General features: G+C 68.8%; 52 protein-coding genes and 1 tRNA gene. 18 read left to right on the top strand and 35 right to left on the bottom strand.

What is annotated here, in order from left to right:
• Positions 1 to 47 precede the first annotated feature (47 nt).
• Entirely contained in the window at positions 48 to 812 is a 765-nt protein-coding gene (locus ACH01S_RS34045) for a crotonase/enoyl-CoA hydratase family protein (RefSeq protein WP_067901567.1), read from the bottom strand.
• Between the two features lie 8 nt (positions 813 to 820).
• Positions 821 to 1,594, bottom strand: a complete 774-nt coding sequence (locus ACH01S_RS34040; protein ID WP_067901566.1) for an SDR family NAD(P)-dependent oxidoreductase — start codon at positions 1,592 to 1,594, stop codon at positions 821 to 823.
• Between the two features lie 963 nt (positions 1,595 to 2,557).
• On the opposite strand from ACH01S_RS34040, the gene ACH01S_RS34035 reads away from it, so the two are divergent.
• Positions 2,558 to 2,902, top strand: coding sequence for a C40 family peptidase (locus ACH01S_RS34035; RefSeq protein ID WP_246237196.1), 345 nt, complete (start codon positions 2,558 to 2,560; stop codon positions 2,900 to 2,902).
• 197 nt (positions 2,903 to 3,099) lie between these two features.
• On the opposite strand, the gene ACH01S_RS34030 is transcribed toward ACH01S_RS34035, so the two are convergent.
• On the bottom strand, positions 3,100 to 4,176 hold the full coding sequence (locus ACH01S_RS34030) for an alkene reductase (RefSeq protein ID WP_067901560.1): 1,077 nt from the start codon (positions 4,174 to 4,176) through the stop codon (positions 3,100 to 3,102).
• 100 nt (positions 4,177 to 4,276) lie between these two features.
• Between ACH01S_RS34030 and ACH01S_RS34020 the strand changes: the two genes are divergently transcribed.
• Complete coding sequence (locus ACH01S_RS34020) at positions 4,277 to 7,636, top strand: LuxR C-terminal-related transcriptional regulator (RefSeq protein WP_083981457.1); 3,360 nt, start codon at positions 4,277 to 4,279, stop codon at positions 7,634 to 7,636.
• Between the two features lie 54 nt (positions 7,637 to 7,690).
• Here the strand turns inward: ACH01S_RS34020 and ACH01S_RS34015 are convergent, their stop codons facing one another.
• Both ACH01S_RS34015 and ACH01S_RS34010 read right to left on the bottom strand, forming a co-directional pair.
• Positions 7,691 to 8,380 carry a dienelactone hydrolase family protein gene (locus tag ACH01S_RS34015; protein WP_067901552.1) on the bottom strand — a complete coding sequence of 230 codons (690 nt, stop codon included), beginning with the start codon at positions 8,378 to 8,380 and terminating at the stop codon, positions 7,691 to 7,693.
• 1 nt (position 8,381) lies between these two features.
• Positions 8,382 to 8,783, bottom strand: a complete 402-nt coding sequence (locus tag ACH01S_RS34010; RefSeq protein ID WP_218010495.1) for a PaaI family thioesterase — start codon at positions 8,781 to 8,783, stop codon at positions 8,382 to 8,384.
• A gap of 7 nt (positions 8,784 to 8,790) precedes the next feature.
• Here ACH01S_RS34010 and ACH01S_RS34005 point away from each other — a divergent pair, with 7 nt between their 5' ends.
• From ACH01S_RS34005 to ACH01S_RS33990, 4 genes are all read left to right on the top strand, one after another.
• Positions 8,791 to 10,101: a cytochrome P450 gene (locus ACH01S_RS34005; protein WP_255220369.1), complete on the top strand. Its 1,311-nt coding sequence runs from the start codon at positions 8,791 to 8,793 to the stop codon at positions 10,099 to 10,101.
• Between the two features lie 180 nt (positions 10,102 to 10,281).
• Positions 10,282 to 10,357: transfer RNA gene (locus ACH01S_RS34000), tRNA-Lys, on the top strand.
• A gap of 577 nt (positions 10,358 to 10,934) precedes the next feature.
• Positions 10,935 to 11,285 carry a hypothetical protein gene (locus tag ACH01S_RS33995; RefSeq protein ID WP_067901546.1) on the top strand — a complete coding sequence of 117 codons (351 nt, stop codon included), beginning with the start codon at positions 10,935 to 10,937 and terminating at the stop codon, positions 11,283 to 11,285.
• On the top strand, positions 11,282 to 12,940 hold the full coding sequence (locus tag ACH01S_RS33990) for a tetratricopeptide repeat protein (RefSeq protein ID WP_067901541.1): 1,659 nt from the start codon (positions 11,282 to 11,284) through the stop codon (positions 12,938 to 12,940). The genes ACH01S_RS33995 and ACH01S_RS33990 overlap by 4 nt, the downstream gene beginning before the upstream one ends.
• 24 nt (positions 12,941 to 12,964) lie before the next feature.
• Here ACH01S_RS33990 and ACH01S_RS44045 read toward each other — a convergent pair whose 3' ends face one another.
• The 10 genes from ACH01S_RS44045 to ACH01S_RS33950 all read right to left on the bottom strand — a co-directional run bounded on the left by ACH01S_RS44045 (position 12,965) and on the right by ACH01S_RS33950 (position 22,675).
• Positions 12,965 to 13,468 carry a hypothetical protein gene (locus tag ACH01S_RS44045; RefSeq protein ID WP_148344774.1) on the bottom strand — a complete coding sequence of 168 codons (504 nt, stop codon included), beginning with the start codon at positions 13,466 to 13,468 and terminating at the stop codon, positions 12,965 to 12,967.
• 81 nt (positions 13,469 to 13,549) lie between these two features.
• Positions 13,550 to 14,875, bottom strand: a complete 1,326-nt coding sequence (locus ACH01S_RS33985; protein WP_169809407.1) for a NucA/NucB deoxyribonuclease domain-containing protein — start codon at positions 14,873 to 14,875, stop codon at positions 13,550 to 13,552.
• Between the two features lie 22 nt (positions 14,876 to 14,897).
• Positions 14,898 to 15,416 (bottom strand): peptidase inhibitor family I36 protein, encoded by a 519-nt coding sequence (locus tag ACH01S_RS33980; protein ID WP_083981456.1) that lies wholly within the window; start codon positions 15,414 to 15,416, stop codon positions 14,898 to 14,900.
• A 676-nt stretch (positions 15,417 to 16,092) separates the two neighbouring features.
• Complete coding sequence (locus ACH01S_RS33975; RefSeq protein WP_067901527.1) at positions 16,093 to 17,652, bottom strand: tyrosine-type recombinase/integrase; 1,560 nt, start codon at positions 17,650 to 17,652, stop codon at positions 16,093 to 16,095.
• Entirely contained in the window at positions 17,653 to 17,913 is a 261-nt protein-coding gene (locus tag ACH01S_RS33970) for a helix-turn-helix domain-containing protein (protein WP_067901524.1), read from the bottom strand.
• Positions 17,910 to 18,353, bottom strand: coding sequence for a hypothetical protein (locus ACH01S_RS44040; RefSeq protein WP_148344773.1), 444 nt, complete (start codon positions 18,351 to 18,353; stop codon positions 17,910 to 17,912). The genes ACH01S_RS33970 and ACH01S_RS44040 overlap by 4 nt, the downstream gene beginning before the upstream one ends.
• Positions 18,350 to 19,231, bottom strand: a complete 882-nt coding sequence (locus ACH01S_RS33965) for a TRM11 family SAM-dependent methyltransferase (RefSeq protein ID WP_083981455.1) — start codon at positions 19,229 to 19,231, stop codon at positions 18,350 to 18,352. Before ACH01S_RS33965 ends, ACH01S_RS44040 begins: the two co-directional genes overlap by 4 nt.
• Positions 19,228 to 20,097 carry a hypothetical protein gene (locus tag ACH01S_RS33960; RefSeq protein WP_157406344.1) on the bottom strand — a complete coding sequence of 290 codons (870 nt, stop codon included), beginning with the start codon at positions 20,095 to 20,097 and terminating at the stop codon, positions 19,228 to 19,230. Before ACH01S_RS33960 ends, ACH01S_RS33965 begins: the two co-directional genes overlap by 4 nt.
• 1,132 nt (positions 20,098 to 21,229) lie before the next feature.
• Complete coding sequence (locus tag ACH01S_RS33955) at positions 21,230 to 21,886, bottom strand: arsenate reductase ArsC (protein ID WP_067901514.1); 657 nt, start codon at positions 21,884 to 21,886, stop codon at positions 21,230 to 21,232.
• A gap of 30 nt (positions 21,887 to 21,916) precedes the next feature.
• Complete coding sequence (locus tag ACH01S_RS33950; protein ID WP_067901652.1) at positions 21,917 to 22,675, bottom strand: arsenate reductase/protein-tyrosine-phosphatase family protein; 759 nt, start codon at positions 22,673 to 22,675, stop codon at positions 21,917 to 21,919.
• A 552-nt stretch (positions 22,676 to 23,227) separates the two neighbouring features.
• Here ACH01S_RS33950 and ACH01S_RS33945 point away from each other — a divergent pair.
• From ACH01S_RS33945 to ACH01S_RS33900, 9 genes are all read left to right on the top strand, one after another.
• Complete coding sequence (locus ACH01S_RS33945) at positions 23,228 to 23,521, top strand: pilin (protein ID WP_218010494.1); 294 nt, start codon at positions 23,228 to 23,230, stop codon at positions 23,519 to 23,521.
• A 329-nt stretch (positions 23,522 to 23,850) separates the two neighbouring features.
• Entirely contained in the window at positions 23,851 to 25,227 is a 1,377-nt protein-coding gene (locus ACH01S_RS33940) for a TrbL/VirB6 family protein (protein ID WP_067901511.1), read from the top strand.
• Positions 25,224 to 26,207, top strand: coding sequence for a PrgI family protein (locus ACH01S_RS33935; protein ID WP_067901508.1), 984 nt, complete (start codon positions 25,224 to 25,226; stop codon positions 26,205 to 26,207). Before ACH01S_RS33940 ends, ACH01S_RS33935 begins: the two co-directional genes overlap by 4 nt.
• Complete coding sequence (locus ACH01S_RS33930) at positions 26,207 to 28,033, top strand: VirB4 family type IV secretion system protein (RefSeq protein ID WP_083981462.1); 1,827 nt, start codon at positions 26,207 to 26,209, stop codon at positions 28,031 to 28,033. Before ACH01S_RS33935 ends, ACH01S_RS33930 begins: the two co-directional genes overlap by 1 nt.
• Positions 28,030 to 30,507 carry a type IV secretory system conjugative DNA transfer family protein gene (locus ACH01S_RS33925; protein WP_067901505.1) on the top strand — a complete coding sequence of 826 codons (2,478 nt, stop codon included), beginning with the start codon at positions 28,030 to 28,032 and terminating at the stop codon, positions 30,505 to 30,507. Before ACH01S_RS33930 ends, ACH01S_RS33925 begins: the two co-directional genes overlap by 4 nt.
• Positions 30,507 to 31,418, top strand: coding sequence for a replication-relaxation family protein (locus ACH01S_RS33920; RefSeq protein ID WP_067901503.1), 912 nt, complete (start codon positions 30,507 to 30,509; stop codon positions 31,416 to 31,418). Before ACH01S_RS33925 ends, ACH01S_RS33920 begins: the two co-directional genes overlap by 1 nt.
• Entirely contained in the window at positions 31,418 to 32,407 is a 990-nt protein-coding gene (locus tag ACH01S_RS33915) for a C40 family peptidase (RefSeq protein ID WP_067901500.1), read from the top strand. The genes ACH01S_RS33920 and ACH01S_RS33915 overlap by 1 nt, the downstream gene beginning before the upstream one ends.
• Positions 32,408 to 32,449: 42 nt before the next feature.
• Positions 32,450 to 32,917: a DUF2637 domain-containing protein gene (locus ACH01S_RS46875; protein ID WP_169809406.1), complete on the top strand. Its 468-nt coding sequence runs from the start codon at positions 32,450 to 32,452 to the stop codon at positions 32,915 to 32,917.
• A gap of 958 nt (positions 32,918 to 33,875) precedes the next feature.
• Positions 33,876 to 34,361: a hypothetical protein gene (locus ACH01S_RS33900; RefSeq protein ID WP_067901492.1), complete on the top strand. Its 486-nt coding sequence runs from the start codon at positions 33,876 to 33,878 to the stop codon at positions 34,359 to 34,361.
• 48 nt (positions 34,362 to 34,409) lie between these two features.
• Here the strand turns inward: ACH01S_RS33900 and ACH01S_RS33895 are convergent, their stop codons facing one another.
• From ACH01S_RS33895 to ACH01S_RS33825, 17 genes are all read right to left on the bottom strand, one after another.
• Positions 34,410 to 34,880, bottom strand: a complete 471-nt coding sequence (locus tag ACH01S_RS33895) for a hypothetical protein (RefSeq protein ID WP_067901490.1) — start codon at positions 34,878 to 34,880, stop codon at positions 34,410 to 34,412.
• Positions 34,877 to 35,263: a hypothetical protein gene (locus ACH01S_RS33890; protein WP_148344770.1), complete on the bottom strand. Its 387-nt coding sequence runs from the start codon at positions 35,261 to 35,263 to the stop codon at positions 34,877 to 34,879. The genes ACH01S_RS33895 and ACH01S_RS33890 overlap by 4 nt, the downstream gene beginning before the upstream one ends.
• Positions 35,264 to 35,304: 41 nt before the next feature.
• Positions 35,305 to 35,643: a hypothetical protein gene (locus ACH01S_RS33885; RefSeq protein WP_148344769.1), complete on the bottom strand. Its 339-nt coding sequence runs from the start codon at positions 35,641 to 35,643 to the stop codon at positions 35,305 to 35,307.
• Positions 35,644 to 35,744: 101 nt separating this feature from the next.
• Positions 35,745 to 37,577, bottom strand: coding sequence for a VWA domain-containing protein (locus tag ACH01S_RS33880; RefSeq protein WP_067901481.1), 1,833 nt, complete (start codon positions 37,575 to 37,577; stop codon positions 35,745 to 35,747).
• 65 nt (positions 37,578 to 37,642) lie between these two features.
• Positions 37,643 to 38,731 carry an AAA family ATPase gene (locus tag ACH01S_RS33875; protein WP_218010493.1) on the bottom strand — a complete coding sequence of 363 codons (1,089 nt, stop codon included), beginning with the start codon at positions 38,729 to 38,731 and terminating at the stop codon, positions 37,643 to 37,645.
• A 157-nt stretch (positions 38,732 to 38,888) separates the two neighbouring features.
• Complete coding sequence (locus tag ACH01S_RS33870) at positions 38,889 to 39,809, bottom strand: MarR family transcriptional regulator (protein ID WP_067901476.1); 921 nt, start codon at positions 39,807 to 39,809, stop codon at positions 38,889 to 38,891.
• Positions 39,810 to 40,563: 754 nt separating this feature from the next.
• Positions 40,564 to 41,055, bottom strand: a complete 492-nt coding sequence (locus tag ACH01S_RS33865) for an ATP-binding protein (RefSeq protein WP_148344767.1) — start codon at positions 41,053 to 41,055, stop codon at positions 40,564 to 40,566.
• Positions 41,056 to 41,203: 148 nt separating this feature from the next.
• Positions 41,204 to 42,346 carry a hypothetical protein gene (locus ACH01S_RS33860; protein ID WP_083981451.1) on the bottom strand — a complete coding sequence of 381 codons (1,143 nt, stop codon included), beginning with the start codon at positions 42,344 to 42,346 and terminating at the stop codon, positions 41,204 to 41,206.
• Positions 42,343 to 44,457, bottom strand: coding sequence for a methyltransferase, FxLD system (gene fxlM / locus ACH01S_RS33855; RefSeq protein WP_148344766.1), 2,115 nt, complete (start codon positions 44,455 to 44,457; stop codon positions 42,343 to 42,345). Before fxlM ends, ACH01S_RS33860 begins: the two co-directional genes overlap by 4 nt.
• A gap of 11 nt (positions 44,458 to 44,468) precedes the next feature.
• Complete coding sequence (locus ACH01S_RS33850) at positions 44,469 to 45,728, bottom strand: lanthionine synthetase C family protein (RefSeq protein WP_067901629.1); 1,260 nt, start codon at positions 45,726 to 45,728, stop codon at positions 44,469 to 44,471.
• Positions 45,725 to 48,805, bottom strand: coding sequence for a lantibiotic dehydratase (locus ACH01S_RS33845; RefSeq protein WP_083981450.1), 3,081 nt, complete (start codon positions 48,803 to 48,805; stop codon positions 45,725 to 45,727). The genes ACH01S_RS33850 and ACH01S_RS33845 overlap by 4 nt, the downstream gene beginning before the upstream one ends.
• Before the next feature lie 69 nt (positions 48,806 to 48,874).
• Positions 48,875 to 49,036: an FxLD family lanthipeptide gene (locus tag ACH01S_RS42860; RefSeq protein ID WP_083981449.1), complete on the bottom strand. Its 162-nt coding sequence runs from the start codon at positions 49,034 to 49,036 to the stop codon at positions 48,875 to 48,877.
• A gap of 92 nt (positions 49,037 to 49,128) precedes the next feature.
• A complete protein-coding gene (locus ACH01S_RS33840; protein WP_067901466.1) occupies positions 49,129 to 49,986 on the bottom strand; it encodes a helix-turn-helix domain-containing protein in 858 nt (285 codons plus the stop codon).
• Positions 49,987 to 50,009: 23 nt separating this feature from the next.
• Positions 50,010 to 50,582, bottom strand: a complete 573-nt coding sequence (locus ACH01S_RS33835; RefSeq protein WP_306303271.1) for a DUF6879 family protein — start codon at positions 50,580 to 50,582, stop codon at positions 50,010 to 50,012.
• A complete protein-coding gene (locus ACH01S_RS33830) occupies positions 50,533 to 50,829 on the bottom strand; it encodes a hypothetical protein (RefSeq protein ID WP_246237194.1) in 297 nt (98 codons plus the stop codon). The genes ACH01S_RS33835 and ACH01S_RS33830 overlap by 50 nt, the downstream gene beginning before the upstream one ends.
• A gap of 100 nt (positions 50,830 to 50,929) precedes the next feature.
• A complete protein-coding gene (locus ACH01S_RS44035) occupies positions 50,930 to 51,376 on the bottom strand; it encodes a hypothetical protein (RefSeq protein WP_148344765.1) in 447 nt (148 codons plus the stop codon).
• Entirely contained in the window at positions 51,373 to 51,906 is a 534-nt protein-coding gene (locus ACH01S_RS33825; RefSeq protein ID WP_067901463.1) for an ATP-binding protein, read from the bottom strand. Before ACH01S_RS33825 ends, ACH01S_RS44035 begins: the two co-directional genes overlap by 4 nt.
• A 382-nt stretch (positions 51,907 to 52,288) precedes the next feature.
• Between ACH01S_RS33825 and ACH01S_RS33820 the strand changes: the two genes are divergently transcribed.
• Together ACH01S_RS33820 and ACH01S_RS33815 are read left to right on the top strand one after the other, a co-directional pair.
• Positions 52,289 to 53,710, top strand: coding sequence for an NsdA family TPR-like regulatory protein (locus ACH01S_RS33820; RefSeq protein ID WP_067901461.1), 1,422 nt, complete (start codon positions 52,289 to 52,291; stop codon positions 53,708 to 53,710).
• On the top strand, positions 53,703 to 54,623 hold the full coding sequence (locus ACH01S_RS33815; protein ID WP_067901458.1) for an aminoglycoside phosphotransferase family protein: 921 nt from the start codon (positions 53,703 to 53,705) through the stop codon (positions 54,621 to 54,623). The genes ACH01S_RS33820 and ACH01S_RS33815 overlap by 8 nt, the downstream gene beginning before the upstream one ends.
• A 294-nt stretch (positions 54,624 to 54,917) precedes the next feature.
• On the opposite strand, the gene ACH01S_RS46680 is transcribed toward ACH01S_RS33815, so the two are convergent.
• The 3 genes from ACH01S_RS46680 to ACH01S_RS33800 are packed head-to-tail and all read right to left on the bottom strand — an operon-like array spanning position 54,918 to position 56,991.
• Positions 54,918 to 55,577, bottom strand: coding sequence for an arsenate-mycothiol transferase ArsC (locus ACH01S_RS46680; RefSeq protein WP_067901615.1), 660 nt, complete (start codon positions 55,575 to 55,577; stop codon positions 54,918 to 54,920).
• Between the two features lie 5 nt (positions 55,578 to 55,582).
• A complete protein-coding gene (arsB, locus tag ACH01S_RS33805; protein ID WP_067901455.1) occupies positions 55,583 to 56,707 on the bottom strand; it encodes an ACR3 family arsenite efflux transporter in 1,125 nt (374 codons plus the stop codon).
• Positions 56,704 to 56,991, bottom strand: a complete 288-nt coding sequence (locus tag ACH01S_RS33800; protein WP_218010492.1) for an ArsR/SmtB family transcription factor — start codon at positions 56,989 to 56,991, stop codon at positions 56,704 to 56,706. Before ACH01S_RS33800 ends, arsB begins: the two co-directional genes overlap by 4 nt.
• Positions 56,992 to 57,306: 315 nt before the next feature.
• On the opposite strand from ACH01S_RS33800, the gene ACH01S_RS33795 reads away from it, so the two are divergent.
• The coding region (locus ACH01S_RS33795; protein WP_303621478.1) for an RNA polymerase sigma factor at positions 57,307 to 57,671 on the top strand (365 nt) is incomplete at its 3' end.

Here is a 57,671-nt window from a genome sequence, read left to right as displayed (position 1 = left end):
CCCGGAACGGTGTCGTTCCGGGCGTCCTGGTGGAGTCGGTGGGGCGGTTACTCGCCCGACCAGTTCGGCTTGCGCTTCTCGGCGAAGGCGGCCGGGCCCTCCTGCGCGTCCTTGGACGTGAAGACCGGCAGGGTGATCTCCTGCTGCTTCTGCCACATCTCGGCGGCCGTCCAGTCGGCGGACTCCAGGATGACCCGCTTGGTCGCCGTGAGCGCCAGCGGGGCGTTCTCGGCGATCCGCGCGGCGAGCTCCAGCGCCGCGTCGAGCGCGCCGCCCGGCTCGGTCAGCCGGTTGACGAAGCCTAGCTCGGCCATCCGCTCCGCCGGGTAGCGGTCGCCGGTGAGGGCGATCTCCATGGCGATGTGGAACGGGATGCGGCGCGGCAGCCGCAGCAGGCCGCCGCCCGCCGCGACCAGTCCGCGCTTCGGCTCGGGCAGGCCGAACTGCGCGTCCCGGGACGCGACGATCATGTCGCAGGCGAGCGCCAGCTCGCAGCCGCCCGCGAGCGCGTAGCCCTCGATCGCGGCGATCAGCGGCTTGACCGGGGCGCGCTCGGTGATGCCGCCGAGCCCGCGGCCCTCGACGACCGGGGTCTCCCCGGCGAGGAACGCCTTGAGGTCCATGCCGGAGCTGAACGTGCCGCCCGCGCCGGTCAGGATGCCGACGGAGAGGTCCTTGCGGGCGTCCAGCTCGTCGACGGCGGCGGCGATCCCGTGCCCGGCCGCGCCGTTGATCGCGTTGCGCGCCTCGGGACGGTTGATGGTGATGATGAGGACGCCATCGCGTTCCTCGGTCAGAACAGCGTCGGACATTCAGTGCCTCACTTCGGCTGGAAGCGGATACCGCCGTCGAAGCGGATGGTCTCGCCGTTCATGTAGTCGTTCTCGATGAGGGACTTGACGAGGTGCGCGAACTCCGACGCGCGGCCCATCCGCTTCGGGAACGGGACGGGCGCGGCGAGCTTCGCCTTGAACTCCTCCGCCGCCTCCCCCTGGCCGTAGATCGGGGTGTCGATGATGCCGGGGCAGATCGTGTTCACCCGGACGCCGATGGCCGCGAGGTCGCGCGCGGCGGGCAGCGTCATGCCGATGATGCCGCCCTTGGACGCGGAGTAGGCGACCTGCCCGGTCTGGCCCTCGATCCCGGCGACGGACGCGGTGTTGATCACGACCCCGCGGGCGCCGTCGGCGTCCGCGGGCTCGGTCTTGGCGATGGCGGCGGCGCCGATCCGCATCAGGTTGAAGGTGCCGATCAGGTTGATCCGGATGACGGTCTCGTAGGCGGCGAGGTCGTGCGGGGAGCCGTCGCGGTTCACCGTCCGGGACGCCCAGCCGATGCCCGCGCTGTTGACGATGACGCGCAGCGGCGCGCCGGTGTCGACGGCGGCCTGCACGGCCGCCTGCACCTGCTCCTCGTTCGAGACGTCCGTCTTGACGAAGACGCCGCCGACCTCGTCGGCGACGGCCTTGCCCTTGTCCTCGTTGAGGTCGGCGACGACGACCTTGGCGCCTTCGGCGGCCAGCGCGCGGACGGTGGCCTCACCGAGGCCGCTCGCGCCGCCGGATACGACGGCGGAAACTCCGTTCAAGTCCATAGCAGCACCTTAACGTGAGGGACCGAATGTGGTTCGGGGTGATGCTACCCAGCCGCCGCCCGGCGCTCCGCGCACACCCCCGCACAGGCGGCGCGGCCCGCGCGGGCGGGACGGCCGACGCGCCGGGACGGGGCCGTCCACTTTCGGTCGCCGGTGCGCCACCGACAGTGGTAAATGGCGTTATTGGCCATATTTCTCTGTCTGTGATGTACGCCACAACAGTTGTGGGCGCGGATCGAGTTTTCCACAGAACGCCGTTCCACTTCCGCGGGCGGAGGGCGCGGTCGAGGATGGAACCGATCTTCTTTCTGGTTTCGTGACTTAGTTCACATTTCCCGGAATTCGATCAGAATACGCGCAGGCAGCGGCGTTGGCGGGGCGTCCCGCGCCGCTGCCCGCCGGTCCCGAAATGGCCTGGGGGATTTGCCATGCTCGTCGCGTTCTGCATACGTTCCTGCTCGGTTCAAGCGGCACAGCAGGCCGCCCAGATAACAGAACACGCATCCCGACGTGCGGCTGAGGCGCGCACGGCCGTCCTCGATCGGCCGTCGCGAACCCCGCGAGCAGTCCCCCCGGAGGCCGCCGTCGGACGCCGAATCCGTGCAGCCGAGAGGCACGGAACCGGAAGCGTCCTCGAATTCCTCGCAACGCTGTGGAATCGCGCGGTCGCGGCACCATCCCCCCTTGACGAAGTCCTCGGGGGTGACGGCTGCCCGGTAGGCATCACCCGCGAGGTCTGGAGTCATTCTGCATACCCCTCGAATTCCCCTGAAGACCGGAATCACCCACGGTGGCCTCGCGCTCACCGCGACCGCCGCGCTCGGAGCCTCGCTCCTCGCCGCCGGTCCGGCGGGCCCCGCCCAGGCGGCCCCGCCGCAGCGGGCCACCCTCGCGACCGCACCGGTCGCGGCGACGACCTCCACGTCCAAGGCCGCCCGGCAGAAGAAGAGGGCGGCCACCGCGGTGAACTACGCCGCGAAGCAGATCGGCGACCCCTACCGCTACGGCGGCTCGGGTCCCGGCTCGTGGGACTGCTCGGGTCTCGTCGGCGCCTCCTGGCGCAAGGCCGGGGTGAAGCTGCCCCGCACCAGCCAGCAGATGTACCGGGCGGTCAAGAAGAAGGTCTCCTGGAAGGGCGCGGTCAAGGGCGACCTGCTGTTCTTCTACAGCGGCCGGACTCACGTCGGCATCTACGCCGGACACGGCTACATGATCCACGCCCCGAGTTCGGGCAAGCGGGTCAAGAAGATCAAGCTGACCAGCTACTACAAGCGCAACTTCAACGGCGGAGTCCGCCCCGGTCTGTAACGGGGCCCGCTCGACCTGGCGAGGCCCCGCCACCCCCGCACCCCGCGGGGCCTCGCCCCCTCCCCCACCCCCTGCCCTCCCACCGCGCTCGCGGGCCCGCCCGCGGCCACGCTCGCCATTCCATGCGCGACCGTCCTCGCGGTTCCGGACGCGGCCGCGCTCGGGGTCGGCTTTGGGTGGTTGGGGTGTTGAACGGGCTACTTGAGCACGGGGTAGTCGGTGTAGCCGTTGTGGTCGCCGCCGTAGAACGTCGCCGAGTCGGCCTTGTTGTAAGGGCCTCCGGCGCGGATACGGGCGGGCAGGTCCGGGTTGGCGAGCCACAGTTCGCCGAACGCGACCGCGTCGGCCAGGCCCTCGCGCAGCGCCTCGACGCCGTACTCCGGCCTCGACGGGAACGAGTCGGGCGTCGGATGCGGGTTGAGGATCAGCGTGCCCGGCCACTCGGCCCTGATGTGCCGGGTCGTCGTCCGGTCGCCGACCTCCAGGACGTGCAGATAGGCGAGGTCGAGCGGGGCCAGCCCCGCGAGCAGCGCCGAGTACAGCTCGGGCGTGTCGCTCTCGACGACGCCGTTCTCGGTGCCGCCGCCGGGCGACACGCGGAAGCCGACCCGGGCCCCGCCGATCGCGTCGGCGACCGCGCGGGCGACCTCGACGCCGAACCGGGCGCGGTTCTCGACCGTCCCGCCGTAGGCGTCGGTCCGGTGGTTGCTGCCGTCGGCGAGGAACTGGTGGATCAGGTAGCCGTTCGCCCCGTGCAGCTCCACTCCGTCGAATCCCGCCTCGATCGCGTTGCGCGCCGCGGCGGCGAAGTCCTGGACGGTCTCCGCGATCTCGTCCGGGGTCAGCTCGCGCGGCACGGGGTGGTCGAGCATCCCGTCCGGGGTGAAGAGCCGTCCGCCCGACGCGATCGGCGACGGCGCGACCGGCAGCCCGCCGTCCGGGTACAGGACGGGATGCCCGACGCGCCCGGTGTGCATCAACTGGACGAAGATCCGCCCGCCCTCGGCGTGCACGGCGTCGGTCACCGAGCGCCACGCCTTCACCTGGTCGTCGGCGTGCAGCCCCGGAGTCCAGATGTAGCCCTGGCCCCGGACGCTCGGCTGCGTGGCCTCGGAGACGATCAGTCCGGCGGACGCGCGCTGCCGGTAGTAGTCGACGGTCAGCTCGGTCACCTTTCCGTCGTCGACGGCCCGGCTGCGCGTCATCGGCGCCATCACCAACCGGTTGGACAGTTCCAACTTTCCGGTCGACAGCGGCTCGAACAGTTCCCGCATAACGTCCTCCTCAATGGTTCGGGCTGGTCAAGAACGTACGAGCCGTCCGCTACGGAGCGAATCCGTGTGGTTTCAGTAATCCGCCCCGTAGTTTGGATTCGTGCTTTACGGGCGGAACGAAGAACAGGAGCGCATCTCCCGGCTGCTCGCCGAGGCGCGCGACCACCGGCGCAGCGCCGCGCTCGTCCTGCGCGGCGAGGCGGGCATCGGCAAGTCGGCCCTCCTCGCCGAGGCGGCCGCGCTCCTCCCGGCGGACGGCCCGCCGCACGTCATGCGGGTCGCCGGCAACGACGCGGAGTCGGGCATCGCGTTCGCCGGGCTAAGCCAGTTACTCTGGCCCGTCCGCGACCGACTGGACACCCTCCCGCCACCCCAGGCCGCCGCACTACACCTAGCCTTCGGCCTCGCCCCAACCCCCGCCCCAACCCCCGCCCCAGGCGGCGAGCCGAGCACCGCGCCGCGCTCCGAGCCGGGCACCGCGCCGGGCGGCGAGCCGAGCACCGCGCCAAGCTCCGAGCCAGGCACCGCGCCAGGCACCGCGCCGGGCGGCGAGCCGAGCACCGCGCCAAGCTCCGAGCCAGGCTCCGGGCCGGGCACCGCGCCGAGCACCGCGCCGGGCGGTGAGCCGGGCTCCGCCCCGGGCGGCGAGCCGGGCTCCGGGCCGGGCGCCGGGCCGGGCGGCAAGCCGAGCACCGCACCGGACACCGCGCCAGGCACCGCGCCGGGCACCGCACCAAGCCCCGAGCCAGGCTCCGGGCCGCGCTCCGGGCCGGGCACCACGCCAGGCACCGCACCGGGCCGCGAGCCGAGCACCGCGCCAGGCACCGCACCGGGCTCCGAGCCAGGCTCCGGGGCGGGTACCACGCCAGGCACCGAGCCGAGCACCGGGGCGGGCACCGGGGCGGGCACCGGGGCGGGCACCGGGGCGGGCACCGGGGCGGGCACCGGGGCGGGGTTTGGGGTGGGGTTTGGGGGTGTTCGGGATCGGTTTATGACCGGGCTCGCCGTGCTGACGTTGCTCGCCGACCTCGCCGAAGACGGTGGCCCCGTCCTGTGTCTCGTGGACGACGCGCAGTGGCTCGACGTCCCGACCGCCGAGGCGCTGCTCTTCGCGGCGCGGCGGCTGGCGGCGGAGGGCGTCGTGATGCTGTTCGCCACGAGGGACGACGCGTTCACCGGCACCGGGCTGCCCGAGCTGCGACTCGACCGGCTCGGCCGCGACGACGCGGAACGGGTCCTCGGCGGGCGCGAGCTGGCCCCGGACGTCCGCGCCCGGGTGATCCTGGAGGCGGACGGCAACCCGCTCGCCCTGGAGGAGCTGGGCTCCACCGGGTCCGGCGCGCCGCTCGGCCCGAACCCGCTGCCCGTCGCCGACCGGGTGCTCGCCTCGTTCCGCGCGCAGATCGCCCGGCTGCCGGAGAACGCCCGGCTGATGCTGCTGATCGCGGCGGCGGAGGGACGCGGGCACATGCCGACGCTGCTCAGCGCGGCGCGGGTCCTCGGGGTCGGCCTCGCCGACCTGGAGGCGGCCGAACGCGCCCGGCTGGTGGAGGTCACGGGGCGCAGCATCACGTTCCGCCACCCGCTGATCAGGGCGGCGGCGTACCACGGCGCCGTGGCGGCGCGGCGCATCGCCGTCCACCAGGCGCTGGCCGACACCGCGACCGACGACAACTGCCGCGCCCGGCACCGCGCGGCGGCCGTCCTCGCCCCGGACGAGGACGCCGCCGCCGACGTCCAGCGCGCGGCCGAGCGCGCCCGCACGCGCATGGGGTACGCGACGGCGGCGGCGCTCTACCTCCAGGCCGCCGACCTGACGCCCGCCGCGGAGGCCCGCGCGGGACGCCTCAGCGCCGCCGCCTCCCTGACCATGTGCGCGGGACGGCTCGACGAGGCCGAAGAGCTCGCCGTCCAGGCGGAGAAGCTCACCGACGACCCGGCCGAGCGGGCGCGGCTGGCCCGCGTCCACGCCGTGGTGGAGCACGAGCGCGGCGATCCGCGCGCCGCGTCCCGCATGATGGTCGACCACGCGGCGGACGCGTCCCCCGCCGAACGCGCGGAGATGCTGCGCATCGGCGCCGTCTACGGCTGGACGTCCGGCGAGCTGCCCACCGTCCTGCGCGCCGCCGAACTGCTCCCGGACGACCGCACCGTCCGCGGCCTGGCCCTCCTCGCCTCCGGCGACCACGCCGCCGGAATCCCGCTCCTCGCCCAGCTGGTGACCGAGACCCGGACCACCGCGCCCGAACGTCGTCTGAACGCCGCCAACGGCCCGGCCGCCCCCGACGGACGCGTCGACGGCTCTTCGAGCGCGGGAGAACGCGCGGCGCGGGAGAACGCGTCCGCGTTCGACGGCGGGTTTCCGAGCGCGGCAGAGCAGGCGGCGGCGGACGTAAGGGCGACCGGGTTCTACGGCGGGGAGCGTCTTCGGGGCGCGCAGCTCGCGCTCGTCATCGGGGCGGACGAGGCGGCGCTGGATCTGGCGGCGGCCGAGGTGGCGCACCATCGGCGGCACGGCCTGGTCGGCGCGCTCCCGAACGTGCTGCGCACGCTCGCCGAGGCGCAGATCGCGATGGGCCTGCACGCCGACGCGGAGGCCACGGTCGCCGAGGCGGTCGCGCTCGCCCGCGACACCGGCCTGCCGCACCGCGCGGGCGGACTCACCGCCGTCCTGGCGCGCGTCGCCGCGATCGAGGGCGACGAGTCACGGCTGCGCGAACTGGTCGCCGCGGCGCCGCGGGGCCAGCTCACGGACTGCTCGCTGGCCCTCCTCGACCTCGGCCTCGGCCGCTTCGACGACGCGCTCCGGCGGCTGGAGCGGACGGCGTCCGGCCCGCGCAGGCACAGCACCGCCAGCATGCTGGCCGCCGCCGACCACGTCGAGGCGGCGGTGCGCCTCGGCCAGAACGACCGCGCCCGGGAAGCCTTCGAACGGTTCCGCGCGTGGGCCGAGGCGACGCGCCGACCGTGGGCGCTCGCCGTGGCATTGCATTGCGAGGCCCTCCTGACCGACGGCGGGGAATTCTACGAACGGGCCGTCCGGCTGCATGAGGAGTCGGCGCGGCCGTTCGAGAAAGCCCGCACCGAACTGCTTTACGGCGAGTGGCTTCGCCGGGCGCGGCGGCGGTCGGAGGCGCGCGTCCCGCTCCGTTCGGCAATGGAGACATTCGAGCGGCTCCGGGCCGTCCCCTGGCTGGAACGCGCGCGCGCAGAACTGCGCGCCACCGGCGAGTCGGGCCCTTCCGCGCCGGCGGCGCCCGACCTCCTCGCCCGCCTCACCCCGCAGGAATTGCAGGTCGTCCGGCTCGCCGCCGCCGGGACCAGCAGCCGCGAGATAGCCGCGCAACTCTTCCTCAGCCCGCGCACGGTCGAATACCACCTCTACAAGGCGTATCCGAAGCTCGGCATTTCGTCGCGCAAGGAACTCGCCCGGCTCGCCCTGGACGCCCCACCGAAATAGCCTTCGCCGGACAGCCCTGGTCAGAACGCTGCCCGGTACGCGCCCCCGCCAGGTCTAGGAGAGTGTTCGGGCGAGGAAGTCCTCGGTGAGCCGCCACGCGCGGTCGGCGGGACCCGGCTGGTAGAACATCGGCGCCTTGCGGTTGTGGAACGCGTGCCCGCCGTCCTCCTGGACGTGGATCTCCATGTCGTCCCGTCCGGCGACCGCGCGTTCCACCGCCGCGACGTCCTCGCGCGGGATATAGGCGTCGTCGCCGCCGAAATGGAACTGCGCCGGAGCCCGGATGTCGTCCAGCCGGTCGAGCGCGCCCGGCACGCCCGACCCGTAGAACGACACCAGGCAATCGATGTCGGCATTGGCGGCCAGCAGATACGCGAGCGTCCCGCCGAAACAGAAGCCGAGCACGCCGACCCTGCCGACCTCCGGCAGCCCTTTCAGCACGGCAAGCGCGGCCGCCGCGTCCTCGACGCCCTTCTCCCAGTCGAACCGGGAGACCATCGACACCCCTTTCGGGAGCGCCTCCTCATCGTGCGCGGTCGACCATTCCGGCTCGATCCGCCAGAACATGTCGGGCGCGCCCACGACGTATCCGAGCGCGACCAGATCCGCCGCGACGGCCTCCATGTAGTCGCCGACCCCGAAGATCTCCTGGACGAGCAGGATCCCCGGCCCGTCCGCCCCGGAACCCCACACGTGCAGACTGAACTCGCCGTCCTGGACGGCGACCTTCTCGGTACGCCTCATGTCAACCGATGATCGCGTAGACGGCGCTGGCGTGCGCGACGGTCGTCCCGCCGTCCACGGTCATGTCGATCTCCGCGAATGCCAGCGTCCGGCCGAGCTTCGTGACCTCGACGTTCACCATCACGTCGCGGCCGACCACCGGCCGCTGGAACGAGGTGGTGAGCTGGACGGTCGTCATCGGCACGAACCCGCCCTTCGCCCCCGACACGGCGATCACGACGGCCGTGTCCGCCGCCGCCATCAGCGCCTGTCCGGACAGCGCCCCGCCCTCCCTGGCGAGCCGGTCCGACCACGGCAGCCGCAATACCGCCTTCCCGTCCCCCACCTCCTCGACGACCAGGCCCAGGTCCAGGACCCAGGGCGCGAAGTTGGAACGCAGGATTTCTTCGGGCTTCACCGTCACACCCGACATGATGCACGCTGAGGGCATGCACGAGGAGATCTTCCTGCCGACGACCTATGCCTCCGGCGTCCCGTACGACACGTTCCGGAGGCTGCGCGCCGAGTCCCCGGTCGCCCGGGTGCCCGAACCGGCCGTCGGCCCGTGGCCCGCCGGGCCCGGCTACTGGGCGGTGTTCCGGCACGCCGACGTCAAGCACGTCCTGCGCTCCCCCGGCCTCTTCTCCTCGAACCTCGGCGCCACCCAGATCCGCGACCCCGACACGCCCGAGGACCTGGCGTTCGTCCGCGCGATGATGCTCAACCAGGACCCGCCCGACCACTCCCGCCTGCGCCGCATCGTCGCCGCCGCGTTCACCCCGCGCGCCGTCCGCGCCCTGGAGGACACCATCACCGACCGGGCGCGCTCCCTCATCGCGTCCGCCCTCGGCCAGGACACCGACTTCGTCGAGCTCTCCGCCGACCTCCCCGTCTGGACGCTCGCCCACATCATGGGCGTCCCCGACTCCGACCGCCGCCTGCTGTACGACTGGGCGTCCCGCGTCATCGGCTACCAGGACGACGAGCACGCCGGGCTCTCCACCGCCGACACCGCGTCCATGAGCCCCATCGCCCGCGAGGCGACCCTCCGCCGCCCCACCACGTCCACCCACCCGGACGGACGTCCCATCAACCCGCGCTCCCACGCCGCCCTCGCCGACATGTTCGCCTACGCCCACGCGCTGGCCGCCGAGAAGCGCAAGAGGCCGTCCGACGACATCATGTCCCGGATGCTGGAAGGCGGCCTGACCACGGACGAGTTCGAGAACATGTTCTTCCTCTTCGCCGTCGCCGGGAACGAGACCCTGCGCAACGGCATCCCCGGCGGACTCCTCACGCTCCTCGACCACCCGTCCGAACTCGCCCGGCTGCGCGCCGACCCGTCCCTGCTGCCGTCCGCCGTCGAGGAGATGCTCCGCTACTGGCCGCCCGTCATGGACTTCCGCCGCACCGCCACCACCGACCTCACCCTCGGCGGCCGCGACATCCGCGCCGGGGACAAGGTCGTCGTCTACCACGCGTCCGCCAACCGCGACGAGACGGTCTTCCCCGACCCCGACCGCTTCGACATCACCCGCGCCCCCAACGACCACGTCAGCTTCGGCTTCGGCCCCCACTTCTGCCTGGGCGCCCACCTGGCCCGCACCCAGATGCGCGCCATCTTCACCGAGCTCCTCCCCCTCGACATCACCCGCACCGGCCCAGCCGTCCGCCTGGCCTCCAACTTCCAGAACGGCCTGAAACACCTCCCCCTCCACCTGACCCCACCCCGACACCCATGAGGCATGGAGGCGCTCCCACAGCCGACAAGCCCCACCGGATACAGGGATGCGGTAAGCCAGGACCGCCCTCTACACTCGTGGCAGCCCCGAGGGGCCGGAATCCTAAGCTGTGGCACCCATGTACGCCGGGTACGATCAAGGACGGACTAGAGGAACCGCAGGTAGATCCACGAGAATCACGGGTTGCTAGCTCAATTGGCAGAGCTCCGGACTTTTAATCCGTAGGTTGTGGGTTCGAGTCCCACGCAACCCACCACCCCTAACCAGGGCAAACACGAGTTCACCCCAGTATGTCCCGCCCGAGATGCCCCGCTCTGCCCCCACGGCTGCTCGATGTCTGCTCGGCGGCTCGATCCGGGCCTTCCCCGGCCGGAGCCCGGCACGGTGGGGGCAGTCGAGGTCCGCCGGTGCGGGGACCGACAACCTCGATAGCAACACCAATCGGTCTACCGCAGATCCGCCCACGAGGTGGGCTCGCGCAGGTCATCATCGGCCAACGCACACAGGTGCGTGAAGTGTCGGCGTGTTCTCGCAGAGGACGTTGGCGCCGCCGCTGCTTGTACTGCCGACCGTGTCGGCGCGTGGGCTCCCTCGCCCATTGCGCCCCCGCCTTCAAGACCCGGACCTGCAAGGCAAAACCTGACCGGTGCGGCAAGCGAGCGGCTGGTTGCGGGGTGGCGCGGAACTATTGGTGTACGGCGGGCGCGCGGTCGGGCCTCCGGGGGTTGGCGCTGTGGGAGGGCGTGATGGGTGATGGAGGCGGTCGGCGGCGGCAGGCGTGGGCGGCTGCGGCGGGGGTGGGGGTCGGCGCGGTAGTGAATGTGGCCACGGGGATGTTGACCCAGCGGTGGGGGCTGGCGTGGCTGGTGGCGTCGGTTGCGTTCGTGGTGGTCGGTGGTGGTCTGCTGGGCTGGTTGACCTACCGGGCTGCACCGGATCCAGAGCCGGACCGCCTGATCAGGCGGGTGGTGGCCTCCGGGGACGGCGCGATTGGCGCGGGTGGCTCGGTGTCCGGGTCCTCGACCAAGGTGACGCGGCCGCCCGCGGGTCAGCCGCCGCAGACGGCTGCGCGGCCGGGTTCGGGTGAGGGGGTCAGCGCGCCGGGGCTGGGGGCGATCGCCGTCGGCGGCGATGTGAGCGACTCGCGCACCGAGGTCACCGGCGACGATCCGGCGGGGCCGTGAGCCGCAGCAGGAACCGCCATGCACCCGGCCAGGCGGCCCAAAGCCCACAGCAGCCGGACCGGCAGGTAGAGGCCCCCGGCGCCGGGTCGATCGCCGCGGGGCGGGATGTGATCGGCTCGTCTACGCATGTGGGTGATGTGTATCAGGCGGTGCCGCTGCCGCGGGCCGATGAGGTGGACCCGCCACCATGGGCGCCGCCGACGCTACCGGCGCGCACCACACGGTTCGGCGGGCGGGACGGGAAGCTGGCCGAGCTGGACGCCGCGCTGGCGGGTCCGGGCGGGGCGGTGGTGCAGGCGGTGCGCGGGTTAGGCGGGGGGGGCAAGAGCACGCTGGCCTGGCACTGGACACACCGGCACGCCGCCGCCCACACGCTGGTCTGGTGGATCACCGCTGATTCGGCGGAGGCCATCACCGCGCGGCTGGCCGAGCTCGCCGCGATGCTGGTACCCGAGATCACCCGCGCCGCCCCCGCCGAGGTGGCGTTGGAGGAGCGGGCGGCTTGGGCGCGGCGGTGGCTGGCCACTCACACCGGCTGGCTGGTGGTGCTCGACAATGTCAATCACCCCGCCGATGTGGCCGGGCTGGTCGCCAGCGCTCGGGCTGGCCGGTTCCTGATCACCAGCAGACTGCGGGAGGGCTGGCACGACCTTGCCCCGGTGGTGATCGAGTTGGACGTGCTGAGCCCGGACGAGGCCCTGGATCTGCTGGCCGGTGTCGTCACCGCCGGAGGGGCGGACGCTGATCTGTCCGGTGCCGCCGAGCTGTGCGCCGAGGTGGGGTATTTGCCGCTGGCGATCACGCAGGCCGGTGCCTTCATGCGCCAGACGCACCTATCCCCGGACGGCTACCTGGAACTGCTGAGAGCCGACCCCGCCGCGACATACGACCAGACCGCGCGGTGGCGACGCCGAACGTACCATCGCCCGGATCTGGCGCCTCACCCTGAACCACCTCGCCCATGCCACTCCGTTGACCGGCGACCTGCTGCGGGTGCTGGCGTGGTGGGCGCCCCAGGGCATCCCCGCGACCTGCTCGCGCCGCTGGCCGGGCCCGTCCAGCGGGCGGCCGCGCTGGGTGATCTGGCCGCCTACAACATGATCACCCTGGGTCCCGGCAGCGTCACGGTGCACCGCTTGGTCCAAGCCGTCGCCCGTACCCCCGACCCCCGCCCCGTGGACCAGGACGGTGATCCCCACCGCCAGCCCGCCGATGTCCACGCCGCCCGCGAGCGAGCCACCGACCTGCTCAACCAGGCCCGCCCCGCCACCACCGCTGACCCGGCCGGATGGCCCACCTGGCATCGGCTGCTGCCGCACATTGACGCCCTCGCCGAACACACCGCCCCCGACACGGCCACCACCAGCCTCCTGCTGGACCGCACCGCCACCTTCCTGCGGGAACAGGGCACGGTGGCCCGCGCCATCAACTACTCCGAACGCGCCCTGGCCTGCGACCAGCGCCTACACGGCCCCCGCCACCCCTCCACCCTGACCTCCCGCAACAACCTCGCCGGCGCCTACGAGTCGGCGGGTGATCTGAGGCGAGCAATCCCGCTGTACCAACAAACCCTGGCTGACCGGGAGCGGGTGCTCACCCCCGAGCACCCGCTCATCGAAACCGTGCGGACGAACTTGGAGGCTGCCCGCCGGTAGGCCGCCCGCCCGGAAGCCGATCTCCTATGCGCTACGTGACCAGAATTGTGCAATATACAACTCTTTGCCCAGGAGGCCGTCTCGGCGGAGGGTGAAGTTCGGGTTGTCGTAGTCGTCGTATTGCCGATACATCCCCTCTACTTCCTGCATCACCTCGGTTAGATGATATGCGGCCAAATGAACGGTGTATTGGCCAGGGGGGAGCCTGAACACTTCAGGTTCCGAACCGGCGGCAATGAAGTTCAGTCCGATCGTTCCATGTGTCACCTGGAACGGGAATGTCGCTTCACGTTCCGCTGCCGCGTCTGGTGGGTCTGGTTCGCCATCCCAGTGTTCAAACTGCATTGCGGGTTTGACGAGTTCTTGCGCTGCACTGATCAGCACCTCACCGTTGGTTGCGGCGAACCAGGTGATGTCACTTGTTTTTACTTCAGGGTAGCGTCCCCCCTCATCAAAGAAGCCGAACATCCCGTGATCAACGATGACAAGCCTGGTTGTGCGCGAGATTAATGAACTCACTGCCAGCACGTCCTGTGGGTGATGTATCGCGAATCCGGTGGGCGAGGATACACTAGCTCGCCCACCGGATCCAGGCACTGCCTTGTAGTGCTACTCCACCTTCACGAAGAAGGGGTCTCCGTGAAGGATTCGATCCCAGTCGTACCAGTCGGCAAGGACTCTGCCTGCGGCGCCATTGTCGTCCCGGTGAACCGGCCTCGCCGAGAACATGTTCTCGAACCTAGGCCCGTCATACTCTGGCAGGAATCGGGCGGCTCCTTCAAGAGTAGAAGCGAACGGGAATTCGTCGCACTGCTCGATCGATTTTCCGTCTCTCGGGTCCTTGGGGATGTCCCAGCCTGGGTAGTATTTATCACATGCTTTCTTGGAATAGTACCGGTTGCGGTCGCGGCGCTTCGTGTTCTCGTCACTGAGGCTGGCCGCGAGGCGATGTAGTGGATTTCCCCAGCCACCCCCGGGGATCTGCTTGTCACTGAAGGGGGGTTTTGTTTCACCTGGGCGGTCGAGTGCCAACTTGATATGGTCGGCTACTTCTACGTATTCGGTGCCTATGTCGTCGCTGTAGGTGAGGAATGGATCTGCTTTGGTGAAGATGGATCCGAGTGGATCAGTTCCGGTGTTTCCGTTCTTTTGGATGTACTGGGCGGAGTCGAAGCGGATACTGGTCACTGCCCCGCTGAGTGGGCCGCCCTCGGGGACCGCGCCCGGGATTCGGGCATCCGAGGTCTGCTTCACGTCAGCGTAGAGACGTTGTTCGTCGTTCTTCGTCGGTGGCTTGGCGGGTGAGGTGATCTGGAAGGACGCGTCGGGTTTGACGCTCCACTCGCTGAGAGGCTTGGATGCGAGCGCCGAGGGCTTGCATTTCGAGGAGTCTTTGCCGAGACAGTCCATGCGGGTGCCCCAGGTTGTACCGGGCGTTTGGAAGAGATCCGTATTGACTAGGTAGTCGATCTTGACGTCGAACGTCATGTACCGGTCGGTGGTGCTCCCCGGTACCGGACCGTGATGGCCTTGCCCGATGATGACGTAGTGCAGGTCGAGGTAGCCCCCGGGGACGCAACCGTCGTCGTTGCACCGCTGGGCGATCCACTTCTCGCCGAATTGGCCACACCATGCAAAATGGTTTTTGACCCAGCCGCCGGGACGTCCTGAATCCTTGTTCTTGACGCACTCAGCGTAGGTGATGCGGTCATAGCCGAGGACATGCCCGTTTCGGTAGTCATCGGCCTTGGCCGTGTAGGCGGAACGGGTCCGTTCTGCCTCGCGCTGCACCTGCTCCTGGGTCCGTGATTCCTTGCCTCCGTTTGGGAGGGGTGCATGCGTGGTCGCGATCTGCTGGATGACGATCCTGGGGTGTGTCTGCTGCTGCGCCAGGGCCGGTGCCGTGGAGCAGAGCAGTATCACGCCCACGGCCATGGCCAGTGCGGGTCTCAACATCTCATGCCCCGCAGTAGGTGTGGAAGAAATCGGCCTTGTTGTAGGTGTCGTCGGCAACCCGTGAGGACGCCGAGTTGGGGGCCTCGCGCCACAGGGTCCGGAAGGGAGCTACGTCCTTGTCGTAGACCTCCACGGTGTGCTTGGTCCGGTTCTCCCAGGAGGAGGTCTTGTTCCCGAACCCGTAGTCGGTGAGGGACTGGTTTCCGCCGCAGTCGCGGAAGGTCAGCTTACGGCCGCCGAAATTGGCTCCGTCGTAGAAGCAGTACGCGTTGGACGCGCAGGTCGGAGCTGCCGCCCCGGCCGAGCTCGGAAAGGTGATGATTACCTTTCCGTCCTGATAGGACACTTCGTTCGCATTGATCTGCACACCACCGGGAAAGTCGGCGAGCTGGTCATTGATCTGAGCCTGAACACCAGGAGAGGCCTGGTCTCCCGGCATCTCTTGGGCGTGTGCGGGAAGAGCGCACAGCACCAACCCTGCGACCACTGCCAGCCCGCTACCTGCCGTTTTGGTTCCCATTCCTTCTGCCCTTTCGGGTTGGGGGGAGGTGGGTGTGCGGGGTTGTCATGAGCATATGAAGGTCCTCTAGCTTGATCAAGTAGCTGAGTTAGAATCTTTGAATATGGCCGTTGTCGGACAGAATCAACTGGCTCTTTACAATTGCAGCGGTCCAAGACGAAACCGCCGAAAGATACTTTCGTTGAGAAATTACCGCCCTGCTGAAAGAGGGTGATCCGAGCGTGCCCAACTAACGGCAACGGCACTGACCAGGTTCCCCTTTGCGGTGCAGTCATAAGCACCCATGTGTCGACAGCTCGTACCAGCGGGAACACCGCGATTCGCGTCTCGGCCAAACTCACTCGACAGCGCAACCGGTCCCTGACCACAGACGGCTGTGCGCCCCTTGACCAGCACCGCAGATCCCGGGCACCCCCACCGAGCTCACCCTCCAGTTCGCCGAGATACTCGTCCAGCTACACAGCAAGGACTTTGATCAGTGGACCGATCGCGTAGAAGCCAGCGCCGTCCGCGGGCTGCGCGGCTCCGCCGCCAACCTGGCGCCGCGACTGTGACGCCGACAAAGCCGGATAGCGGTGCGTGTGATCGTGTTGGCGCCGGAGCCGGGTTCGCTACTGCGTCAGGGCGTTCCCTGGTACCTCGGTGATCGGTCGCAGCGGCGCGTTCGGTCAGCCGGTCACGGTTTGGTGTTGAGGACGATGGCGGCGGCGTCCTCTGCGGATTGGCGCGCGAGTTGCGGTAGGACGCTGGTGTAGATGTCGGAGGCGATTGCTAGCGACGACAGCCGTAGTGTTTCCTGCACGACCTTCATGTCGTATCCGGCGGCGAGCAGGAAGGTGGCGGCGCCGTGGCGGAGGTCGTGGAGCCGGATCGGTGGCAGTCCGGCTTCCATGGACAGTTGCAGGAACTGTTCGGTGACGTCGTTGGGTTCCACCGGTTCACCGTTGGGGGTGGTGAAGATGAAGCCGGTGTCGTTCCACATACCGTTATTGGCGAGGCGTTCGGTGTTCTGCCGTGCTTTGTGGGCGCGTAGTTCCTTGATGGTGGTGGAGTCGAGGCTGATGGTGGCTTCGCCGGCCTCGGTCTTGGGTTTTCCTTGGAAGGTTTCGTGGCCGATCTGGGTGATCTGCCAGCGGATCGTTGCCGTCCCGTCACTCAGGTCCAGGTCGGCCCAGCGCAGCCCGCAGGCTTCTCCACGTCGCAGGCCGCGGAAGGCGATCAGGTGATAGAGGGCGTAGAGCCGGTGGTGGCAGGCCCGGTCGAGGAACCGTTTGGTCAATGCCGGGGTCCACACCATGACCTTGGAGGGACGTGGGGCTCCGGTGTAGGCGTCGAGGCGGTTGATGTTCTCCCCGATCCGCTTGTGCGGTTCGAGCCGGGCTTGGTGTCTGCGGCGGGCGTTCATCTTCTGGATGTGGGCGGCGAAGTCGCGTTCCCATTGGGTGATGCGTTCGTCGGTCCACACCAGTGCCTTGGGCGCCTTCCCTGACGGCAGCTCGCTCAGGGAGGCGACGTTGACCTCGATCAGCCGTTCACGAATCGCTTTGTTCAACGCCGCACGCAGCGTGGCGCGGATCCGCTGCTTGGTGGCGGCGCTGACCACGCGGCGCCCTTTGACCTTGGCCCGCAACTTCGGGTTCCCCGTCTCTCGGGCCCGGACGATGAGTTGGTTGTACTCGTCGATGGCGTCGAAGATCCGGTCGACGTGTTGGACGCGGAGCCGGTCGAGCGGGACGTGGCCGAGGTGGGGTGTGAGGTAGAGGCGGATGTGCTGGGCATAGGAGCGTCTGGTGCCTTCGCGCAGATTGCGGCGTCCGGTCAGCCAGGTGTCGAGGTACTCGCCGACCGTGATCGTTTTGGAGAGGTCGTGCCCAGTGCGGATCTTGCGTCGTAGAGTCTCGGGATTTGGAAGTGCCTTGGTGGCGCGGACGGTGGACGTGACCAGGTCGGCGATCTGTACTCGCGCGGTCTCGTCGTCACCGGCGATCGCCAGCAGCTCCTTGGCCTTGTCCAGTTCGGCCCCAGCAGCGTCCTGAGTGGGGAACCCGCCGCGTCGCAGCGGGCTGCGGCGGGTGCCCGCGGCGGTGGGTGGGAGCTCGAGTTGGTAGTTCCAGTTGCCGTGGGCGCTGTTCCACCGGCCGTTGGCGCGCCGGAGCTTCGGGCAACGTTTCCCCAGCTTCTTGCCTTCCTGATCGCGGCATCCGCAGGTCTTGTAGGTGCTTCCTTGGGCGGCCATTCAATCCTTCTCCGGCTTCTGCGACTGCCCGTGCGCGCTCGTCTGGCCAGAGGGATGTGGCGTAAGGCCGAGTACAGCCAACAGGTCGGCGGTGGACACCCGGTAGCTTTGGCCGACGCGTAGCACCCGGCAGGGGAACTCCCCCGTCCGTGCGAGCTGGTAGGCCTTGGTGCGTCCGACGCCGAACACGCGTCCTGCAGTGACCAGGTCGATGGTGGCGGGCAGTGAACGGATTTCCGCCGCAGTCAGCCCGGCCTTCACCGCGGCCCCTCGGCGTAACGCACGCCGGAATGGAGCGGGTCGGTGTCATGGGCTTCCTCCAGCGGATCGGGACTGCCCCGGCGACCAGACACATCCGCCGCTCCGCATTGGTCGGCATCGGTGCCGGGGCGCGGGTATGCACGCTCATCTGGTCCGCGCCGGTCAAGGCTCGCCCGGACGGGTGTCGCATAGCGCGGAAGGGTGACGGGCGGGGTGATGTGCTGCCGGTGGCCGGTCACGCTGGTCAGATGCCAGGCTTGGCTGCCCGCCGGACTGCCACAGCGGTAGGCGCGCAACCGGACGCCGGGGGCGACGATGCGGGCGGCGTGGCGTGCGGTGCGGCGGGTCTCATAGCTGGCACGTCCGCACCGGCCACACAAGCCGAGTTGCAGGACCGCGAGCATCTCGCCGACCCGTTCATTAATGCGCTGGTCGGTCATCGCACGGCTCCCGCGAGATCGGCGGCTTTCTGGAAGATCAGGAGGTCTTCGTGAGCGGTGACGCAAGCGGGAATGCCGCGGTCGCGGGCGCGGCCGGCCTCCAGCATCTGAAAGAACGAGGCCCGACTCACCAAACGCCCGTCTCTGAGCCCCGCGAGTAGCGCTACGTGACGACCGGTCAGGACCAGACCGTGCTGGCGAGCGGTGTCGATGACCTGGCCAGGCAGGTCGATGAGTTCACCATTCACGCGGATTGGCCGGACGGTGACCGCGATGACTCCTGCCGGTCGCAGCAGCATGCCGCTGCCGAGCAGGATCTGTCCGAAGGCATCCAGCAGCGCAGCCAGGGGCCGATATGCGAGGTTGCCGCGGTCGGTGGAATAGCGGTGATGGTTTTTGACGACCTTGCCCCCGCCGTTGTCGCGTCCCGAGCGGATGTGGCCGTGAGTGCGCGCCCCGTACGGCGGTGAGGTGAGGACCAGCGCGGCCTCGCCGTGCAGGTCCCGGTAGATCGTGGCGACGTTGCGGGCGTCACCGCAGGCAACCTGCCGACGCCCGCTCGCTCCCCGAGCGTGAGCATGCCGGAGGTTGCCCAGCGTGAGGTGGACGAAGTCGGGCTCGTATTCCACACCGGCGGCGTTGCGGCCAAGATGGATCGCTTCGACCAGGGTGGTGCCGATCCCGCACATCGGGTCGACGACCAGGTCCCCGGCGCGAGTGAACGTTCGGATGACGAGGTTGGCGATGGCGGGCAGCATCTTGCCGGGGTGACGCATCGACTCGGGCGTGTAACGTCCCTGTCGCTGGAGCCGAGACGGTCGCTGCCCGGTCGCGAGTACCGACGGCAGCACGGGCGGGTTGAGTGCGTCGTGGCTCATCGGAGGCTCCCGTGCTGCTGGTTCTTGGGCTTGAGGAACAGGCAGACGTCGGCGTGGACGCTGACCGGTGGCGGCAGGGCGCGCGACCGAGGGTCGCGAAGTTGAGCCAGATCGCCTGGTCCGGCCTGAACTATCAAGGCGTCTCCATCGACGGGCACGCGGAGCGCGATGACATGCTGGACGTAGCGGAACCCCAGACCCTGGGCTTGGCGGATGATGCGCGGTGCCGGGTCGATAAGGCGTCCGGCGTGGTGGCGGGCAGTGGTGGCGATCGCCAGGACACCGCCAGGTCGCAGCACCTTCCAGGACGCGGCCAGGAAGAGGCCGAGTTGCTCGCTGCTGAGCATCCAGAGATCCGCCCGGCAGGCCGGGCAGCCACGTTCACGGGCCTGGCGGGACGCGTAACCGCCGGTCTCGTACGGTGGCGGAGCGGCGACGACAAGGCCGACGTCGCCGAGGTGGTCGGCCAAACCGCGGGCCATCTGATCAGGGCGGCAGGGCCGCATCTCCACGGACTTCAATCGCTTCTCGGGCAGTGCGGCGCGCAGGCGGACGCCGATGTGCTGGGCGAGTGGGAAGTGCGGGACCAGTGCGATGCCGCGGCGGTCGGCGTCGGCGCTGGCGAGCATGGTGGCCTCGCTGGTGGTGAACCCTTCGGCGACGAGATCCCCAACACCGGTGCAGGTATCGATCAGGTGCCGGGCCAGTTCCCGGCCGATCGACTGGCGGTGCCGCAGGCAGATGTCCGTCGGCCGAGCATTGGTCTGCACGCGCTTGGTGCTCGCCGTCCCGGTGCCGGACGTGGTGCTGGTGTTTGTTCGGTGTGTGCTGGTGTCTGAACACAGCCAGACGGTCAGGGGCACCATTCGGCGCGCGGTGGAGCCGGTGCCTGCTTCAGCGGGTGAGTGGTTCGGATCGGACGGTGTGTGATTCATGCGTTGGGCGACCCGAGACGGCCACCCGATCCCCGTGCACCGATGAAGCACCGCCACCGGGCCCGATCTTCACCTCTGACCGCGGTCACGTTTTCATCAAGGCCCCCTACCTGGCTCGTTCACCGATTCGAGTGGCATGCCTCGATTGCAAGCCAGGTTGTCACCGACTCATCACTCTTGGTAGTCATGACTGGTGATTGAGGACACGACAGGACCGCAAGAGCACAGCCCACCAGAGCCAGACGAGCCGTGGCGGATCGAGCCCCGCCACAGGCGCGGGCACCGGCGCTGGAAGCGACGCATGATCCTTCCCCTGGCGGGCGCAGTACTGGCGGCCGCCGGAACTGTGGTCGCACTCCAGTCCGGCAGCACGCCCAGCGCGAAGACCTCGGACCGTTCCTCCTTGGCGGGCACGAAAGTGAGCGACCACCGTCGACCGAAGGCACCAGCGAGCCCACCGTCAGCAGGCCCTGTGCAACCCGACCGTCCCGCCCGTGCGCATCGTCCGCTTCGACGTACGGGAGCACCGCCCGGCACGAACGAGCACGGTTCGCCGCGGAATGGGGCGCACAATGACGAGGGGAACGCTCGCGCCCTGAGTCCCCGCACTCAGGAGCGGTCTACACCTCACCGTCTGCCCACGCGGACCTTCAAGCCGCGCAAGAAGCATCGGGTGCCAGCGTGGGTGCGCGCCGAGTGCCGCCGCCGATTCCCGCACGACTCCGTCCGCCAGCCCGCGTGCGTCGCCGCTCTGCGCAACTACTTCGGCCGGTAGTCGAGACGACTGGCACTTCCTGCATCCTCGTCCTTGCTCGCGAGTGGCCACGGTCATCAGCACTGGCACCGCTCTGCCAGGACTGTCTGCAGGTCTGTTGCCAGGGCGGCCGCGGGACCTTCGGGCGTTCGCGCCTGCGGTCACAAATGTCGATCACTGACCTGTACCTGGCACCGGATGGAAGACCGCGATCAAGGCTGCGCCTATGACGGCGCTGAAGTTGGGCAGCAAATGAAGCCGGGCACCGAGGTCGGGGCGGACAACGGCGGCATGCGGGTGATAGTCGAGTCAGGCGCGGAGGCGGACTTCCAGGTCGGTGAGAAGGCGGCGGACGCGCTGTTCGATCTCGTCGCGGATGGGGCGGACGGCGTCCAGGCCCTGTCCGGCGGGGTCGTCGAGGGTCCAGTCCAGGTAGCGCTTGCCGGGGAAGACGGGGCAGGCGTCGCCGCAGCCCATGGTGACGATGACGTCGGCGGCCTGGGCGATTTCAGTGGTCCATGGCTTGGGGAACTCGCCGGTGATGTCGATGCCGCGCTCGCGCATCGCCTCCACCGCGCCGGGGTTGATCTGGTCGCCGGGCTCGGATCCGCCTGACCAGCCGATCGCCCTGTCTTCGGCCAAGTGGGTGAAGAAGCCCAGTGCCATCTGCGACCGTCCGGCGTTGTGCACGCACAGGAACAGCACGATCGGGGTGCCGGTGGCGTCCTTGCCCTCGACCCGGGCCAGCGCGTGCAGCCGCTGGCGGGCGAACCGCTCGGCCAGCAGCGGCAGGAAGTGCGGGACGCTGGCGCGTCCGGCGAACTGGTCGTAGCCGGTGTGCAGGAACCGGTCGATGGTCTCGGTGCCGAAGGTGCCGGAGAACTCCTCGGCCAGAGTGCGGGCGGCGGTGAAGAGCGCGTGCTGCTGGTCAACGCTCAGTTCTTCGCGGCGGTAGGTCTCGGTCATCGGACGCTCCAAGGCAGTGGTCGGGCTGGATCAGCCGGGCGACTCGGCGGGATCGGTCTGGGCCGGGTCCGTGATCGGGTCGGTGGGGGTGTTGACGGCCGCGCTGAGCCGCTCGACGCGGCCGGCGATCTCGGCGTAGGCGTCCTCGAACGCGGCATCGGTGTCGACGCGAACCGGGTCGGGCACCGACCAGTGCAACATCGCAGCCTGCCGCTGATGCTGCTGGTTCGGCTCGCGTCCAAGTTCTTCGTAGGCGTTGTCGCAGACGGCCACCACTAGGTCGTCGTCGGCGACCACGTCACTGACATGGCGGGTCAGTCGCCGGTTCAATGTGAGGCCGTGGCGGCGCGCCACCGTGATCGCCCGGCGGTGCACTGCCGGGCCAGGACGGGTCCCCGCCGACGCTGCCGGGATACGGCTGCGATGCGTCCACAACGCCGCCGCCAACTGCGAGCGGGCCGAGTTGCGGGTGCACACGAACACCACCCGCGGCACCGTGACCGGCGGCGCCCACGCCGCCGGTGACAATGCCGCCAGCGCTTGGGGCACCAGCCGCACATACCAGCGGCGCCGGTCGGCCTCCGAGCGCACCCGCCGCACTACTCCCGCCTCGGTGAGCACTCGCAGATGGTGCGCCACAAGGTTCGACGGCGCCCCCAGTTCGGCACCCAGTTCTCCGGGCGAGGCGTCTCCAAGCAGCAACGCGTCCACGATCGCCAACCGGGCGGGTTCACCGAGCGCGGCGTGGACAGCAGCCCGCTGCTCCAAATCATCAACCTCAACAGTCATTGAGGCAATAATCATTGAGGCAAAAGATCGAGTCAAGGGCCGTCCACAAGCCGATCTCGCTTCTGTGTGTCCGCCGGACCGCGCTTGGTCAACTGGCTGTGATCGGCGAGTTCGTCTTGATCACGTGCTGTCGACTGACTGCCGAGAGCGCCTAAAGACTCCGCAATCGTTGCTCGGGCGCGGGTGAATTCGGGGCTGTGGGGCGGTGCTTCAGGGGTGCCTGTCGGGGTCGCTGATGGCGGTGCTGCTGGGGCGGACGGTCGAACCCGGTCCCCGCCGCACTCATCCGTCGCTCGTGTTCTGAGGAGGACACCCTCGGTCCTGGCCGCGCCGTCGTCGGTGGTCTCGGCAGGCAGTCCGTACTTCTCACCGACTGTCCGGAGTCGCGCTGCCATGAAGACTCGCAACCACTCGCACGCTCCCACCCATCGCGCTGGGCAATCCGAAGCCAACAGGCCCGTTGCCAACGCACCCGCCGCCGAGGGACAGCGACGGCGCCCGTCCCGAGCGCGTCTGGTGGTGACCTCGACACTGTGGACGGCCGGGTGCGCGGTGACCGCGTTGCTGGTGCCCGGTGTCGCGGAGGCCAGTACGAGTTTGGCCGCCGCGTCCTCCTTGGGCGAGGTGATCCAGAACCTGCGGAATGTGATCGTGGGGCTGCTAGTGGGGTTGGCGACGTTGTTCGCCACGATCGGCGGGGTCCGCTACATCCTGGCCGGGGGCGACCCGGGTGAGGTCGAGGCGGCCAAGAAGACGCTGCGGTATGCGGCGATCGGGTACTCGGTCGCGGTTCTGGCGCCGGTGCTGGTCAAACTGCTGCAGAGCATCGTGGGCGAGCCCTCGTGATAATCGTGGCCGCTGCGCGTTGGCCGCCGTCGCGCTCGGCCGGGCTGAAGTCGTTGACGCCTGCGGCGTGGGGGTCCGTCCTGGCTCTGCTGGTGGCCGGGGCCTGGTTGTGGGTCTTGGCGCAGCCGGAGCGGGCAGCGGCCGAGCCCCCGCCGAGCCCGTCCCCATCGACGACCGTCCGGACCCAACCGGCAGCACCTCCAGCATCCACCGCGCCTTCTTCGCCTTCCACGTCGCCCTCGGTGAAGTCGCCGCGTGCGCCTGCGGACCCGAGGGAGCCGGGCAGCGGCGGCTCGGAGGAGGGGTGCGGGTTCGCTGATGTGAGCTGCATGGCCAAGCGCGCGGTGAACGGTTGGTTCAGCGACCTGGTGTCGTCGGCCGCCAAGCCGATCTTCGGTGTGCTGCGCGAGACCGTCCTGGGGACGCCGGAGGTCGATTCGCCGCGGATGGCGCGGGCGCGGGATCTGTGGGGCGTCTCGCAGACGATCGCCAACACCTGCTACGTGCTGCTAATCACGGCGGGTGGGGTGTGGCTGATGGCCGGGCACAACCTGCCGGGCGCTGAACTCACTCCCGGGCAATTGGCCGTCCGGTTGTTGGGGGCGTTTGTGGCGTCCAATCTCAGCCTGATTCTCATCGGCTACGGGATCACCTTCGCCAATGGCCTGGTCGGCGCGTTCTTGGATGCCGGGGCGGAGTCGATCGATCCCAGTGTGGTCGCCGATGTGTTCGCCGGGCTCGTGGCGACCAACCTGGTTCCGGGGCAGCCGTTCGTCGCGTTCGTCGGGCTGGGCGTGGTGGTGCTGGCGTTGTGCGTGGCGTTCGTCTACGTCATCCGGCTGGCGTTGACGATGGTGCTGATCGCGGCGGCCCCGTTGGCGTTGATGTTCCATGCCCTGCCGCTGACCGACGGGTTGGCGCGGCTGTGGTGGCGCGGCATCTCCGGGATTCTGGCGATTCAGGTGTGCCAGTCGCTGGTCTTGGCGACGGCGTTCCGGTTGATGTTCTCCGAGACCGACGACACCGGCCACCGGCTCCTCGGGGTTCCGTCGAGCAACGACCTCACCGATCTGCTGACGGCGGCGTGCCTGCTGTGGATCCTTTTGCGCATCCCGTCCTGGGTGGCGCGCACCATCTGGCGCCCGGCCCAGCCCCGGATGCTCGGGGGCCTTTTCCGCAGCCTGATCCTGTATCGCGGGCTCGGTGCCCTGCTGAGCAACCGCCGCCGAGTCGTCGCCCCTGCACAGCACCGGACGCCGCCATTCGCACCGCCGGTACCGCCGCCCTCACCGCCACGACCGTCACCTTCGCCGCGTGCGCTTCTGCCACGCCGAGAGTTGCCGGGACCGCCGCGTCCGCCGCTGGCGCTGCCTCCTGGGCCAGATGCGCCGACACCACCGCCGTCTCCGCACGACCCGGTCGATCCGAACGCAGGCCCTGAAGGAGGCGGACGCCCCATGCAACTCGCGCTACCGATTCCCACCTCACGTGTCGGCTCGACGAAGAGGCGTCCGGCGCAGCTGGCGCTGCCGATCCCGGCCGCCCGCATCAGCCGCGCTCCCGTTCTCCCGCCTGCCGCGGGGGCTGCACGACCTCGCGTCCGGTCGCGGCAGTTGAAGTTGCCGGGGATGCCCCAGCGGCCGGTACCGCACCGACAGATGCCTTTGTGGATCGATCCGCCGAAGAGAACCAGGAGAGCCAGGTGAACGGCCGCGAGCAGCCGAGCAGGGTGAAGATCCCCGCCGATGTCGATCAGCCCGACAAGATCCTCTACGGGCTCACCGCGCGGCAACTAGCCATCCTGGGCGGCACCGCCGCCGTGGTGCTGTGGGTGTTTCTCACCCTCCAGGCGATGGTGCCGTTCCCCGTGCTGGTGGCGATGGTGATGCCGGTCGCGGCAGCCGGGTTCGTGCTGGCGGTCGCTCAGCGGGACGGAATGAGCCTGGACCGCTACGCCGCCACCGCCCTCGCTTACCTGCGTGCTTCCAAGTCGCGGGTCACCGTCGCTGAGCCGGTGGCGGCTCCGCCGTCGTGGTGCCGGATGCGCGGACGTCTGCCCGCACCGTTGCAGCTTCCGGTCCGAGCACTCCGTCAAGACGGGGCACTGGACCTGACCGATGGTGGCGTCGCGGTGATCGTGCGGGCTGCCACGGTGGCGTTCAGCCTTCGTACGCCGGACGAGCAGGCGAGTCTCGTGGCCGGGTTCGGGCGATGGCTCAATTCGTTGGACGCCCCGGTACAGATCCTCGTCCAAGCCCGCCCGGTCGATCTGTCCGGCCTGGCCGAACACGTCACCGGTCAGGCACCGAGCCTGCCCGATCCCGCACTGGAGCGGGCAGCGGCCGAGCACGCCGCCTTCCTCACCGAGGTCGGCGCCGCGCACGACCTACTCATCCGGCAGATCCTCATCGTGATCAGCGGCCCCGCCTGCGCCCAGCCCACCCTCCGTCCCTCTCAGCGGCTTGGTACCAGACGGCGAACATCCGGCCGGGACGCCGAAGCCCAAGTGGCGTTGCGGCGGGCCGACGAAGCCGTTCAGGCACTGGCCGCACTGGGCGTGGCAGCCGAAGTCCTGGACGCAGACTCCACCGTCGCGGTGCTGAGCGAATCGCTATCCCCAGGTGAGGGTCGGCCTGTGGATAACGCCGCTTCGGAGGAGCTGGTCAGTTTCGGAGAGGGGTCGTGATGCGCATTCTCGGTGGCCGCATTCAGGCTCACGATTCGTACGGCCAGAACAGCGAAGCCGACATTGCCTTGTCGGGCTTGTTCGGTCCATCGGCCGTTCGGGTGAACCCGCGGTCGGTGGAGTTGCCGGGCGGGGTGTGCGCCTCGTTCGCCGTCGCCGGTTACCCGCGGGAGGTCGGTGCGGGCTGGCTGGAGCCGCTGCTCACCTATCCGGGCCGATTGGACGTCGCGCTCCACGTTGAGCCGGTCCCGCCGTTGGTTGCGGCGCAACGCCTGCGGCGCCGACTCGCGCGGTTGGAATCGGCGTCTCGTGCTAACGCCCAGCACGGCCGCTTGGCCGACTTCGCGGCCGAGGCCGCCGCCGACGACGCGGCCGAACTCGCCGCCTCCTTGGCCCGTGGGCACGGGCGCCTCTTCCGCGTCGGCGTGTATCTGACGGTCCACGCCGCCGAGCTCGACGAACTGGAGGCCGAGGTGCAGCGGGTCCGGGCACTGGCGGCGTCGCTGCTGCTGGACGCCCAGCCCACCACCTTCCGCGCCCTCCAAGGCTGGACCACAACCCTTCCCCTGGCCCACGACAGCGTGCGGGTACGGCGAGTGTTCGACACCACCGCCTTGGCGGCGGCGTTCCCGTTCACCTCACCCGATCTGCAACCCAATCTCGCTGACACGCCGGTGCTGTACGGGTTGAACGCCTACTCCTCCGGGGTGGTGGTCTGGGACCGGTTCGCCCAGGACAACTACAACTCGGTCACCATCGCCCGCTCCGGCGCCGGCAAGTCCTACTTCACCAAACTCGAAACCCTCCGCCTGCTCTACCAGGGCGTCCACATCGCCGTCGTCGATCCCGAAGACGAATACCGGCGCCTGGCGGGCGCGGTTGGCGGCACGCACATCGCCTTGGGCGCGCCGGGAGTGTGTTTCAACCCGTTCGATCTTCCAGATGGGCAGGGCGAGGACACCGTCATTCGGCGGGCCATGTTCATCCAGACGCTCATCGGCGCGATGCTCGGTGAGCCGCTCACCCCGGCGGCACGGGCGGTGCTGGACCGGGCGGTGCTCGCCACCTACCACGCTGCCGGCATCACCTCCGACCCGCGCACCTGGAAGCGTCGCGCTCCGCTGCTGGCCGACCTCACCGCCGAACTCGACCGCGCCGCCAAAGCCGGTGCAGACGAGGCCGGTGACCTCTCCGCGCGGCTGGCCCCCTACGTGACGGGCTCCTACCGGGGGCTATTCGCCAGGCCGACCACCACTCGCACGGACGGGCACCTGATCGTGTTCTCGCTCCGCGACCTGCCCGAGGGGACCCGCACCGTCGGGATGCTCCTCGCCCTGGACGCGATCTGGCGCCAGGTCGCCGACCCGACCGACCGGCGCCGCCGCCTGGTCGTGGTGGACGAGGCATGGATGCTAATGCGCGAAGACGAAGGTGCCCGATTCCTGTATCGGCTCGCTAAGTCCGCGCGTAAACACTGGGCCGGGCTTTCGGTGGTCACCCAGGACGCCGCCGATCTCCTCGGCTCCGACCTCGGGCAGGCGGTGATCGCCAACTCCGCCACCCAGATCTTGCTCCGGCAAGCGCCTCAGGCCATCGACCACATCGCCAGCGCATTCAACCTCACCGACGGCGAGAAGTCCTTCCTGCTCACCGCCGACCGCGGCCAGGGACTGCTGTGCGGGACCGCGACCGGCTCGGACCGGGCCGCGTTCACCGCCATCGCCAGCCCGCACGAGCACCGGCTGATCACCACCGACCCCGCCGAACTCGCCGCCTTCGAGGATGCCGCAGGCGTGGGCGGTGAAGGGGAGATCGATCCGCTGTGAACATCCCGCTGCGCAGCACCGGCTTGCTGATCCCAGAACTGCCTCAAGATCCCCACCAGCTGTCGGACGTCCTCGCGCGCTACGGACCCGGCGTCGCCGTCGGTGTTCTGGGTGGCGCGGCGACGGTGGCGGCGGCTCGCTGGGTGGTGTGGCGGTGGCGGAACGCCCGGCTGGCGCCGGGGGCGCGGCTGATCGAGATCGCGGTGCCGCCCAAGGTCGAGGACGGCAGCGCCGTCGCATGGTGGACCCGCCTGATCGGTCTCATCCTCCCGCCGTGGAAGCGCGTCTTGTACGGGCAGCCGCATCTGGCGTTGGAGTACGTGGCCGATCACAACGGCGTCCGCTTCCAGGTCTGGGTCCCCGGAACCATCCCGCCGGGACTGGTGGAGAAGACGATCCGGTCGGCCTGGCCCGGCGCGACCCTCACCACCCGATCAGTCAGCCGGCCCTTCCCCGATGACGCCGAGTCCGCCGGAGGCCGGTTGGTGTTGGCGCGCCCAGACCATTTCCCGCTCGCCCACGTCCACGACTCCGACCCGCTACGCGGACTGCTGGGCGCCGCATCAGGACTGGCCGACGGCGAACACCTCATGGTCCAGGTGTTGGCTCGACCGGCGACCGGCCGTCGGCTGCTGCGCGGGCACCGCGCCGCTGCCACCTTGCGCGGTGCCCAGTCCGCCGCACCCCAGGCCGCGCTGTTCAGCATGCTCACACCCGGCATGTCCGGGCACTCCAACCCGACCGATCTCGCCCGGCAGTTCCCCGAACGCGCCGACCAGGTCCGCGCGATCCTCGCCAAGGCGGCCAACCCTCGCTTTGAGGTCCAGATCCTCTACGGCGTCGCGACCCGCCATCTCGACCAAGCCGCCGCGGGCTGGTTGCGAGCGCACGCGCACGAGGTCGCCTCGACATTCGCACTGTTCACCTCCGGCCACCAATACCTGCGCCGCCGACGGCTGCGCCACCCCGCCGCCCGGCTGGCCGACCGCCGCCTGCACCAGGGCTATCTGCTGTCGGCACCCGAGCTTGCCGCGCTGGCGCATCTGCCCTACGACCTGGCCGCACCCGGCGTCACCCGCGCCGGAGCCCGCCCCGTCGCGCCTTCACCGGCCATCCCGGTATCCGGGCCCGGCGTCCGCGTCCTCGGCGACTCCGAGGCCGGAGCTCCGCGCCCGGTCGGGCTCACTGTGGAGGGCGCCCGCCAGCACCTGCACGTGCTCGGGCAGACGGGCGTCGGCAAGTCCACCTTCCTGGCCAACCTCATCCTGTCCGACGCCCAAGCCGGATGCGGTGCACTGGTCATCGACCCTAAAGGCGATCTGATCGCCGACGTCCTGGAGCGCCTGCCCGACCGGGCCGTCGGCCGGACGGTGGTGTTCGACCCCGCCGACCGTGGCCGCCCGCCCTGCCTGAACGTGCTCGCCGGTCCCGATCCGACGTTCGCGGCCGAGTCGATCGTCACCACCTTCCGCCGCTGCTTCTCCTCCTCCTGGGGACCACGGCTGGACGACCTGCTCCGGTCGGCGTGCCTGACGCTGACGCGGGTCAACGGGAACCGCGCCACCGTGGCCGACATCCCCCGCCTACTGGTCGACACCGCCTACCGCACCCGCGTCACCGCACGGCTCACCGACCCACTGCTTCAGGGGTTCTGGTCGTCCTACGACGAGCTGACTCCGGCGGCGCGCGCGTCAGTGATCAGCCCGGTGATGAACAAGCTCCGCGCCGTGCTGCTGCGCCCGTTCGTGCGCGACACCCTGTCCGGCGGTGCCTCCACCGTCGACCTGGGCACCATGCTCGGCACCGGCGGACTGGTGCTGGCACGGCTTCCCAAGGGCGTCCTCGGCGAAGACTCCGTCCGCCTGTTCGGCTCGCTCCTGCTCGCGCACACCTGGCAGGCCATCACCCCCCGCGCGTCCCAGCACGAACACGATCGGCGCGATGCGGCCGCCTACATCGACGAGGCCCACAACTTCCTCAACCTGCCCGGCTCCATCTCCGACATCCTCGCCGAAGCACGCGCCTACCGATTCAGCCTCGTCCTCGCCCACCAGCACCTGTCCCAGCTCCCCAAGGACCTGCGCGACGCGGTATCGGCGGACGCCCGCAACAAGATCTACTTCGCCGCCTCACCCGAAGACGCCGCCGACCTCGCCCGCCATACCGCACCCCTGCTCTCCCCGCACGACCTCTCCCACCTGGGCGCCTACCAGGCCGCAGCACGCCTCATGGACGCCAACGCGCCGACTCCACCGTTCACTTTCCGCACCCGCCCCCTCTTCGACCCGGTCCCCGGCCGCGCCGCCGCGATCCGCCGCGCCTCGCACGAACAGTTCGCCCCCAGCCGCGGCAAACGCCTCATCCCCGCCGTCGGACTCCGACCCTTGAACGGCGAACCCCTCGCCACTGCACACGAACCCGAACCTGCCGACTCGGCTGCCGAAGCCATGACCTTCAGGGACGAGGGGGCGTGATGCCGTACACGAAGAACCCGATCCGGCTGCGCGGTGGGCAGGTTCGCCCACCGAGGATGACGGCGGAGCTGCTGGCGGAGGTGGCCTACCGGCTGACCGGCCGCGACCGGGAGCTGCTCGCCCTGGTCTGGGAACACCGCGTCCTGACCACCGCGCAGCTCACCGCCCTGTTCTTCCCCAGCCCCGAACGCGCCCGGCAACGCCTCAACCGGCTCCACCGTCTGCACACGCTGCTACGGTTCCGCCCCTGGACACCGGTCGGCTCCAAGCCCTGGCACTGGGTACTCGGACCAGCCGGAGCCCACGTCCTGGCCATCGAACACGGCCAGACCATCAGCGAGTTCGGCTACCGGCAGGACACCGCCACCAGCATCGCCGTCTCGCCTCGACTCGCGCACCAGATCGGCGTCAACGACTTCTTCGTCCGCCTACACGCCCACGCCCGCCATAGCGCCGACGGCACGGCCCTGGACCAGTGGTGGTCCGAGCAGCGCTGCGCGGCGCACTGGGGCGACCTGGCCCGCCCGGACGCCTTCGGCCGCTGGACCGAACCCGACCCCGACGGCGCGCCCCGCACGCTCGACTTCTTCCTCGAACACGACACCGGCACCGAAACCCTCGCCCGCGTCACACGCAAACTCAGCGGCTACGCCGACCTCGCCGAGGCCACCGGCACCACCACGCCCGTCCTCATCTGGCTCCCCAGCCCCAAACGCGAGACGAACCTGCGTGCTCTGCTCGACGCTCCGGAGATCCCGGTCGCCACTGCAGTCCACACCCCGAGCACCGCGACCGACGGCCCCGCCGGACGAGTCTGGCAATCCGCCACCAGCCATGGGCAAAGGTGTCGGCTCGCCGATCTCGCGACCTTTTGGGGCACGTCCCAGCGAGACGAATCGGATCCCGCCTGATGCCTCTGGTGGTCGGCGCCATGGTCGTCGTACTCGGCTTCGTCGCGGTCATCATCGCCACGTTCGGCGCGATCATCCCGGGTTCAACTTCCGGCACCACCGCATGCCAACCCGACGCCAGCAAGTCTGCCGACATCCCGGCCCGCTACCTGGACCTCTACGTGAAGTCCGGACGGCGCTACGGGATGGGCTGGCACCTCCTAGCCGCCGTCGGCAAGGTCGAGTCCGACCACGGACGCGACCGCGGTCCCGGGATCACCTCGGGCGACAACTACGCCGGTGCGGCCGGGCCAATGCAGTTCCTGCCCAGCACCTGGGCCGCGTTCGGCGTCGATGGCAACGGCGACGGCACCGCGAACGTGTACGACCCGGCCGACGCCATCCCCGCCGCCGCGCGCTACCTCAAACACAATGGCGCACCCGAACGCGTCCGCGCGGCGCTGTACCAGTACAACCACTCCCACGAATACGTGGAAAAGGTCCTACGGCAGGCCGAGGTCTACGCCAAGGCAGGAACCGCCCCGCAGCCAGAAGACTTCAGCGGCTGCGGCGGTGCCCTCATGGCCCTCCCTGCTCCCAGCGCGGCCGCCGCGAAAGCGGTCAGGTTCGCCCGCGCTCAACTCGGCAAACCCTACGCGTGGGGCACATCAGGCCCGAACTCCTTCGACTGCTCGGGACTCGCCTACGCCGCCTACCGCGCCGCCGAGATCAGCATCCCGCGCGTTTCCGGCGACCAATGGCGCCACGGCCCACACGTCCCCAAAGGTCAGGAACAACCAGGCGACCTGGTGTTCTTCAACTCCGGCCCCGGCACCTCCACCAGCAATCCCGGACACGTCGGCCTCGTCATCGGCGACGGCAAGATGATCGCCGCACCACACACCGGCACCGTCGTCCAAATCCAGTCCTACCGCCGCCCCACCCTGCTCGGCTTCACCCGTCCCAGTACGCACCAACAGACCGCGAAGGCCCCAGGAGGGGCCAGGTAGTGACCGATCGCCTCATCAAAGCGACCACGTACGGCATCTGCGGTGATCGCGGTCGCCGCTGTCGCCGCAGCCATCTCCTACGCGCATGCCTTCGACCTCGTCCGCTCCCATGGGACCGGCGTGACGGCCCGGCTCATCCCGTTACCCGTGGACGGCCTCATCTGGGTGGCGTCCATGGTCATCCTGGACTCAAGCCGCCGCCATCGTCCGGTACCGGCACTGGCTAGATGGAGCCCGGCTGCGGGCATCTGCGCCACCGTGGCGCGAACCTGGCGTGGGGTGCCACCCACGGCCCCATCGGCGCCCTCGTCAACGCCTAGCCCGCCCTTGATACTCGTCGGCTCATTCGAGCTGCTGATGGCCGTCACCCACGGGACGGTGCCGCGCCGGGCAGCCGCGCCCACGGTCAACGGAACAGCCCTTGATCCCCTAACTTCTCCAGACGAAGAGCCGACGATCAAGGGCTGTTCAGGTCACCGGCCGACCGTCATCCCCGCGTCTGGTGCGTAACGAAGACGGTCTGGTGGATGCTGCAGGTCACGCGCGAGACAGAACTCGCCGACACCCACGGCCCGAAGCAATCGAGATCGCCGAGGAATGGGACGTACTGCCGCGCCCACACACGGTGCTCTCCGGTGCCGCCGGTGCACCGGCTCTCATAGTTCTGGCCGTCGACCTGCCTCGCGACGCAGCCGGTCGGGGCGGCCGCAGCGCTGGACGCGGTGCCCACAAGCGCCGACGCGGCGGCTACGCCAGCGAGCGAGATCATCGCTGTCCGCCTTCCGACCCGCGCTGTGCGTCTGTTCTTCATGATTTCGTCCCTTCACATGGGGGTTGGTCACGCCGCCCGCGCTTCCGGTGGCAGATGCGGCACGCCCACCCGTCCAAGAGCAATCACCCGAGATTCGTGTCCGGGTGGTCGCTGGATGACCGATCGACGGGGCTTCTGATCAGCCGGGCCGCACGCGACGGCCCCGCGTGGCATCGTCTGGCGGGTGCGTGGATCACCGGCGGTCGGTTCGGCTTCGTGAGATCGTCTTCGACTGCGCTCACTCCGCGGAACCTGCGATGAGCTAGTCGCGATTGAACACTTCTTCCCCGGCAACGACCGAGCGTCAACAGGCGACAACGAAACCCTCGCCAGCCCGCCAGATCCACAACGGGGCAATCAATTACAAACAACCCTCTCAGTTGGGATGTCGGTGATTTGTTGTCACAACATCCGCCCCCGCCTCGCCCTAGACCACACTCGGACTGGAGGGGAATACCCCCGTCGGAGTTGTCGTGAGCGGGATTGGCAAGGCGGCGCAGTGCCCAGGGTTCAGGTCTCCCCGCTATGCCCCTCCAGATCTCCCAGGAAGGGCGTGAAATGTTGCCGTCGACGCGAACGACGCGACACCACTCGTCACTCTGTGTAGATCCAGCCCGGAAGTGGGGCTTGGGGAAGGTTGCGGACTACGCTGCCGAGGTGGCTGAGATCTGGGGCGAAGATCGGCTCGTTGCTGAAGGCTTCGGGCGCGTCCTCATAGAGCTGGATTGGTACGACGGCCTGCGCGCGGGTCTTGCCGAGGTCGATGGCAAGGTGCACTACTTTGAGAGCCGCAACTATGTCGACCTGGTTGAGGAAGTCGAGTACCGCGTGTGGCCCGCGAGCGATGACGCTGTGGCAATGGAACGAGAGCAATGGACGATCTACGTCGAGTGGAACCGGCGCTATGAAGCCGGAGATGTCGGGCCGGGCAGGCATCCAGGGCACGGAGGGGTCGACGTTCGGTATGACGAACTGACCTCGTTGCTCACGCCACATCGAGAGGCACCGGCCGACGCGCAGCAACTCGTGGCCGAGTGGCGGTTCGGCCCAGGTGCTCGCTACCAGGTCGACGGTATCGACACGTGGGTTCGGTGGAAGGCGAGAGACACGTCAGCCACGAACGCGCCAGACCCTTCCCAGTGATCACGGACGCCCTGCCAGGCGCCCAAGGACCTCACAGAGAATGCTCAACTAACCTGCCGCATTTGGGGTTTCCGCTCTGGCCGCTGTCAACGCATCCCCGGCTCCTTCAGCGAAGGGTTCACCGGTGGTCGCGGGACCGGTCGCAGGGGCTGGCGTGTAACTGGGGCCGCTGAGGGCGTGGCCGAGTTCGTGATAGGTCTCGGCGAAGGCGGTTCCACCGGCGTGTTCGCCGCACCGGGGAGCGTCGGTCTTCTGGCAGTCGGGGCACGACTCGGGGATGAGTGGGCGGTTGGCGGCGGCCTCGCGCAGGGCGGTGATGAGCGCGGCCTCGCCGTCCAAGATCGGCTCGGCTGCGGCGGCGACGCGGTAGGCGACGGCGACCAGGTCTTGCACGGCCTGGTGAGGGTTGCGGCGGTTCTCATCGAGTTTGGCGGTGGCGTCGATGAGGCCGCACAGTTCGAAGATCAAGCAGGCGCTGGTCGTCTCCGGCTGAGCGGTGCCGGATGGGAGCTGATTCACGGGCTGGTCCTTTGGTGGCGGGTGGTGAGCGCGTCCAGGTGGGCGGTGTCGCGGTGGAAGGTGCGGGCGGCCTCGATGAAGGCGAGGGCGAAGCCCTGGGCGAACGGGTCGGCGTGGCGCGGGATGGTGTGGTCGGTCAGCGCGCGGCGGGCGGTGTCGCGGGCGCGCCACAGCGCCTCGACGGGATCCAGGCATTCGTGGTCGATGCCGGTTACCGGTTCGTCCCACCAGAACGCGATCGCTCGTGCCTGGGCGACAGCGGCGACCTGGGCAGCGATGTCTTCTCCTTCATCGAGGGCAGCCAGCAGTTTCGCCTCTGCTTCGCAGCGCCGATGGTGGGCGTCGTCATGGCGGTCACGAATGTAGGACTCCATGCGGTTCACCGCGTCCTTCTCCTCTCCTTGTTGAAGCCTTCTTTGTGATGTCACCGCGTTCGCGGGTCGCCGCCTCGGATGCGGCAGGCGCGTTCGTCGCCTGCGTCGAGGTGGATGGCCGGGAGCTCGTGGATGCCGGTGGTCCAGGCGCGGTGGATGCGGTGCCATCCGTCGATCACCAGGCGCGTGTCGGCGTTGGGGAGCGGGACGGTGAGCAGCGGGCGCGACAGGTCGACGGTGGCGGCGTGGTCGGGGTCGATCTGGATCACGGTCCTAGCCCAGGCCAGTGGCCGGATGTCGACGCGCTGGGGGCGATGCCGGACGGCTAGCCGGGTTGCCGTGTCGATGTCCCATGCCCAGCCGAGCAGGACGAACATCTCGCCAGCCATTAATGCCTCCGTTCGGGTGTTGATTCGCGAAGTGAGTGGGTGCGGGGTTCGCCGGTGTTCCGGTGCGGCCGTTGGGCGCGACCGCACCGGGCGGCGGGTGGTCAGGCGTTGCGGAGTGCGCGGGTGGCGGCGGTGCCGATGATGTCTGCGGCGCTGGTCGGGTCGGTCAGGGTGACCAGGTGCGCGCCTTTCATGGCGTTGACACGGGTGGACAGGGCGAGCCAGAGGACGGCGCATCCGCTGGCGGTGAGCCGGTCGACGCGCTGTTGGCCGTCGGTGGGCTGGTCGCCTTTGAACAGGCCGTCGGAGACGATGACCAGCAGGCGGGCAGCACCGGGGCGGGTCAGGTCCAGGGCCGAGGTGAGAGCGTCGACGGCCTGGACGAATTCTTCGCGGGAGTCGCGGGCCTCGAACTCACTCACGGCGGTGGGGCTCTTTCCGGGGTGGGTGACGGGGCGGACGCGGGATCCGAAGATGACGGTTGCCGAGAGAGCGTCGGGGACGTGTCCGGCGGCGCGGGCCATGATCCAGGCGGCGGACGCGACCGGCGCGGCCAGGATCTTCATGGAGCCGGACACGTCGCAGGCGACACCGAGCCGCAGCGGCGGCGCGGGGACGTGGCGGCGGACGGTGCGCATGAACGGCTCGGCGGTCGGCACGGTTCCGGCGGCGCGCTGGGCGTCGGCGGCCAGCGCGCCGCGCATGCTGAGCCGTCCGGGCGGGGTGGGCGAGGTGTGAGTGGTGGTGACGCGGTCGCGGTGCGCGGCGGCGCGCAGTTGCCGTGCCAGGCGGCGGGCGGCGGCCTGCTCGTCCGGGGTGGGCGGGCGCGTCCCGGTGATCGCTGTGCGTCCGCGTGATGCGGTGGCGGCGGTGCTGGCACCGAACACCCGGCGGGCGGCGCGGTCGGCGGTGTCTCGGGCGTTCTTCTCCTCGCGGCGCTTCTGCGAGGTGCTTGGATCCGGTGAGCCGGTGGTCGGGGCGGGCTGTGTGGCCTGGACGGCGGTCAGGGACTTTCCGATCGCCTCGGCCAGTGGGGATGGGTCACCGGACGTGCCCGGCGTCCCTGGCGGAGGAGGCGGTGTGGGACGTTCGGGCTCGACGCCCAGAATCCGGCACCATCTGCGGCCCAGGTCCATCATCGTCTCGGCATCGTCGTCTCGCGTGACGTGGGCGAGATGCCACAGCGCGGACAGGGCACTCAATCGGCTCGGTCCGAGGATGTCGAGGACGGTCGCGGCCAGCTTCCCGGTTTCGCCGGGTTCGAGGATCCCGGCGTCGGTGCGGGCCAGCAGTAGCGCGGCGGCGTATCCGGCGTTCCACGGCGTCATCGCCGCGTGCGGTGTCGTGACCGATGAACCGGCCGCCTCACCGGCCGGTGCGGTGGCGGATGCGGCGGCGGCCGGGGTGGGCGAGATGAACTCGGCGAGTACGAGACGCGTCACGCAGGCCCGTATCCAGCGGCGGTCGGCGGGGCGGCGGCGGATCTGGGCGACCTCGATCCGCGACTCCTCCAGCGCTATGGCGGCCTGAGCTGCGGCGGAGGATCCGTCGGCGGGGACGCTCCAGCAGGTGTGGGTGGCATGGGCGGCTTCGTGCGTCAGGGTGCCCCACAGCGCCGCGTAGCGTTCCCGGTCGGCGGGCCGGGTCGGGTCGCAGGTGGCGGGCGGCTGGCCGAGGTGGGTGCCGTCGAGTTCGATCGTGGCCAGCGACGGGACGTAGCATCCGGGTGCGCCGTGTCCGAGTCCGGGTGCGCACCGCACGGTGAGGTCTTCGCGGTCGGTCAGGTCGGTCACCGCGTCGGTGAACAAAGCCGACAGGCCCAGCCACGCGCTGCTCAGGCCGGTCACCGGCGCGGGCGCGGCGACAGTGGGCGCGGGGTGTGCGCCCGTCCCGCTGGGCGGGGCGGCGGGCGCGGGGACGACGTGGGTTGGCATGGGTTCCTCCGGGCGTGTGCGTGTGCGGGCGTGTTGATGTCCGGGGCGCGGGTTCGCGTATGGGCTTAGATCTGCTGGCCGAGGGCGAGTGGGGTGACGGCGCGTCCGTAGACGGCGCTGATCACCTCGGCGACCACGTCGCGGTCTTCTTCGGGCGCGACCCCGAGAAGGTTGGACACCGCTGCCTCGGGCCCGAGAACACCGGCCAGCTTCTGGAAGTTGATCAATTCGCGGAGTTGCGGGGCCCAGCCGATCTCGCCGGACTCATGACGGCGTGCCAGGTTGCGCGCGACGCGCACGGCGCGCGGTTCGATGTCGAGCTTGCGGGCCAGGGCGTAGTCGGTCGACACCCGGATTTGCGCGGCGAACCGTGAGGCCAGGGCCTCGGTGAGCACGGCACCGTGCACGCCGGGGTTGTGTCCGGCGACCACGTAGAAGCCTTCTTTGGCCGTGATCGTCTCGCCCTTGTGGGCCTTGACGGTGATCTGCCGCCGCCCGTCCATCGCCGGATAGACCACGGCCAGCACCTTCGGGGAGATGAGGGTGGCGTCATCGATGAGCAGGGCCCGGCCCTCGGTCATCGCCGCCACCAGCGGCCCGTAGACGAACTCGTAACCGCCACCGGCCGCCTGGGTGTACTCGCCGACGAAATCGGCGACGGCGGTGTCCCCGTCCCCCGCCACAGTGATCAGGTCCGGGAACGCCGCCTCGACCAGCGAGGTCTTCCCGGTTCCGGGCGGCCCGTACAACATCGCCGGGACCGACGCCTCCCGCAGCCGCCGCAGCGCCGCCACGTCCGGCAGGTCCGCCAACCGGCGCGGGTGATAGGTCTGCCCGTTAGGACGGACCACCGGCCCGTTGCCCACCGTGGCGGCGGGCTTGGAGGATGTGCCGGTCGGTGCGGTGGGCGCGGGGTTGGACCGCGCGGCGGCGGCCGGTGCCGTCCTGGCGGGCGCGGTGCCGCCCTTGGCCGCGTCGGCGGTGGTTGTGGTGGCCCGGAACCGGCGCGGCCGCGCCATCACCAGCTCCGCCTGCCCACGGTTGGCCAGCGTGTTCAGCGCGTTGCCGACCGCACCGGCCGACCGGCCGAGCACCTTGGCGATCTCACCTGGTGTGAATGCGACCCCCGGTTGATCGGCCAGGATGGCGGCCACCTTTCGACGCAGTTCCCCTTGGCCGAGACGTCCGTTGGCGGTGGGTGCGGGTGAGGTAGTGGTCGAGGTGGCGGGAACGGTGGACATCACAGAGCTCCTATGTGTGCGTTGGTGGGACCGGGCGGCGGGGCGGGCGGCGGCCCGCCCCGCGTAGCGGTCAGTGCGCGGGGCGGGCGGTGGAGGTGGCGGTGAAGCGGCGGGGGCGTTCGCACACCAGCTCGGCCGCACCGTCTTCGGCCAGCCGGTCCAGGGCGTTGGACACCGCGCCCGCCGAGTGGCCGATCACCTTCGCGATCTCGTGCGGCGTGAACGCCGCCCCGGGGTGGCCGGTCAGGTGCGCGGCGACCTTCGCGCGCATCTCACCCGGTGCCGAGCGCGGCGCACCGGAGGCGTTGCGCGGACGCCCGTTGGCGGCGGCGCGCACCAGCCGCCGCGCCCTGCCCGAACCGCCGTAGACGCCCTCGACCGCCGTGACCGCGCCCGCACCGTCCCCGCCGTCCAGCGCGGTCAGTGCCGTCCCGATCGCCTCCCGCAGCGCCGTCAGCGCGTCCCGCGCGTCCGCCACTGCCGCCGCGTCCAGCCCCGCGTCCTCGTCGCCGGTGTCGCGGTCGTGGGCGTCCTGGTCGTGGACGTCGGTCCCGGTCGGCTCGTCGCCGGTCGGCGCGCCGGTGGTGGACGCATCCGCACCGGTGGCGTCGGCGTCCCGGATCGGCTCCTCGTCACCGGGGGCGGCGTCGTCCGTGGTCGCGGTGTGATCGGTTGTGGTGAGGACTGCGACCGCGCGCCAGGTGTCGGCCTGCCGCTTCCCGCCCCGGTGTCCGCCGCGCGTCCGTGCGGCGCGTCCGTCACCTTCCAAGGCGGTCAGCGTGCGCGCGACGGTGGCGCGGCTGACACCGGACGCCTCCGCGATCGCGGCGGCGGTCGCGCCGGGGTTAGCCGTGAGCGCGTCCCACACGTCCCCAGCCGCACCGGACGGACGCGGCCCGAACGCGGTGCCGCCGGAACCGTTTCCGGCCGCCTGGATGCCCATCACGCCGTTCCCGGTGCCGCCATTCGTGGTGTTCTTCTTCGCGGTCATTGCGTCTCCCATTCGATGTGATCGGCGACCGGATTTTCGGTGCCGTTCCCTTCATCGGGAGCTCGACCATTTCTCGATGCCACACCACCAGGCAAGCATCTCCGCCCACATTTTTATTCACCTCAACGGCTGGCCTGGCTAACCAATCGCGCCCTGCATCGCCAAACCCACCTGCCGGTAAACTTGATTTTCATCGATTTATCACTGAAAGGCTTGCCAGTGGCACCTCTCTTTGAAGGGTGGCCGGGCAAAAGGTGCCGGTCCCCCGAGTCGCTAGGCACCTCATGGGAGATTCATGCGCGCGGCCCTACGCCTCACTCATCCGGGGTGACGGGGACCTCGAACCTCCGATACGAACTCAAGCCAAGGCCGCAGTGAACGGACCAGTTCTCTAGATCAATCAATAGGAGGAGCTGTATCGATTGGGGTTAGCAGTAGACCAAGAAGGTGAAACCCTTTCAGACTCGCAAGCTATTACCAGGGGTCGTTCTGGTGACGAGTCGGGGCCACGAACAGAATATGCGCTACCCGCGGTGACCTGGTCAGACACTGCCAGCGGCATCTTCTGTTCATAGGAAGAACCCCGAAAAGAAGCCCGAGAGGAATAGCGAGGAGAAGGCCCGAAGGCGTCGCCCTACCGAACGACACACGTCAAGGTCCCTGCCCATGGACTCATGGACAGGGGCCTTGACGTGGTCAGCCTCCTCTACTCTGGTCGCGAGGGGCCAGCCTGGTAGCGACAGGCTGGGCCCTCCTATGAGACCTGCGTGACCTGCTGGACCGGACGGGTCTGGGCCAGACGGCGCAGATCCATGTCGGCCCAGACGGTGAAACCCTCGACGGCGCTGCCGCGGATTCCCATCGTCAGCGCCAACTTGGACACCGCGAGCAGGCCGTAGCCGCTCTCATGCGGCGTGCATCCGGGCTTCTCCGAACGAATGGCGGGCACACAACCCCCGCCCATGTCGGTCACGGCGACGTACGCGATCTCGGCCATCGTGACCTCCAGGCCGAACCAGCCCCGGTCGCGTCCGGACCGTGAGTGCCGCACCGCGTTGGTGGCCAGCTCGGCGACCACAACCGCGACGTCCTCTTCGCGCCCCGTCCCTTCGAACAGTGTCGCCGCGAACACCCGCGCGACCCCCACCTGATCCGCACGGCCCGGGTAGACCCGACGCCACCGCATCGGCTCAGAACCCCACAGCCACTCGCCTGGGGAACTCAGCCCTTGGCCTCTGTTCTTCACTTCCCCGTTCCTTTCTCCGGTCACGCCATTTACGTAGCGCGATCCCGAATGACATGATGAACGGGTCAATTAATGAGCACCTCTCACGCCGCGTCAAGTGCCGACTCCGCAACGGATGGTAAGAGCTTCTCAGGCGGGCCAGCTCTGTTCAGGTGCGCCGGACTTCCGGACCGTCATTCAGAAGTTTCACCGCGATATTCTCACTCTTCTCAACTGCGGCCGCCAGCTCGATATGGAGCTGTTCCGGAATAGAGCCTCTACCAAGAGCGGCAGACTGCACTACCGAGGCGAGATGATTCTCTTGCGTCCTGGTCAACTTATCTCTGAGTACCAGGTGCCCCAGGAGGTCTCGGGCAACGTATCCGTCCTCTACGGCGAGGGCTTCGTTGACTAGCCTGTGAAGTATCGAACCGCCGTCATCGTTGTCCAGGGCGCCAGAGAGATCTAGGGCGGTGAGGGTGAGACGGGCCCGGAAGGCCGCAAGCCCAGGTTCGGGATCCGAGTCCAGGTAATTCGTAACACTGGTCGTTTCCGCACTGCTCGGAAGGCGCCCAGCGGCACGGAGGCAGAAGGCCCTCAGACATGCGGCAACGACCTGCTCCCAGGCCTCCGAGGCGGTGCACTGATCGACGAGCTCCAATGCCGCCTTGGGCTCCTTGGTGAGGGCACAGGCGATGATGACGGCCTGCCTCCCGTCCAGGAGCCGAACGCCAGCACCGCTGTACCGATGGGCGAACTCGGCTGCCCGCTCCCACTGGTTCACGGCGGCGAAGGCCCGGACACCGTCGGCGAGCAGGACGCCCCACAGCCACCGGCACAATTCGTCGTGTTCCTCGACGGACGTCGTCAGGGCGCCGAGCCGCACCTCCCGCCCGTCGACCGACACGGAGCCCTTCGTCCGAACGGCTCGGAACAGCTCTTCAAGCTGGCCAAACGCTGACTCGGCAGCACCAGCTCGGACGCGGAGGCGCGCCAGGTTGATCAGAGGTTCAAGCGCGTACCGCGCCGCCCGCGCGCACAGGGGCCGACTGCGTAGGTAGGGCTCGACCTGTCGCCGGCAGAGCGAAGCGGCAAGCTTGGGCAAGCCGCAGTCACTGGCGATCAGGGCAGCCTTGTTCTGCGCCGAAGCCGCCATCGCTAGCCGATCGATATCGGCCACCGAGGAGGCAGCGGCGGCTTGCGCGAGGTCCGTGATCTCCCGGATGCGCTCGTCGAGCGGTCGGCAGGGCGGCCTCGCACGGGCGACCAAGGGGAACCGCCGGGCCACCTTGCCCAGAGCCTCCGGTGTCACTGCCAGATGATGGAGAGACGTGTGTTCGGACGGTCGAAGTCGAATCTGCCGGACACCGGCTCGAGTGCTACCGCTGCTTCTGTCCGCTGTGCTTTGAACATGACGCGCCGGGACCGGTAGTCCTCATCCCAGACTCGGACGGCGTTCGCGACGCGGTCGGTCAGGGCGTCGCCGGTCGGACCGTGGCCGATCACACCGACCTCGTACATCCGGCGACCGCCGCTTCCGAGACCGGCATTCTGCGGGCGCAGCGTGAGGTAGGCGAGATCGCCCTTGTCCACCACCGCCATGGCGCCCCAGGAGAACTGCGGACGAACGAGTCCTTGATCAACCGCCGTACGGTCGGTCGGCATCCGGCTGAGGGTGTTTTCCATAACGCATGCGAGCCAGAGATCGAGCCACTCGAAGGACTCGTCCGCCCTGAACAGCACTCCCGTCCAGACCTCGCTGCCCGGCGTTTCCAGAACACCGTCGAGCAGAGCCGGATCCACCGCCTGCTCTCGGTTGACGTGCAGGCTCACCGTGTTGTCGGCGTTCAAGGAGATGATGCGCCGTGCGTCATCGGCGATGCCGCGCAGAGGCATGAACGTGCAGAGCGAACTTGTACGGCTGCACCAGCGTCCGCCGTTCTCGCGTTCGAAGGCGATCGAACGGGAGACGCTGCCGCGGAGCCGTAGGGGGATAACGAGTCGACCACCGATGGCAAGCTGGTCCAGCCAGGGCAGGGGTACGTCGCCAGCTCCGACGGTGGCGATGATCCGGTCGTAGGGCGCCCCGTCGACATGCCCGAGTGCGCCGTCGGCGAGCAGGACACGGACGTTTCCGGCTCCGGCGGCCGCCAGGCCGACACGGGCACCGGTGACCAGGTCTTCATCCACGTCGATCGTGGTGACGTGGCCCTCCTCGCCCACAAGCCGGGCGAGGAGGGCAGCGTTGTACCCAGTCCCCGCCCCGAGTTCGAGCACCCGCTGACCAGGCTCCGCTTGGAGCTGCTCCAGCATCATCGCGACGATCGTCGGCTGGGACGCGGCACTGATCGAGACGCCCGCACCGTCGTGCTTGGTGTAGACGGCCTCATCGGCGTAAGCCTGTTCCAGCGGAACGTCCGGTACGAATACGTGCCGGGGAACGGCGCGGAGCGCGGCCTCGACTCGCTCGCTATGTACCGTCCCGTCCTCGCGCAGCTGGTCGACGAGCGCGTTGCGTAGGCGCGCGGAGGTCTCGGTCGCGTCGGGCGCGTGGCTGGTCCTGGTCTCCATTGTCGGGACGCTAGGGGCGGCGCCACCTATTGCTTGTGGTGGCGCGCCGTCGTGAACAGGTCCCATGACTACCTCGCTTGTCAGTTTGGCCAGCGCGTGCTGATCGGCGTAGGGAAGGCCGAGGCGATTCCAGTGGAAGATCACGTGGTGGGCCAGGACAGCTCGCAGTCCGCGTTCGAGCTGTCCGCGCGTGACGAGGTCGCCCAGCCGTCGGCCCGCTTGCTCGAAGTCCCAGACCCAGGCGGCAAGGTCGGCGAGAGGACCGCCGTTGACGAGCCTGCTGGACGGGCCAACGTCGACGATCATGAGCTTGTGCACGGCCGATCTCAGGCGCGGGGAAAGGCGCCGATCGAGTTCTCCCCGGCGATGCCTCGCGACGCGCGTCCACACGTCGCCTTGCTCGAACCAGTCTTGTCCCGCGGAACGCATGAGCACGCTGCACAGCAGGACTCCGAGTTCGCGGCGGCCGAGCGACCATGTGCTCGACGGTCGGCCGAGATGCCGGAGGACGTGGCGGCTGTCGCGATGAAACAGGTCATGGGCGACCCGCATGCCTGCCGCGCCTCCGAACGCTGCCGTCTCGGGCTCGTAGATGCCGATCCTCCAGTCGATGGGCCGCCCCTCGAACGACGCACGGTCCAGGACGCGGGCGAGATACCGCTGGGCGGAGCCGTCGGTGGGGACGTACCGGAGCCGCCAAGTGGGGGACTTCCTGACGAAGAACCATCGGCTGATCAAGCCCTTCTTCTCCGCATCGGCCAGCGCGGGCCCTAGGAGGTTCGCCGCAGTGTCCTCAGCGACGCTTCGGTCGGGAAAATCGATCAGAATCTGCGGCCAGTCGCCGGTGTCCACGCAAGGCCCGATCAGGCAATCAGTAGGCATGAGTCCCAACCAGATATAGGTGGCGAATCGGAACAGGCCGTGTGGAGCGCCAGCGCGACGCCCGCCGCCCCTTCGAGGAATCCAAGGCGCCCGCCGGGCGGTCGTACGAGATGCGTGACCCAGTGCTCGGCATCGGGTTCAAGCCCGAGCAGCGGACGCACCAGTGATGCCGACATGCGAACGTCTGCATCGGCGGCGCACCGGACAGCGATCTGCTGAAGGCCCGCATGCCCATGGCAAAGGGACGAGTCGACGATCAAGCCCTGCTGGTGCTGATCGGTAATCGCGCCGAGCAGGGCGTTCTCGGCGATCTGGCGCCGATCGTCGTCGCCGAGTGCGAGTCCCGCGAGCTGCTGGGCGCGCGCAACGCCTCCGGTTCCGTAACACCATGACGGGCGGGACGGCCTCGACGGAACCGGCTCGTCGCCGCGAAGTTGGGCGCGGGTGATCCAATACGGCCACCAGGATGCGGAGCCGCCGTCTTGTCGCCACCGGTCGAGCCACGCGCAGATACGCGCGATGGCGGTGAGTTGGCCGTCAACCGCCACGCCGTCGACCGCCGTCAGCGCGAGCAAGGCGAGCGGACCGGCGATCCCATGGGCCATGCCGGTGTTCGCGTGACCTCCGGGAAATTCATCCGAAAGGCGTCCCGAGGGCGCGACGGTGGCCCACCACCCCGGAAGCAGTTCGCCGTCAACTTCGACGGGCTCGGTGAGCCGGACGAGGTAGAGCAGGATGTCACGGAGCAGCCGACTCTCTGGCCCGCGGTGCCGCAGGTATGCACCGATGCCGACCAGACCACGGATGGCATCGAATTCGGCCAGCAAGGGAAGCTCGCCCACGTCCATTCGCGTGTGGGCGGCGGCCAAGCGGCAGGACGTCTCCGCATCGATGTGGTTATCGAGGACGTCCAGGGCACGGCCATAGCGTCCCCGTCCACCGCTGGCCGCCTGCAAGGCGAATGCGAGGGCTGGCGCCCCGTAGTGGAGATGGGCATCTTTCCCTGCGCTCACTCCGTCGGCTGTTGCTACGACCAGCCATTCATGCACCCGCTCCCACGGTCCAAGGCCCGCGTGAGCACGCTCGATATGCAGCAACGCGATACCCGCCGCGCCGACCGCGAGGGATTGCGGCCACCATGCATCCCGGAGTTCCATGGCCCGCACATCACAAGGTGAGGCCAGTCGCTCGGCGAGGCGGTCAGCGATGGCCCCAGCCGTTTCCCGGTCCAGCGGCGTCATGCCTGCTCACTCATACGCTGGGCCGTCCACGCCTGAGCGGCGGCGCGGGCGAGACGAAGGCAGATGCGCTCACTGGCCGAGTCGGGCCCTATGGCCCGCATATGGTGCGCGTGCAGGAGAGAAGCGAGGACGGCGTCAGAGTCGGTGCTTTCGCTTCCACTGAGAAGGTCTCCGTACGAGGCTAATGCCTGGTCGCGAAGCCTCCATGCGTCCACGATGGCTTGGCCGCCGGAGAGCGAGCGCAAGCTGATCCAGTCGTTCGTTGGGTCGGCAAGGCGCACAGCCTCGTTCAGGAGGTCCCGCGGTATCGGCTCTGATGCGTCGACCGCCACGTACTGCGTCGCCCACGACACCCCGAGCTCGGCAGTCCCTTTGAAGGCGATGGCCATCGCGAGGAACTGTGCTGCTGAGAGCGTCTGGCTGTGGAGCTCGGTCCCTTCACCCAGTTGGGCCGTTACCGCGCGCGAATCTGCGCTGAACACCTCTTCGGCCGCTGCCATCAGCAGCCCGTTCCCCCAGCGTCCGGTCTCCGGGTAATACGTAGTGATTTGAACGTCGCGTAGGAGCGCCGATCTCCGCAGACGCTGGGCCCATGAACCAACGCGAGCAGCAGCTATCCCGAACTCCATCGAGTCCGCCAAGGCGATCCTGAGACGAATGTGCGGCTCCGGGTCGCGGTAGCGGACAAACCACCAGCGAGGCTCCGCACTCCACGCCGCAAGGAGATCGGGAAAGTGACGGGTGAGCAGCTCTGTTTGGCGCTCCGGAGACCCGTAGAGCTTGACGAACAACCAGGGCGATGCCCCGGGTAGGTGCCCATCGCCTCGGCGGGCCATCTGCATGCCGACCGGGCGATGCACATCCGGGCTCTGGACGCGCGCCATCTGGACGACGATCTCGTGGGCCCGTCCGCCGCACCACCCGTGGCCATCGTCCTCTACAGCCTCTTCCAGGACGACCTTCCGCTCCGGAGTTACGTTCGCGCGAAGCAGTGCGAGCTGACCTCGGTCAGAGAGGTCCAGCCTCAGACGGCGATCCCCTCGGACCAGCAAGACGGCGTTCGGTAGCCGTCGAGAGGCCCGCCACTTCTGAAAGGCGTCGTCCCACTGGGACCACGAGGCGTCTCTGCTTGGAACGTCCGCCGCGTCCAGAACCCAGCGGGCCGAGGTAAGGACCGCACGCCCGTATCGGAGCCGCGGCAGGAACGGCAGGTGGTTCGCCGCGCCCCAGTCGAAGCCGGTGAGGACGGCGGATTGCGCGTTACCGATCTCGGCCAGGAAGCGAGCGACCGGCGGAGCGTGCGTCGACAGGTCGAGAGCATGCGGCACTACCGGTTCGACGCGCCGCTTCAGGCTCATAGAGGCCAGATAAAGCCGATCGCCTTCACAACCGACCGCGAGGTCGCCTACAGGAATCCTCGGCCTGTTCCCTGGCGGATGTTCGCCGAGGCCGACGACATGGGGCAGCAGTTCAGGGACACGGCTGACGTTCGCGGCAACCTCTGTCAGCGGAGCGAAGGAGAACTGCGCCACCAGCGCATCGGTCTCATCCACCGGCAGCTCGCCGAGCATGCTCTTAACCGACGCTTGTTCAGTCCGGCTCAGCGAGCCGACGAACCGGCCGATCATGGTTGCGGCCCCTCGGGACACGCCTGACACGACCAGGGAGAAGTCTCCCGCATTGAGCGCAGCAGCCGACGCCGCCTGCAATTGGAACCGTATCTCCCGATGTGCTGGCCAACGCGGAGTTACCTTCGGCGTGAGTTGCCCAAGCAGGTCCTCGTCCACAACGACCTCGTGACGTCCATCGAGGACGGCGCTCTGCGCCAACGCCAGCAACCGCTCATCGCGCGCCGAGATCGCTGGGCGTAGTTGGGGCGCGCCACCCAGATATCCGGCCGGGAGCCCCAGCCCAACATCTGGATTCACCAGTTCTAGGACCGGGACGAGCGTGCCGACTCCATAGCGTTCGAAGAAGCGGGTGTGGTACGCCTGCCAGGCTGGTGATCCGAAGGGGTGGGCCGATAGCCGAGCGAGCGCCGACACAGCGGCCTCGGCCTCCTGTGCGACGCGGCGAGGCAGGACGACGCGGCATTTCAAATGCAGGTCCAAGCCAATCGGTGCGGCAGGATCTGCGCTGAGCTCCCTCATCCGGGTCACAACGCTGGCGCGAGCTTGCCGCTCGACGACGGATCCGATCGCGTCGTTGTGCCTCGCCAGCTCGCGTCGGATCTCGCGCAGCTCGGTGAGCACCTCCACAGCCTGCGGGATGTCATCCACCGGCGCGGCTTCGAGCTGCTCGACCAGATGCCCGATCACGTCGACGACCGTGGCCGGTGGGCGGAGGTTGCTGATCAGAACGTGCTGCTTCACCAAATCGGTGAGCATCGCTTCGATCGACGGCAGCGACGTGGAAGGGAACTCGACCGCGAGCTTCGCGGCAAGCTCGCTGCACCGAATCGGTGATCGAGCGGCCTCAACAGCCATCTGGACCGCCGTTGTGCATCTGACAGAGATCTCGGCGACGGGGCCGTCCGGATGGCGCCTTCGAGGCGGATAGGGCACGACCAGGCGGTCACCGCGCCAGAAACAAAGATCATTTGCGACGACTCGGAGGCGCCGGAAGATCTCCGGGCATGACTCCAACCGGGTGATCAAATTGGCTGACCACGCACCGCTGACGCTTGCCACAGCGCGATGATCGCTTCCCCAGCGCCAGACGAGTGTCTGGCCGAACGAGGCCGTGGCCACCCCGGCGAACAATCCGAAAGGAGTGGCCCGACTGGTCATGCGCATGACGTACCGCGCCACGGACGACACCGTCCGACGCGCGCGCCGGACGTCGGGAGTATCCGCTGCGGAAATCGATCGCACCTCTTGTGCGAGCGCCGGACTGGCGTAGGAGATCGCATCGGCAACGGCACCGTTCGCCCAGACGTCACGCAGCCAGGTCAACCACTGGGCCACCTGCTCAGGGGCGTCGCCGGATAGATCCGGGCAGGGAGCCACGTGCAGCTCACCAAACGCGGCTGCTCGCAGGAACACCGGCTCGACGCATCGGTACAGCCGACCGCTCATCGCTTCCCGATTCCTCAATGGCTCAACTGCCGACGTTCAGGGCCTGACCGTCCAGGGCGTCCGCGGACATCAGCCCATGTTGGTTGCGCATGCGTTGGGGCAGGAGCTGCCGCAGTTGTCGTCGGTCAGGTTGATCAGCGATGCGGCCTCGGTGGATTCGATGACCCGAATGTCCAGCTCGAACGGGTCCTCGTCGACGGCCGTCAGGGGCTCAACCGTGGAGTGCGTCATCGTGGGGTCCTTCCGCTCATGGGAATGTTCGGCAAGCCGACGCTAGGAGCGGGCGAAGCGCCGAAGCGATGAGTGTGACCAGATGTGACAGGTCACTTTTCGTCATTCAAAGAGCCGAGGGCGTCCCGCATCAGGCGACGGGCCTGTACTCCATAGACGGCTTCATCTGCCAGCGCACCGAAGACCTGCCCGTACATGGCGATCTCGCGCGGATTGGTGATGGTCAGGTACCCGGAGACGAGCTCGACACCGACCTGTTCGGCGTCGTAGATCCAGAAGTCCTCGACCGGCCGGGTCTCGCGATCAGGGTTCATGGGAACGATTCCGAGCGACACCGACGGCAGAGAGGCCGTCTCACCGAGGTGGGCCAGCTGTTCTCGCATCACGTCCACGCCGCCGATCCCCGTGCGCAGGACTGACTCCTCTACCAAGAAGGCGAACGTGCGCCCAGACCGGCGTAGGAGTTCCTTGCGTTCCATGCGGACGGCCACCGCCGCCTCGACGTCGTCGACAAGTTGGCGACGTCGCCGAACCGCGTTCAGAACGGCCCGGGTGTAATCCTCGGTTTGCAACAAACCCGGCAGGAGCCAGGACGAGTAGGACCGGAACATGCGCGTCCGCTCGAACAGCGGGAGGACCGACTCCTGCGCCCGTTTCAACCCGCCGCGCTCCATGCGGCGCCACTCGACCCACATGCCCTCCGCCGCACGCAGCGACGTCACCAGGTCGTCGGCCTGGTCCTCGACCCCGCACACCCGGCACCACGTGCGGACATCCTCGATGGACGGCGGGCGGCGGGCATGCTCGATCTGGGAGACCTTCGTCCGATCCCATCCGGCCTCGGCGGCGAGAGCCTTGGCCGTCAGGCCGGCCTCGCAGCGGATCTCCTTCAGTTGATCGGCGAGCGCCTGCCGGGCGGCCTGTGCTGATGACGAAGGCGAGCGAGCCACGGCGGAACGTCAGACCGTGCCGGTCAGACCGGCTTGTAGTCCTCGTGCGGGATCGCCCGTTCCCACACGGCCTCGAACGCAGATAGGCACGTCGACACCACGGCGGGCTCGTCACGGTTCTCGGGCCGCTTCAGCGACGAGCCGTCACCGGCGAAATGGTTGAACTGCACCACCCGGTCGTCGAACACCCAGAAGTCGTTCACGGGCACAGCCAGATCGGACGCGTGACGCCGGGACAACCACCGCACCTGCTCACCTGCCGCCACGTTCATCGGCGTGACCCCGTACTCGAACCGGATGTAGTCGGTCACCGGCTCGGAAACGATACGGGCGCGGCGAACCACCACACCGCGGGCGACCAGCGGCGCCACCAGATCGATCCAACCCCGTCCCCACTCGATCGGGTCGAAGTGATCGCCGTCCCGCCACCGCAGATAGTCGGGATCGGCCGGGGTGTAGACGTCGCGCTGCTCGAGATGGACGGCGGAGAACCGGCAACCGGTCAGCAGCGAGGTGAACGACTCGGGAACCCGCCCGCCGCTCTCGTCATTCGCCGTGGCGGCCTGGCCCGCGTCTTCCCCGCTCGTACGTGCCATTGATCGCCTCCAGGATGATGTCCTTCATCACCGGCGGCAGCTTCACCACCACCTCGCTCTCGCCGAGCGGACTGTGCCCGTCGACCTCGGCCAGCGCACGCGGGTCGGTGACCTGCTCACCCTGGAACCAGACGTCGCCGGTGTCTTCATCGACGTAGACGGCCGGGCACTCGTTGGTCGGGGTGTCCGGCGTGATGCCAACAAAACTTAGTCGCACGACAGCCTCCAGCGTCGCAAGTGTGACCAAGGGTGACGTCCGCCCCGCTCGACCTTCGCCCGCGCCCCCACTGCCGTCAAGTCTCCAAAACGACGGATATCTCAGCCAGCGCGGAACCTTGGAGAGGCGATCAGTCAGCGCTCAACGGCGGTTCATTCATTCGGTGGACGCGATCGAAATGGACTGCTCCGATGAGGTGGGCAGCAGCATTAGCGGGATCGACGATCGGGCAGAGCGGCTCGAACCAGCTTCCGATGAGCGCGCGGCTCCGGTACCCCGGAAGGGGCCACTGCCAGTACAGATCGTCCAGGTCAGGCCGTGGCAAGCACCAGACGGTCCGGGCGGACGACGGGTCGCTGCCGACCACATGGGCTGATACCGAGACGGTGGGCGGATCATGCTCCCATGTACTGAAGGCGCACAGACCCGCGTCGTCGAGGCAGTCGACCAAATCGCGTGCCCAGTCGAAGCGGTCGCGCGAAGCAAGTCGGAACTGTGGAGCCAGATGCTCTGCCCCGACGTTCGTAGCGTCCACAGAACGGCGACTGGTCGCAAGCGACCTGTCGTAACTGGTCACGGCGGACGGCTCCCCGGAAGCGCGAAAGCCACGGCCTTGCCGGGCCTTCCAGTCGAGGAGAGCACCGTACGATACGCCCGGCATCGGCCGCCGGAGAGGTGATGGACGATGGCCAGGCCGTGCCCGTTGTCCTGCGGAACCTCGTTCGCAGCACATTCCGATACATCGGTCTGGTGCAGCTTGTCGATGATCTCCGGGACGCCGGCCAGGTCGTCGTCGCCATCGACGATCTCGCACCAGATAGGGCGTTCACCGATCATCGCGAAACGAATCTCGTACGGCCCGGCACCGTGAGCGACCGCGTTGGTGGCAAGCTCGCACACCGCCAGTTCAGCGTCGTGGATGTCTCCGTCCCCGGCATCGGAGTTACGCAGCACCTCGCGAACCCTCGCTCTGGCGTAGCGCACGGCTCGTTCGTCTGGCAGGTCGTGGACCTCCAAGCGGAAACCGGCATACTGCGCCCCACAGGTGTCGGGCCTGTCGGTTTGCCCGGACGTCACCTCCTGCTCGGGTCTGGAGGAATCCGCCACAACCACACCTCCTGAACGGTTCTTGGCTGCTCACAGCGCTCAACGGCGGCTGAGTGCCAGAACAGTGACGCAGAGTCAGTGCGCGGCCAAGCGTGGCGAATCCACGAATCCACAGAAACCGTGGAGTAGACACGGAAAGCGGCTCAAGACCCGTCACCGATCCACCAGAACACCGCGGGCGCTCGCCACGAACAGATTCGGGCCGGTCAGGGCCGGTCTACGCTGAAGGCCGTTGGTACCTGGCCTCGGTGGAATGTCGTGGGGAGAGCGAATGGCCCGAGGAGAACACGCACCCTCCTGCGCACGCCAATGGCGCGAGCGCGCCGATGCTGAGGGCTGGAGGACATGGCAACTGGTCCAGGCAATCAACCGGTGCTGCGGTGTGAGCCTGCTCAAGGCCCATCGCCTCGCCCACGGCTGGACGGCCCAAACCGCCATCGACAATCTGACGGAGCTCTGCGAACGCGAGCACCTGGGCGCACCTCACGCCAACATCGACCTGCTGAACGTGTGGGAGAACGGCCGAGGACGGCCGCGTCCTGACACCATCGACAGGCTCTCTCGCCTGTACCGAGCCAATTCCGTCCGCCTCGGCCTGGCCGCCGACTACTCCGACGACGACGCCTCCGGCACGACGGCGATCGTCGGCCCTCCCCTCAGCACGCCACCGCCGCAGGTCCGCCCAGCCGAAGTGCCGGTACTCACCCCAAGCGCGCTACATGCCCGCGATGCCTTCCGTGAGCCGACCGACGAGACCAGCCGTCGAACCCTGTTCAACGATGTCCTCACCGGGAGCGCCGCGACCTCGCGCAGCCGACTTCTCGCCGAGGTAGACGCATTACGGCAACAGATGGACCGGACCTTGGCCACCGGCACGGTAACCGAGGACCAGATGGACCGCCTTGACGAAATGGTCCTGCGATGCCGCCGCGACTACCTCACGACACCGCCGTTGCCGATGCTGTGCCAGCTGATGCTGGAGTTCAGCGACGTCCGCAACCTCGCCTCCCAGCGGCAGCCCGGTCCGATCCAGTGCCGACTTTCGCGCGTCGCCGCCGCGCTCGCGATCCTCAGCGCGGACGCCCTGATGAAGCTGGGCGACATCCGCCAGGCACGCTCCTGGTACGGGACTGCCAAGACGGCCGCCGACGACACCGGCGACCCCCAGCTGCGCGCGCTCGTTCGCGCGCAGGAAGCGATGCTGCCCTACTACTACGGCGATCCGTCCGAAACGGTGGGCCTGGCAAGAGAGGCGCAAGCCCTCGGCCGAGCCAGGCCCTCCTCTCCGACGGCCCTCGCCGCCGCCGCCGAAGGACGAGCATTGGCGCGCTTGGGGGATCAGGAAGGCGCCACGGCCGCGCTCGCCCGTGCACAACGGCTCTTCTCCCAGATCAAGGGTCGCAACTCAGGTGCCCTGGCCTTCGACTTCACCGAGCAGCGTCTCTACCTCTATATGAGCGGCGCCCACGCACATATGCGCGACGTCCAGCACGCGCACACTATGCACGACACCGCCCTCGCCCTCTGCCGCTCGACCAGCCCTGGTATCGATCCGGCACTCGTCAGCCTCGACCAGGCCACCACGCTGGCCCGCAACGCACGGGAAGCCGAAGCCTGTCAACTCGCCACCCGAACGCTCCTGGCACTGCCACCCAATCAGCGCACGACCATCGTGTTCGTTCGCGCCCGCGATGTCCGCTCGGCAATCCCGACCAGCCGCCGCCACGACAAGGCCCTGCGCGCCTTCGAGGATGCCTTGGGGTTGGAAGCCTCCACGAGCATCCGCGGACCGCGCGATGTCTAACCAGCTCACCGGTGCGACCAACCTGCACCAGCGCGCCTATCAGGTACTCAACGACGTGTGCCGCCTGGTCGGCCTCGACGCGGCCGGTGCGGAGCTGCTCCGGCTCCGCAGCAACGCCGTATTCAAGCTGCGCGCCCCGATCATTGTCCGGGTCGCCACCGCCCCCACCGCCGCGGAACGGCTCCCCGCCGTCCTAGCGGTAACCCGATGGCTCGCCGATCGCGGCTTCCCGACCGTCCGTCCCGCCGACGAGATCGCCGCCCAACCGGTGGACATCCACGGTGCCACCGTCACGTTCTGGCGCTACGTCCCTGCCGCGGACGCCCCCGCCACCACAGCCGACCTTGGTCGGCTCCTACGCGATTTGCACGCGGGCCCGACACCGCCCTTCCCACTGCGAACCATGGCCGACCCACTCGGGAGCATCCGCGCCACCGTCCAGCACCACCCAGGCGTCCTCAACCATGACGACCAAACCTGGCTCAGCCGCCGCATCCACGACCTCAGTGAAGCCTGGAAGACGCTCCCATCCCAAAGACCGTCAACCCTTCTGCACGGCGATGCGTGGATCGACAATCTTCTCCGTCATCAGGACGGTCACGTGGTCCTAGGCGACTGGGACAGCGTCGCCATCGGGCCCTGTGAATGGGACCTAATCCACAGCTACCACGGCGAACGCCGCTTCGGTCTCTCCGTCTCCGACGTCGATGAATTCGCCGCCGCCTACGGTTACGACCTCCGTAACTGGGACGGCTACGAAACCCTCATGCAGATCCGCGAGACTTATGCCATCGGCATCCACATCCGCAACGCCCCCGGCGACCCCTTCTCCCGCAGAGAATTGGCCCACCGCCTCCACTGCCTACAAACCAGCGATACCCACACCCGCTGGTGGCTGAAAAATGCTCATTGAGAGGCCCGTTCTTAAGTTGCCGTGGGCATAGCCGCGACCTGGGGTGTCGGCGTCTACTGTCCTGCCCTGGGATCTTTCGCCGGATCACGTTGACGTGCTGGCGATATCGGCGCCTGCCCAGGGCAGATGAGTTTCGATCTGCTTCAGCTCATCATCGAACTGTCGGCACACCTGTATGGCGGAGCGCCCAGCATGTGGCTCAACTCGCCGTTATCGAACGGGAGGACAGTCACCTGGCCAGTCTGCCGAATGCTCGCTGAGCGGAGCTCTTGGCCCATACCGTTGCTCGTCAGGTCAGTGGGGGAGTTCGATGGCGAGTCTTTGAATGCGCCCGCGGATCTCGTCGCGGATGGGGCGAACGGCCTGGACATTTTGGCCAGCGGGGTCGTCGAGTTTCCAGTCCTCGTAGCGCTTGCCGGGGAAGACCGGGCAGGTGTCGCCGCAGCCCATGGTGATAACGACGTCGGCGGCGCGGACGATCTCGTCGGTGAGCGGCTTGGGGACTTCCAGGCCGAGGTCGAGCTTGAGTTCGTCGGCCACCCTTAGCACCGCGGGGTCGACCGCACCGCCGAGTGAGGAGCCAGCCGAGCGAGTCCGCACGGCGGCGCCGATCCGGCGATGCAGAAGGGCGGCGGCGAGCTGGGAGCGTCCGGCGTTGTGGACACAGACGAATAGCACCGTGGGGGCCTGCTTGAAGTGCAGTCCTTCCAGCTCGGCCAGCGCGGTGAGGCGTTCGCGGGCGAACCTGGCGGCCAGCACCGGCAGATGAATGCCGACCTTGGCGGTCATCCGCAGGAGGTCGTAGGACTCGATCAGGTAGCGGTCGATGGTCTCTCGGGAGAAAGTCCCGTAGAACCGGTCGGCCAGCTCGTCCGCCACCCGGTACAGCGCGTTCTCGGGGAACACCGTTTCGGGCTGGCTGGGGCGGGTGGGTTGCGGGCTGGGACCGGTCATCGGTATCACCGCGGATCCTCTAGGGCTGGGTGCGGTCCAGACTGGTGCCTGGCCAGGAAGAATCGGCGTGCCCACAGGCTGACGTAGACCAGGGCGACCAGGACCGGCACCTCGATCAGGGGCCCGACCACGCCGGACAGTGCCTGGCCGGAGGTGACGCCGAAGGTGCCGATGGCGACGGCGATCGCGAGCTCGAAGTTGTTCCCCGCGGCGGTGAACGCCAGCGTCGCGACGCGCGGATAGGGCAGCCGGATGGCGCGGCCGAGCGCGAACGCGCCGCCCCACATCAGCGCGAAGTAGGCCAGCAGCGGGACGGCGATGCGCGCCACGTCGGCGGGCCGTCCGGTGATCGTGTCCCCTTGGAGCGCGAACAGGATGACGATGGTGAACAGCAGCCCGTAAAGGGCGACGGGGCCGATGCGGGGCAGGAACCGGGTCTCGTACCAGTCGCGCCCGCGGGCCTTCTCGCCGGTGCGGCGGGTGAGGTACCCGGCCAGCAGCGGGACGCCGAGGAACACCAGCACGTTCACCACGATCTCGCCGGTGGAGAAGTGCAGGTCGTCGGTGTCCAGGCCGAGCCAGCCAGGCAGGACCTTGAGGTAGAACCAGCCCAGCGCGCCGAAGGCGACGACCTGGAAGACGGAGTTCAGCGCGACCAGGACGGCGGCGGCCTCGCGGTCCCCGCAGGCCAGGTCGTTCCAGATGATGACCATGGCGATGCAGCGGGCCAGGCCCACGATGATCAGACCGGTTCGGTACTCGGGCAGGTCGGGCAGGAAGGTCCAGGCCAGGGCGAACATGACCGCCGGGCCCGCCAACCAGTTCAGGAGCAGCGAGGAGACCATGAGGCGGCGGTCGCCGGTGACGGTGCCCAGCCGGTCGTAGCGGACCTTGGCCAGCACCGGATACATCATGACCAGGAGCCCGAGCCCGATCGGCAGCGAGATGCCGCCGATCTCGACCTTGGCCAGGGCGTCGTCCAGCCCAGGGACCGCGCGACCAAGCCCGAGACCCGCCGCCATCGCAGCGATGATCCACACGGGCAGGAACCGGTCCAGTGTGGACAGCTTGCCGATCAGCCGGGATTCGGCGGCCGCGGACGGTGAGGCAGTGGATTCGGTCGAGGTCACGTGCAGGGCCTCTTCCTGTCGGCGGCTTGGGCGACGCGGGCGGCATCGGCGAGTTCGCCGAGGTGCGCGGCGAGGTCGTCCAGCGCTTCTGGGCGGAGGCGGTAATAGGTGAAGCGGCCGCACGGCTCGGTGTCCACTAGCCCGGCGTCGCGGAGGACGCGTAGGTGGTTGGAGATGTTGGTCTGCTTAGCGCCGGTCTCCTCGACCAGGTGGCAGGTGCACAACGCCTCGACCGCCAGCAGCGACACGATCCGCGCGCGGAGCGGGTCCGCGAGCACCCTCAACACATCACTCTCTACTGACATCACCACCAAATGATACGTTAGCAGAGGTGCTGGCGGTCTTCCGGCGACCAGTCCTCTGTGATCGCAGACAACGGAGGCGTGGGCGCGCAGAAGGGCGCCTTGACCCACAAGTCCGGGCTGCGATGGTGACCAGTGCCGCGGGCGTCGGGACGCAGCCAGTGACCGTCCGCGCGCAGTCGTGCATCGGTGGTCTTCGGTATCTTCCCCGGGCGAGTGGAAAATCGTTTCCCGCTTCTAGTGATATCGGGCTTGTTCTGCTCACTTCTCAGTGTGACGGGATTGGACGAGCGTGGGGTGAGCGGGCGGGGCCCCCGCGCCGGGTGCGCGGACCAGCAGCCGACCGAATGGTTCGACGAGCTGTTCGGTCGGTACTTCGCCCGCGTGTACGCCTACGCGGTGACGCGGGTCGGCGGCACGCTCGCCGAGGAGGTGGCCAGCGAGACGTTCGTCATCGCGTGGCGGCGACGCGACGTGGTGCCCGACGCCCCGCTGGCCTGGCTGATCGGCGTCGCGCGCAACGTGATCCGCGAGCAGTGCCGGCAGGCGGTGCGGCAGGACCTGATCGCCGCGGAACTGCGAGCCTGGGCGGCGACCTCACCGCCGGTCGCCGGGGATGTCGCCGAGGTGGCCGTCGACCGGGACGTCCTGCTGCGGGCACT

The sequence above is a fragment of the Actinomadura chibensis NBRC 106107 genome, assembly GCF_001552135.1.
GTDB lineage: Bacteria > Actinomycetota > Actinomycetes > Streptosporangiales > Streptosporangiaceae > Spirillospora > Spirillospora chibensis.
Note: the sequence above shows the minus strand (reverse complement) of the source record. Positions and strands in the feature narration are given on the sequence as shown.

Excerpts from the sequence above, each read along its gene's own strand:
- ACH01S_RS34045 (WP_067901567.1), bottom strand. The coding sequence starts at position 812 with ATGTCCGACGCTGTTCTGACCGAGGAACGCGATGGCGTCCTCATCATC.
- ACH01S_RS34040 (WP_067901566.1), bottom strand. The coding sequence starts at position 1,594 with ATGGACTTGAACGGAGTTTCCGCCGTCGTATCCGGCGGCGCGAGCGGC.
- ACH01S_RS34030 (WP_067901560.1), bottom strand. The coding sequence starts at position 4,176 with ATGCGGGAACTGTTCGAGCCGCTGTCGACCGGAAAGTTGGAACTGTCC.
- ACH01S_RS34015 (WP_067901552.1), bottom strand. The coding sequence starts at position 8,380 with ATGAGGCGTACCGAGAAGGTCGCCGTCCAGGACGGCGAGTTCAGTCTG.
- ACH01S_RS34005 (WP_255220369.1), top strand. The coding sequence starts at position 8,791 with ATGATGCACGCTGAGGGCATGCACGAGGAGATCTTCCTGCCGACGACC.
- ACH01S_RS33995 (WP_067901546.1), top strand. The coding sequence starts at position 10,935 with ATGTTGACCCAGCGGTGGGGGCTGGCGTGGCTGGTGGCGTCGGTTGCG.
- ACH01S_RS33985 (WP_169809407.1), bottom strand. The coding sequence starts at position 14,875 with ATGGCCGTGGGCGTGATACTGCTCTGCTCCACGGCACCGGCCCTGGCG.
- ACH01S_RS33980 (WP_083981456.1), bottom strand. The coding sequence starts at position 15,416 with ATGGGAACCAAAACGGCAGGTAGCGGGCTGGCAGTGGTCGCAGGGTTG.
- ACH01S_RS33975 (WP_067901527.1), bottom strand. The coding sequence starts at position 17,652 with ATGGCCGCCCAAGGAAGCACCTACAAGACCTGCGGATGCCGCGATCAG.
- ACH01S_RS44040 (WP_148344773.1), bottom strand. The coding sequence starts at position 18,353 with ATGACCGACCAGCGCATTAATGAACGGGTCGGCGAGATGCTCGCGGTC.
- ACH01S_RS33965 (WP_083981455.1), bottom strand. The coding sequence starts at position 19,231 with ATGAGCCACGACGCACTCAACCCGCCCGTGCTGCCGTCGGTACTCGCG.
- ACH01S_RS33960 (WP_157406344.1), bottom strand. The coding sequence starts at position 20,097 with ATGGTGCCCCTGACCGTCTGGCTGTGTTCAGACACCAGCACACACCGA.
- ACH01S_RS33955 (WP_067901514.1), bottom strand. The coding sequence starts at position 21,886 with ATGACCGAGACCTACCGCCGCGAAGAACTGAGCGTTGACCAGCAGCAC.
- ACH01S_RS33950 (WP_067901652.1), bottom strand. The coding sequence starts at position 22,675 with ATGACTGTTGAGGTTGATGATTTGGAGCAGCGGGCTGCTGTCCACGCC.
- ACH01S_RS33940 (WP_067901511.1), top strand. The coding sequence starts at position 23,851 with ATGGCCAAGCGCGCGGTGAACGGTTGGTTCAGCGACCTGGTGTCGTCG.
- ACH01S_RS33930 (WP_083981462.1), top strand. The coding sequence starts at position 26,207 with ATGCGCATTCTCGGTGGCCGCATTCAGGCTCACGATTCGTACGGCCAG.
- ACH01S_RS33920 (WP_067901503.1), top strand. The coding sequence starts at position 30,507 with ATGCCGTACACGAAGAACCCGATCCGGCTGCGCGGTGGGCAGGTTCGC.
- ACH01S_RS33915 (WP_067901500.1), top strand. The coding sequence starts at position 31,418 with ATGCCTCTGGTGGTCGGCGCCATGGTCGTCGTACTCGGCTTCGTCGCG.
- ACH01S_RS33885 (WP_148344769.1), bottom strand. The coding sequence starts at position 35,643 with ATGGCTGGCGAGATGTTCGTCCTGCTCGGCTGGGCATGGGACATCGAC.
- ACH01S_RS33880 (WP_067901481.1), bottom strand. The coding sequence starts at position 37,577 with ATGCCAACCCACGTCGTCCCCGCGCCCGCCGCCCCGCCCAGCGGGACG.
- ACH01S_RS33870 (WP_067901476.1), bottom strand. The coding sequence starts at position 39,809 with ATGACCGCGAAGAAGAACACCACGAATGGCGGCACCGGGAACGGCGTG.
- ACH01S_RS33850 (WP_067901629.1), bottom strand. The coding sequence starts at position 45,728 with ATGACGCCGCTGGACCGGGAAACGGCTGGGGCCATCGCTGACCGCCTC.
- ACH01S_RS33845 (WP_083981450.1), bottom strand. The coding sequence starts at position 48,805 with ATGAGCGGTCGGCTGTACCGATGCGTCGAGCCGGTGTTCCTGCGAGCA.
- ACH01S_RS42860 (WP_083981449.1), bottom strand. The coding sequence starts at position 49,036 with ATGACGCACTCCACGGTTGAGCCCCTGACGGCCGTCGACGAGGACCCG.
- ACH01S_RS33835 (WP_306303271.1), bottom strand. The coding sequence starts at position 50,582 with ATGGCACGTACGAGCGGGGAAGACGCGGGCCAGGCCGCCACGGCGAAT.
- ACH01S_RS33815 (WP_067901458.1), top strand. The coding sequence starts at position 53,703 with ATGTCTAACCAGCTCACCGGTGCGACCAACCTGCACCAGCGCGCCTAT.
- ACH01S_RS46680 (WP_067901615.1), bottom strand. The coding sequence starts at position 55,577 with ATGACCGGTCCCAGCCCGCAACCCACCCGCCCCAGCCAGCCCGAAACG.